This is a genomic window from Nocardia transvalensis NBRC 15921 (assembly GCF_000308875.1).
In the GTDB taxonomy this organism is placed as follows: Bacteria; Actinomycetota; Actinomycetes; order Mycobacteriales; family Mycobacteriaceae; genus Nocardia; species Nocardia transvalensis.
Window position 1 is genome coordinate 172,778 of sequence record NZ_BAGL01000127.1, and the last position, 57,462, is coordinate 230,239.

Consider the following 57,462-nt stretch of genomic DNA (forward strand, 5'->3'; position numbering starts at 1 on the left):
GTGCCGGTGAGGATGTCGTCGGTGCGTTCGACCACCTCGTCCGGGGGCAGGCCGCCGTCGGACTGTCCGCGGTCCATGGAGCCGCGGCAGGGGTGGAAGCGCAGGCCGACCTCGGTGGCGGCGCGCACCTCGGCCTCGAACAGATCGCCGCGGCCCTTCGGGAAGACATAGTGGTGGTCGGTCGAGGTGGTGGCGCCGGACAGCGCCAGCCACGCCAGGCCCGCGGCGGCCGCGCCGTAGGTGACGTCGGCGTCGATCCGCGCCCACGTGCGGTACAGCCCGGTCAGCCACTCGAACAGCGTCGAATCCTGGTACAGGCCCTGGGTGGCCCACTGGTACAGGTGGTGGTGGGTGTTGACCAGGCCCGGGGTGACCAGGCAGCCGCGACCGTTCACCCGCTCGGCCCCGTCGATCGCCGGCGCGGGCCCGGCGCCGAGCCCGGTGATGCGCCCGTTCTCGACGGTGAGGTACCCGTTCTCGATCTCGGGGCCCACAACCGGTGCGATGTAGGCGTTTTCGATGACGAGGCGATGGCCCCCGGCATTCGCCGGGGAAGTGAGAGACTCCGTGCCGGGGGAAGTGAGAGACTCCGTGCCGGGGGAAGTGGGAGACTTGGCGGGCTGGGAAGTGGGGGGCGTCATTCGGCGGCCGCCTTTCGGGTGGCGGCGGCGCGGACGGCGTCGAGGATCTTCTCGTAACCGGTGCAGCGGCAGAGGTTTCCGGCTAGGGCCTCGCGGATCTCGGCGTCCGAGGGGTCCGGGTTGCGCTCGATCAGGTCGTGCGCCTGGACGATCAGGCCCGGGGTGCAGAATCCGCACTGCACCGCGCCGGCCTCCACGAACGCCTGCTGCATGGGGTCGAGCTTCTCGCCCTCCGCGAGCCCTTCCACCGTCCGGACCGACCGCCCGTGGGCCTGCCCGGCGGCGACCAGGCACGAGCAGACCGGGGTGCCGTCCAAATACACTGTGCAGGAACCACATTCGCCCTGTTCGCAGGCGTTCTTGGAGCCCGGCAGCCCCATTCGCTCGCGCAGCATGTACAGCAGGCTCTCGCCCTCCCACACGTCGTCGACGTGCTCGGACGCCCCGTTGACCTCGAAGCTCACCCGCATCAGGCCACCCTCCTCTGCGCCGCCAGGTCGTTCCAGGCCCAGGTCAGCGTGCGGCGCGCCAGCACCGACAGGGCATGTTTGCGGTAGTCGGCCGTGCCGCGCACGTCGTCGATCGGCTCGGCCGCGGCCGCGACCAGCTCGCCGAAATCGCGGGCCACCGCCTCGGTCAGCGGGGCCGGATCGTCCCACGGCAGCGCGTCGGCCAGATACTGTTCGGCCTCCGTCGCGCGCAGCGGGGTGGGTCCGGCCGATCCGATGCCCGCACCGGCGGTGCGGGCCTGGGGGCGCAGCGCCACCGCGAACGAGCACACCGCGATCACCATGGCGTTCCGGGTGCCGACCTTCGAGAAGTACTGCGGCCCCGCCGCCGGTTCGAGCCAGATCGCCCGGATCAGTTCGTCCGGCTCCAGCGCGTTCTTCTTGACCCAGACGTAGAAGTCGTCGATCGGGATCATGCGGGAGCCGCGCGCGGCGGATTCGACCTCGATCACGGCGTCCGCGGCGAGCAATGCCGGATGGGTGTCCCCGGCCGGGGACGCGGCGCCCAGATTGCCGCCCACCGATCCGCGATTGCGGATCTGTGGCGACCCCACGGTGCGCGCGGCCTGCGCCAGCGCGGGCACCTGCCGTCCCAGGTCACGGATGATCGTCACGTACGGCACGCCCGCGCCGATGCGCAGCCGGCCACCGATCTCCTCGGTGCGCAGCAGTTCACGGCAGGGATTGAGGTCCAGCAGCGCGTCCGGACGGCCCTTGTCGAAATTCAGCTCGACCATCACGTCGGTGCCGCCCTGGACGGGCACGGCATCGGGACGGGCCGCCTTGATCTCGAGCGCCTCGGCCCAGTCTCCGGGTCGCAGGAATTCCATGGTCACTCCATCGGCATCTATCGGTGTTCCGCCAGTACACCCGCGCGGAGCACACCGCGGCCACGACCGGACAGACGAACTGTGGGCCAGTTCACATGGGGGTCTTTGTGCTTATCTCCAAACCGGATGACGGCCCGGTTTCCCGCGGTGACAGCGACGTTGCTCCGGTCACGACCGCATTACCCGCGCAACCCGCGTCAACTCCCGCGCGACGGGGCCGGGGCTGTTAGCGTCGGAATTCATGCGGCTTCGTTCCCTGCTCACCATGCCGGATCTGGGCCTCGAGCTCGTCACCGGGGAAGAGGAGCTCGACCGCTTCGTGCGCTGGGTCGTCACCCAGGATCTGCCCGACCCCAGCCGCTACCTGTCCGGCGGCGAACTGGTGCTCACGGGCATGCAGTGGCGGACAACCCCCGAGGACAGCGAGACGTTCGTCGCGGCGCTCGCGCGGGCCAAGGCGGCCGCGCTGGCCACCGGCGACGCCCGCTACGGCGCACCGCCCGAGGACGTCGTGGAGGCGTGCCGCCGCCACCGGATCCCGCTGTTCCGGGTGCACGAGACGGTGGCGTTCGCGACGGTCACCGAGCGGCTCACCCGCGACCTGTCCACCGGGCGGGCGGCGGACCTCTCGGCGATCCTCGACCGGCACCGGCAGCTGGTGTCGGGCACGGGGCTGGGCTCGGTCCTGGAGCTGATCGGCCGCGATCTCGGCATGCGCTGCTGGGTGGCGTCCTCGACCGGGCGCGTGGTCGCCGGTCCGCAGGAGCCGCCGCCCGCGGAAGCCGTGACCGCATTCCTGAGCGCGAGTCGCCTGCCCTGCGTGATCACGGACGAGAACCGGCCCTATTCGCTGTTCGCCGTCGACGAGGACGGCACCTCCCGCGCCGCCGACTGGCTGCTGATCTTCGAGGGCGACTGCGCCGACTGGCCGGAGGCGCGGCGCGCGCTGACCGGCGAGCTGGCCGCGGTCGTCTCGTTGGAGCGCGCGCGGCAGGACGACCGGCAGAGCGCGGAGGGCCGGCTCGCGGAGGAGCTGGTCCAGCTGATCGTCTCCGACGCCAAACCGGCGGAGATCATTTCGCGCCTGGAGCTCACCGGGCTGGGCGCCGACGGCAGCTATGTCGCGGTGGCCGCCGCGGCCGAGGACGGGTTGCGGCCCAGGGAGTTACGCGTGCTGCTCCGCGAAATCCTGTACGGCAGAACGCCGGCCGCCGGTATCGTCGACGGCGAGGCGATCGCCTTGATACCGACGGACCACTCCGTACTCGACGTCATCCAGGCCGCGGTGAACACCCTGGCGCCTGGGCTGGGCGCGAGCCGGCTGTCGATCGGGGTGAGCGGCATCGTCGACGCCGAATCGCTGCGGGGCGCGGTCGACGAGGCCCGGCACGCCCGGCGGGTGGCCACCGACCGGCACGACCCCGCCTGCGTGGTCGGCCACGAGGAACTGGCCACCCACATGATGCTGCTGGCCAGCGTCCCCGACGAGGTGCGGCGGATGTTTCGGCTGCGCCTGCTCGACCCGCTGACCACCTACGACGAGAACAACAGCTCCGATCTCGTGCACACCCTCGAAATCTTTCTGGAGACCTCCGGATCCTGGGCCCGCAGCGCCGAGATCCTGCACGTGCACGTGAACACCCTGCGCTACCGGATCGCCCGCATCGAGGAGCTGACCGGGCGGGATCTGTCCCGGCTGGAAGACCGGGTCGACTTCTTCCTTGCGCTCGCGCTGCGCTGACCGGTTCAGGCGACGGTAAGTGCTGGAGTGCCCTCCAGATCAAGGGTTCGGCTCCGCCTCCGGCAGCGCGACCGTCACCGAGAGCATTGCCAGTCCCATATCGCGAATCATGTGATCCAGTCCGGCCAGGATCGCTGCGAGGGCGTTCTCCGTCTTGTCCAGCCGCACGGCGGGGGTCTCGTCACCGTCGAATACGGCGCCGATCGCGTCCAGCCGTAGCCCGACGTCGAACAACTGCCGCACCAGCTGATCGGCGATCCCGGCGAATACCAGAGTGTTGCAACAACATTCGCCGGACACTGCGCCACACCCCAGCGCAACCCCCTCGTAGTTTCCCTGCATACCGCCTCGCTTCCTCGGAGGACGTGTAAACCCCGTTATTTCCGATATCGGACTGGGATAACCCCGACCTCGAGCGGCTAAACCCGCCCGGATACGGGCATCTGCGCTGAAGACGCAGCGCCGCAAGAGCTTTCGCGCTAACTGCATGATCTGTCATGTACCGAAGGCAGTCAGTGGCCCTTGGCGGCGCCCGCGCGGACGCGGCCGCCATGCCGACCCGGGCGAACGCACGGTGAACGAGGCGCGTCACGGCGGGTACCAAATGCCAAAGCGTTCAATCGGTTTCCGAGTTCGTTGTTCACCGCCGGGAGGCTGACCGTTCATCACGCCGCGTTAACGTTCCCGGGTCGTTTCCGGGGACTGTGGATCAGCCCTGATGACCTGCCCGCTTCGAAGCTCGAGACCGTGCCCCGCGGGGTACCCACGGAGACGAATCAGGTTGTAGCGGTGAACAACTGGATCACGGATCTACAGGATCCGGCGCGCCGGCGCCTGCCCGCGACCGGCCGGCGCTGCGGCGCGTGGCTGTCGGCCACCCGGCGACGGCGCTGGACGACCGGGCTTCTGCTCGGCGTCTTCGTCCTGTTCGTGTGTCCCGGGCTACTCGGGACCGCGGCCACGGCGGCGACGGGCGGTCACAGCGCCGGCTCGTCGGTCGGCAGCGCGCTCGGCTGGACGCATGTCAGGGACTCCTCGGGTGTCGAGGCGTCCGGCTATCTGTTCGCGACCGATCACGGCGGCGTCTTCAGTCCCGGGAATACAGCGATGTCCATGGTTCTCGGGCTGGAGTTCGCGGGCTGGAAGATCATCGTCATCACGGCGATCTGGCTCATCGGCTACGCCCTGAGCTTCGAGTGGCTCGCCCTCTTCGCCAAGGTGCTGACCGGGGTGGCGGACGCGCTCACCGGGCAGATCGCCACCCCGCTCATGCTCGTGACCGCCGCGACGATCGGCGCGGTGTGCGTCGCGTGGTTCGTCGTGCGCGGCTACTACAGCAAGGCCACCGTGCAGGTGGTGACGATGCTGATGGTCGCGACGATCGGGCCGATATTCCTCGCCGAACCGCTGGCCGACGCGCTGTCGCCACACGGATTGCTCGCGGAGGGACGCGATCTCGGCATCTCGGTGGCGGCCGGGCTGGCCGGGAACGGGCGCGCCGATCCGGCCGGGACGGTCGCGACGCTCCAGAACACGCTGACCGACAATTTCGCGCGTCGGCCGCTGCAGGTGTGGAATTTCGGGCACGTCGTCGACAGTTCACCGGCCTGCCGCGCGGCGTGGTCGGCGAGTATCGCGACCGGCGACGAGGACGTCGTCAAGCAGGCCATCGGCAGATGCGGCGACCGTGCGGCGCGGGCCTCGATGGACAATCCCAACTTCGAACAGGTCGGCACCGGACTGCTGCTGCTCGTCGCCGGCGCGATCATGCTCGCCTTCGGGGCGGTGCTGGCGGTGAAGGTGATCCGGACGGCACTCGACACGATCTACCACGGCCTGATGTCGATATTCGGTTTCGCCGCAGGCGGTTTCGTCTACGGACCGACGCAGACGTTCCTGATCCGCAACCTGATCGACGGCGTGGTCGCCGCCGCGCGCATGACGGCCTTCACCATATTTCTCGGGGTGTACGTGCTGATCCTCGGCAATCTGTTCGCGCTCGCGGGCGACCAGGTCATGGTGGTGTTCATCGTCGGGGCGATCGTGGAGATCGTCGCCATCTCGCAGCTGCGGCGGCTCAGCGCGAGCCTGGACCGGGGCAACGAGTGGCTCGCCAACCGCGTCGCGCTGGCCGTCCAGGGCGGTGGCGGCGGCCGCGGCTCGGGCTCGTCGGGCGGGAAGGCGCTGGGGATGGGCGAGATCGGCGTGAAGCACTCGGCGCATATGGGCCTGCTGCCCGCGCTCGCCGCGGTCAGCACCGTCAACAACTCGCCGGTGTCCGAATGGCTGACCGGCGTGCGGTCACCGCTGCGCCTGAATTCGCGCATGGAATCGCATGCGCAGCGTGGCCAGTGGGGGTTCTGGGGCGCGCCGGGCGTCGGCGGTCCCGGGGGCACCTACGCGCGGTCCTACATGAAATGGGAGCAGTACGAGGCCGGCGCCCGGGAGGCGGTCCGGCAGAACGGCGGGGTCAACTCGTTCCGGGGCGCCGCCGCGGCGTTGCAGGGTTTGGAGGACGTCGGCGGCGGTACCGGTGACGGGTGGGCCGTGCTGCGGTCGCTCGGCTTCACCGACCGGAACGTCATGAGGCATGCGATTCGATCCTGGGAGATCGTCGACGCGAACGCGGCCGGCGAGACCCTGGCCGACAAGCATCTCGGCCATGTCGTCGCGGCGGCCAAGCGGGCGCAGGAATCGGCGAACAATCTCGTGAACGGTCACGGCACCGCCGAGGAGGCCGCGGCCGATATGGCGACGCTGCAGGCCGCCGCGTTCCGCTTCCATCGCGCGAATCCGCCCGGCGTGAGCCTCGAGCGCGGCGCCTACACGAACGAGCAGCAGGCCTTCATCGACGACTACATGAACGATCCGACGGCCGCGAAGTTCAAGCAGTTGCAGGGCCTGGCGGACGGCGACACCCAGCACGCGACCGGGATGCTGCAGAACGTCGGTGGCAGGGACGGCGCCGGGCGCATTCTGCAAGCGATCGGAAACCGGCACTCCACCGACGTCCTGGACTCGGTCAACAGGATGATCGCCGATCCGACCGACTTCCAGCGGATGCGCGACGCCCGGCGCCAGATCGCCAACGCCGGCACCACCGACCAGTGGGCCTCCGGCCGTTCCCGGACCCCGTGGAACTCGCTGGCCACACCGAACGCCCAACCGCCGTCGGTCGCCTGGCAGAACGCGTGGCGCACGGCGATGAACGGCCACGTCATCAGGTTGCTGAGGTGACCCCGGGCCGACCGCGCCGCGGCGCGGGAGCCGGTGGCGTCAGTCGCCCGTCGGCGGTATGCGTGCCCGCTTGTTTCAGCCGCCGCAGCACGGGCGACAGTTCGAAGCTGTGCACGCCGTCCAGGGCGGCCATGCGCGTGGTGACGTACCGGTACAGATCGTCGGCGTTGTCGCAGGACAGCACGGCGAAAAGGTTGAACGGCCCGGTGATCGCGGCGGCGTAGGCGGTCTCCGGCTGGTCGGCGACGGCCCGCCCCACGGCGTCCAGGCGCACCGGGGCCACACCGAGCCAGAGGAAGGCGATCAGCGACGAGCCCTGGGCCGCCGGGGCGATATCGAGGTCGAAGTAGAGAATCCCGGCGGCCTGGAGCGCTGCGATACGCCTGGTCACCCGGCCTATCGTCAGACCGGTGGCGCGCGCGAGCACCGAGTAGCCGGTGCGGCCGTCGCGGGCCAGCAGGTCGAGCAGGGCTGTATCCTCCGGGCGCAGGCTCGGGTCGTCCTCGGTCCCGTCGACCGCGGGCGGTGGCGTGTCCTGCCCGGATCGTCGGCCGCGCCAATCTCTGACGTCCCGGCCGAGGAAACGGTGCAGGATCATCGAGGCGGAGATGTCGTGCACGGGCGCGCTGCGCCGCAATCGCTGCACCAGCAGATCGTCGCGGTCCCCCGGGCTGCGCGGGTGCAGCGAGAAGACCACCTCGGCGCCCGCGGCGGCGATCGAAACCCACGCCGCGTCAGGACGTTTCGCCAGCGCCTCGGCGACCTGCTGGGCCCCGTCGGGGCGGCAGCGGACGCGCACGATCCAGTCGTTCTCGCCGACCGCGGGCGCGTCGACCGCGCCGATCACGCGCACCACGCCGTCGCGCCGCAGCCGCCGGTACCGCCGCGCGACCGTCTGCTCGGCCACCCCCAGTTCGGCGCCGACGCGGCTGAACGGCCGGCGCGGATCCAGCTGGAGGATCTGCACGATCTGTCTATCCAGCGCGTCCAGGGAGGACAAGTTGTGCATTTCTGCCGCTGCCATGGGAGGAAATGTACGCCGAAAGGCCGTTCACACGACTCGATCGATCGATATCCGGATACTCGAGCCCCGTTCGACTACCGAATTTCGAGAGAGGACAACGGTTTTGCGCAGATGGCTACCGCTACTGACGGTATGTCTGGGCACCTTCATGCTGCTCATCGACGTCACGATCGTGAATGTGGCGCTCCCCGACATCCAGCACGATCTCGGCGCGTCGTTCGGCGCGCTGCAGTGGGTCGTCGACGGCTACGCGCTGGCCATGGCCGCCCTGCTGCTCGGCGCCGGCTCCGTGGCCGACCTGGCCGGGCATCGGCGGACCTACCTGGCCGGACTCACGCTGTTCGCGGCGGCGTCCCTGGCGTGCGGGCTCGCGCCGAATCCCGCGGTGCTCATCGCCGCCCGGATCGTCCAGGGCGCGGGTGCGGCGGCCATGTCGTGCACCAGCTTCGCGCTGTTGAATCGCTGCTACACCGGATCCGATCGCGCCACCGCCTACGGCCTGTGGGGCGCGGTCGCGGGGGCGTCCTCGGCGATCGGGCCGATCGTCGGCGGCGTGCTGACCGACGCGGCGTCGTGGCGGTGGATCTTCTTCGTCAACCTGCCGGTCAGCGTGGTCGCGATCGTGCTGTGCGCCCGGGTGTTCGACCACGACCGGCCACACGGCGGCCGGGTCGACCTCGGCGGGACGTTGTCGTTCACCGCCGCCGCGGCATCCGCCACCTACGCGCTGATCCGCGCCGGTGAGGACGGCTGGTCGCAGGCGGTCGTCTGGTGGGCGGCGGCGGTCGCGGTGGCGGCGTCGGCGGTGTTCCTGGTCATCGAGAATCGTTCGCGGCACGCGATGTTCGACCTCGCGCTGCTGCGCAACCGACGGTTCACCGGAGTTCTGATCGCCGGTGCGGCGCTGTTCTTCGCGGCGTTCGGGGCGTTGATGTACACCCAGATCTGGATGCAGTCGGTACTCGGGCTGAGCGCGATCCAGGCCGGGTTCGTCGGACTTCCCCTGTCCGCCATGGCCTTCGCGGTGTCGGGGGGCATCGGCAGATTCCTGCACGGGCCCGGCGCGGGTCCTGTCATCGGTGGCGGCTTACTCATCGTCGGCGCGGGCGGTGTGCTCGGCGCGCTGCTGGTGCACGGCGACTCCGCTTGGGCCGCACTGATTCCCGGCTTCCTGGCTATCGGCCTGGGTGTCGGGCTGGCCACCGCGACACTGGGTTCCGCCGCGACGGCGGCGGTGTCGTGGCAGCGCGCCGGAATGGCCACGGGCGCGTTGAACACCGCGCAGCAGCTCGGCTTCACCGTCGCCATCGCTACGCTCGGCAGCGCCTTCACCGCGCGTGCCCGGGACGTGCTCGCCGCGCACGCGGTACCTGATCCGGACGCCACCGCACGCGCGGTCGCGGGCGGGCAGACGCCCATGCTGCTCACCCACGCACCGGCCGAGCTACACGACGCGATCCGGACCGCCGCGGCGGCGGGCGTCCAGGGCACCCTCGCCGCCGCCGGGTGCATCGGCATCTTCGGAGCCGTGGCCACCGCCGTCCTGCTGCGAAACCGGCGTCGCGACACCCTCGAGGCCGCTCCCGTTACGGAACCCTCGCGGGCCTGACCGGATACCGGCAGCGCGTGCGGTTCGGGGTGACGGCCGACCGCCGCGCGCTGCCGGTAGCGTGGATCGGCATGGCAGCGCCGCACCCCGCACTCTCGACTCCGGGCACCCGGACGCTGGCGGCCGCGTGCCGGGCCGATATCCCGGCGCTGACCAGGCGGTTGATCTCGGCGATCTTCACCGACAATCCGGAGTGGACCGACTACACCTCGGTGCCGCGGGCCGATCTGCGCGACGGGTGCAAGCGGTATCTGACGCGGATCCTGGAGTTGCTGGGTGGGGCGGGCGGCGATCCGGAGCACGACGATGTGGCGGCCTCGATCGGCAGGCATCGGGCCGAGCAGGGAGTGCCGATGGAGGCCATGCTGCGGACGTTCCGGCTCGGCGGCGGCATCGTCTGGGAGGCGCTGCTGGATCAGGCCGAGGACGCCGGGCCGCAGGTGATCCGGGAGGCCGGGACCGCGATGTGGACGGTGATCGACGGGCTGTCCTCCGCACTGGTCACCTCCTATCGCAATACCGAGCTCGAGCAGGTGCGCCGCGACGAACGGCGGCGGCACGCGCTGATCGAGGACCTGCTGGCGGGGCGGGCGCACGATGCCGGATTCGCCGCCCGCGCGGCCCGCGAGCTGAATCTACCCGCGCAGGGCGCGTATCTGGTGGTGGCGGCGCGCGGCGACGGGCGGCCGCTGCGGGCGGGAGCCGAAACCACGTTGTCGGCGTTGGGAATTCGGTCGGTGTGGCACGACCGGGTGGATACCACGATCGGGCTGGTGGCGCTCGAACATCGCGGCGCCGACGCCGTGCTGCGCCACCTGCGGCCCCTGGTACGCGGGCGCGCCGGCGCCTCCCCCGCCGTTCCCGGCCTGGCACAGGTGGATTCGGCGCACGCGCTGTCGCTCATCGCGGTCGAAACGCTGTCCGAGGACGCGACGGGCCTCGTGTCGCTCGACGAGCGATACCAGGAGGCGCTGCTCGTGCACTCCCCCGGCCTCACCGATCTGCTGCTGGACCACGCCCTCGGCCCGGTGCTGCGCCTGCCCGAGAAGGAGCGCGACATCCTGCTGCGCACACTGTCGGCGTGGCTGGCCGAGAACTGCTCCGCCGCCAACGCCGCCCCCCGCCTGCACTGCCACCGCAATACGGTGATCAATCGGCTGCAACGCATTTCGACGCTGCTCGACCGGCCCTTGGAAGGCCAGCGCTCCTACGTCGAACTGTCGCTCGCGCTGGCCGCCCTCGAATTACGCTGAGTCCAGCGTCGATACGCGGTCGCGTATCGAGGGCATGATCGTGAGCCGCGCGCACAGCCGGAGTCCGCGCGCGGCCGTGGCGTGCATTGTGGTGGGGGCGCTGCTATGCGCCGAGCGCGTTGGCCAGGTAGGGCCAGGAGTCGTGGAGGTCCGCCTCGAACTGGCCCCAGGTGTGCGAGCCCTCCGGGCGGTTCACATGGATTGCGGGGATGCCGATCTGGGCGAGCCTGCCCGCGAAGGCGGCGGTGCAGGAGCTGGCGATCGCCTCGACCGGCGGGAACGGCCAGCCGCCGTCATCGATCGGACCCGGGGCGCCCGTCGCCGCCGAGAGGTAGACGGTCTTGCCGGCCAGCGCACCGGCGTGCGCGAAGTCGTCGTGCGCCTGCCAGCCCGCGCCGCCCGGAAAGCCCCACATATTCCCGGGATTCGCGCCGCCGCGCACCAATTGGGCTGTGATCAGGCCGATTCCGGCGGGATCGGCCGACCACGGGCAGCCGCTGTAGGAGGCGACCGCGTCGTACTGATCCGGCGCCTGGATGGCCAGGTCGAGCGCCGACGCCCCGCTCATGGACACCCCGGCGATCGCATTGCGCCCGGTGCCGCCCAGATGCGGGTCGAGGGCCGCGGGTAGCTCGCGGGTGAGGAACGTCTGCCAGCGGCCGCGGCCCACCACGGGATCCTCGGCGACCCAGTCCGTGTACATGCTGTAGGCGCCGCCGATCGGCATGACCACGTTGACATGCTTGTCCGCGAAGAAGTCCCGGACATCCGTATCGTCCCACCAGGAGATGCCGTCCAGGCCGCCGCCGATGCCCGTCAGCAGGTAGAGGGTCGGCGCGGGGCCGCCCGGCGCGCGGATCACCCTGCTGCTCACCACCTGGCCCATCGCGGGCGAGTAGACGTCCATCCGGGACACCGAACCGCCCAGGGATTCCTCACCGACCACCCGCGCGGGGTCGGGCGCCGCCTCGGCGGGCGCCGGTAGCAGACATGCCGCGGCGGAGGCGGTCAGCAGACTGACGAGCGCGGCCACGTACTTTCCAGACCTCACAATTCCGTTGTACGCCCGAAGATCACGCGTCCGCAGCGATCCGGGAAAGAAATTTGTCATCCCGTGACCGCGATGATCACCGTGCGATCACCCGAAATCCGCCGCACCCGGTTGGGCGCTGCGCCCAATCCTGGACGGCGATTCCTGGGCTACCGGGTCATTGTTTGTGCACCTGGTGACGACAAGACTCGTTCGCGATGACTCGCGCCACAACCGCGGCGGGGTCGGAATCATCGAGATGAGGAGCACCACGAGTGCCGGAGTTCGATCTTCTGGTCGTCGGCGGCGGCCCGGGCGGGTACGTCGCCGCCATCCGCGCCGCCCAGCGCGGCCTGTCGGTGGGTCTGGTGGAGAAGGAGCGGCCCGGCGGGGTCTGCCTGAACTGGGGCTGCATCCCGACCAAGGCCATGTTGCGCTCGGCCGAGGTCTTCCAGACCGTCGCCGCCGCAGCCGAATTCGGTGTCCTCGCCGATAATGTGCGCTACGACTTCGGCGCGGTGCGCCAGCGCAAGGACGGCATCGTCAAGGAACTCACGGACGGGGTCGCGGGCCTGCTGAAGGCCAATGGGGTGACCGTCGTCGAGGGGCACGCGCGCTTCACCGGCCCCACCACCGTCGAGGTGCACGAGGTCGGCCCGTCGCCGATCTTCCCCGGCGGCCCGCGCTACGCCGCCGCGCCCGCCGCGCCGATCCGCACGATCGAGGCGAAGGATGTGATCGTCGCGACGGGCTCGGTCCCGGCGCGGTTGCCGATCCCCGGCGCCGACCTGCCCGGCGTGGTCACCTCCGACGGCGCGTTCGGCCTCACCGAGGTCCCGCGCCGGCTGGTGGTGATCGGGGGCAGCGCGGTCGGCGCGGAGTGGGCGAGCCTGTTCGCCACCTTCGGCAGCGAGGTGACGATCGTCGAGATGCAGGATCGCCTGGTTCCGCTGGAGGACAGGGATATCGGCGTCGCGCTGGGCCGGTCGTTCGGCAAGCGCGGGATCACCGTGCTGACCGGAGCGACGGTCGAATCGATCGCCTCCGGCGACGCGCTGCGCGTCACCGTCGGCGGGTCCCGGGCTCGCGAACTCGACGCCGACGTGGTGCTGGTGGGCGTGGGACGCCGCCCCAACACCGCCGACCTCGGCCTCGAGACCGCGGGGATCACCACGGACGCACGGGGTTTCATCACGGTCGACGACCAGCTGCGCACCGGCGTGGACCACGTCTACGCCATCGGCGACGTCACCGGCCGGGCCCTGCTCGCGCACGTCGCCTCCCATCAGGGCCTCATCGCCGCCGATGTGATCGCCGGGCATCCGGCGCACATCGACTACACGGTGATCCCGGCGGCCACCTTCACCCATCCGGAGATCGCGAGCGTGGGCCTCACCGAGGACGCGGCCCGCGCCGCCGGGCACGAGGTGGTCACCGCGAAGTTCCCGTTCGCGGCGCTGGGGCGGCCGCGGACCTTCGGCGACACCGAGGGGTTCATGAAGATCGTTGCCGGACAACGGCACAACGAGGTGCTCGGCGTGCACATCATCGGCCCGTCGGCCAGCGACCTGATCACCGAGGGCGCCCTGGCGATCACACTGGAGGCGACGCTGGACGAACTCGCCGACACCATCCACGCCCACCCCACTCTCGGCGAGATCGGTATGGAGGCCGCCCTGACCGGGCTCGGCCTGCCGGTACACATCGCGCCGCGCCAGCGTTGAGGAGGCCCACCCGTGACCACGACCACCGCACCGCGCAAGACCGCCCGCAAGGCGCGTAGCGCCTCGAACACCAAGGCGGACAACCGGTTCGCCGCCGAGGATCCGCAGACCCTGCGCGGGCTGTACCGCGACATGCTGTTCGTGCGGCGCTTCGAGGAGCGCACCGCGCAGAGCTACCAGCAGGCCAAGATCGGCGGCTACTGCCACCTCAACCTCGGCGAGGAGGCCACGGTGGTCGGCCTGGCCGCGGCCATGCGGCCCACCGACTACCTGTTCACGAACTACCGCGAGCACGGCTACGCCCTCGCCAAGGGCATCGAGCCCGGACGGGTGATGGCCGAGCTGTACGGCCGCTCCACCGGCACCTCGAAGGGCTGGGGCGGCTCGATGCACATGTACGACACCGCGACCCGGCTGCTGGGCGGCTACGCCATCGTGGGCGGGCAGGTCCCGCTGGCCGTGGGCGCCGCGATGGCCATCGACTACCGCGGCGGCGACGACGTGGTGGTGTGCCAGATGGGCGACGGGACGACGAATATCGGCGCGTTCCACGAATCGCTCAATATCGCCGCGCTGTGGCGGCTTCCGGTGCTGTTCCTGGTGATCAACAACCAGACCGGCATGGGCACCACCGTCGAGCGCTCCTCGGCCGAACCGGATCTCTACAAGCGGGCCGAGTCCTACCGGATTCGCGGCGAGCGGGTCGACGGCACCGATGTGCTCGCGGTCCGCGATATCGCCGCCGAACTGCTGGAAGGCGCACGGCGCGAAGGGAAACCGGCGCTGCTGGAGGCGGTCAGCTACCGGCTCAAGGGCCACTCGGTGGTCGATCCGGCGAAATATCGCTCCGCCGAAGATGTTTCGGCCGCGCGCGAGCACGATCCCGTCGCGCGGCTCGCCGCCGACCTCACCGCGGCCGGGCTGCTCTCGGAGCAGGACATCGCCGATATCGAGGCCGAGGTCCGCGCTACCGTCGCGGCGGCCGTCGAATTCGCCGACGCCAGCCCGCATCCGGAGCCGTCGAGCCTGTTCGACTACACCTATGCCACCCCGGTGCCCGGCGATTCCCGCCGCCTGCCCGCCGATCCGCTGTTCACCGCCTGATTAGGACGCATTTCCCATGCCAGTCATGACCTATCGCGAAGCGCTGCGCGACACCCTGCGCCAGGAGATGCGGCGGGACGACGACATCCTGCTCATCGGCGAGGAGATCGGCGTCTTCGAGGGCTCCTACAAGATCACCGCCGGGCTGCTCGAGGAATTCGGCGAGAAGCGGGTGCGCGACACCCCGATCGCCGAGGAGGGTTTCGTCGGCGCGGCCATCGGCGCCGCCATGCTGGGGCTGCGCCCGGTCGTCGAGATCATGACGATCAACTTCTCGCTGCTCGCGCTGGACCAGATCGTCAATCACGCCGCGAAGATCTACGGCATGTTCGGCGGGCAGACCAGCGTGCCCATGGTGATCCGCACGCCCGGCGGCGGCGGTCAGCAGCTGGGGGCGACGCATTCGCAGAACATCGAGCTGTACTACGCGTTCGTGCCCGGCCTCAAGGTGGTCGCGCCGAGTACGCCGGCCGACGCGCGGGCGCTGCTGCGGGCCGCGATCACCGACAACGATCCGGTGCTGTTCCTGGAGAACCTCTCCCTCTACAACACCAAAGGCGAAGTGCCCGACGACCTTCCGCCCGTGCAGATCGGCAAGGCCGCGGTCACGCGGGAGGGTTCCGACATCACGCTGATCGGCTACTCGCGGATGGCGACGGTGGCGACCCAGGTCGCCGAACGGCTTGCCGGAGAGGGCATCTCGGCGGAGGTGATCGACCTGCGCAGCCTGCGGCCACTGGATCGCGACACTGTCATCGCGTCGGTCCGCAAGACCGGCTGCGCCGTGATCGGCGAGGACGACTGGCTCACCTACGGCATCGGCGCGGAGATCGCCGCCTCGATCTCCGACGGCGCGTTCGACTACCTCGACGCGCCCGTGCGGCGGGTGGCCATGGCCGAGGTGCCGTTGCCGTACGCCAAACCGCTGGAGCGGATCGCGCTGCCGTCGGCCGATTCGCTGTACACCGCCGCGGTGGAGACCCTCGCGGCCGTGGGCCGCCGCCGCTGAGCACCCCCGCGCCGAATCCGAAGGACACCTACATTGCCTGAAATCACCATGCCCCGCCTGTCCGACACCATGGAGGACGGCGTCATCGCGTCCTGGCTGAAGCAGGTGGGCGATCCGGTCGCGCGCGGCGAGGTGCTCGCCGAGATCGAGACCGACAAGGCGCTCATGGAACTCGAAGCCTACGACGACGGGGTGCTCGAGCAGATCCTCGCCGACGCGGGCGCGCGGGTGCCGATCGGCGAGCCCATCGCGATCGTCGGGGACGGGAGCGGGGCCGCCGCGAAGCCGAGTTCACCTGCACCGACGGAGCCCGGCACCGGCGCACCGTCGGGTACGGAAGCTTCTGCCGCCCAAAGTGTTTCGGCGGCCGAAACCACGTCGCCACACGATGCCCGGATCACAGGTGGAGCGCCTACCGCCGGGCGACCCAAGTCCTCGCCGCTGGCCCGGAAGATCGCGAAGGAGCTGGGCGTCGATCTCGCATCCGTGACCGGCACGGGGCCCGGGGGCCGGGTCACCCGGCGGGATGTCGAGTCGGCGACGAGCACTCCGGTCGCGAGCAGCGAATCCTCGACCGGCACAACGGAATCACCCGCGCGGGCCGACACGGCACCGGCGACGACCGGCGCGCTTCCCGCCGCGAGCGACTACGACGAGATCCCGCTCACCAACATCCAGCGGGTGTCGGCCCTGCGGCTCACCGAGAGCAAGCAGCAGGCCCCGCACATCTACCTCACCAGCGCGATCGACGTCACCGACCTGCTGGCGTTCCGCGCCGAGATCAACACCACCCTGGAGGCGGCGGACAAGGGGAAGGTCAGCGTCAACGACCTGCTGGTCAAGGCGGTGGCCTCGACGCTGCGCGCGGATCCCGCGGTGAACGTCACCTTCGCGGGCGACAAACTCCTGCGGCACCGCGGGATTCACCTCGGCGTCGCCGTGGCCACGCCCGCGGGACTGCTGGTGCCGGTGATCCGTGACGCCGACCGCAAGAGCGTCTCCGAGATCGCCGCCGAGGCCCGCGATCTGGCCGGCCGGGCCCGCGATCGCAAGCTGCGCGCCGAGGAGATGTCCGGCGGCACCTTCACCCTCTCGAATCTCGGCATGTTCGGCATCGAGGAGTTCACGGCCGTCATCAACCCGCCGGAGTCCGCGATCCTCGCGATCGGCGCCGCCCGCGACGAGCTGCGCCTGGACGGCGACGAGGTGGTGTCCCGCAAGATCCTGCGCGTCACCCTCTCCGCCGACCACCGCGCGATCGACGGCGCCGTCGCCGCCCGCTTCCTCCGCCACCTCACCGACCTCCTCGAACACCCCCTCCGCATCATCACCTGAGTACTTCCCGCCGAGCATCCCGGCTTCTTCGGGCGGCGGGAATATCGTGCCGTGCCGGTGTCGTTGGTCGCGACATGCGGGGAACAGTCGCGTGAACGCGGGATTCCAGCTCTTCGGCGAGCACATCCTCTGGACCGACCTGATCGGGAACGTCCTGTCGCTGGGCGTGGTGTGGCTGGCCATGCGCAAGACCGTGTGGACCTGGCCGGTGCAGATCGCCGGGGCGCTCCTGCTGCTGGCCGCGTCACTGGACGCCCACGTCCCCGGCAACGCGCTCAAACAGGTGCTGTTCTGCGCGCTGGCCGCGTACGGCTGGATGTCCTGGGTGCGCGGGCGGCGTGATCGCCACGGGCTGCTGGTGCGCCCGGCGACGACCCGCGAACGCGTATTCCTGCTCGCCGTGCTGGTGCTCGGCACCGTGCTGGTGGCCGAGCTGTTCATCCACCTGACCTGGCTGCACGTCGCCTGGTCCCCGTGGGCCAACGCCTACATCTTCGTCGGCAGCGCGATCGCCACCTTCGCCCAGAGCCGCGCCCTGGTCGACTTCTGGATCATCTGGATGCTGGTCGACCTGGTCGGCGTACCCCTGGCCTTCAACTCCGGCCTGTACGTCTCGGGCGCGGTCTACGGACTCTTCTTCGTCATGGTCATGGTGGGCTTCACCCGCTGGCGGCGGGAATACCGCCAGCGTGAAGCCCTCCCGCTACAGCAGGTTTCGTAGTTTCAAGTCGGTGGCGTACTTCTCGATCAGGGCCGGGGTCAGGTGCGGGATGTCGGCGGCGGCGCCGATTCTCGCCTCCTGCACGGCGGCCTGGAACTTCTTGGCGGGAAGCATCGCGCCGCGGATCGGTGCGCCGGGGCGGCGGTAGGCGTGCAGGAGCGGGAGGACCGAATGCTGCCGCTGCTGCTCCGGCAGGGCGCGCAGGGCGGTCTCGAAGCGCGACAGCCACTGCCCGTAGTCGTCGATGCGCTCGATCGGATGCCCGGCCGCGATGAGCCAGTCGATGAATTCGTCGAGCCCCAGCCCGTCGTCGTGCGGATTGAGGACGTCGAAGGTCTCGTAGCCGCTACCGACCCGCATGCCGAGGGTGGTGATGGCCTCCGCGGTGAAATCGGCGGGCAGCCCGTCGTAGTGGGCGCGCTGCCGATTCCCCTCGGCATCGGCCTCGTAGAACGACTTCGGCGCCACCCCGGTGGCCAGCACGCTCAGGAAGAGCCGGGTGAACATGTCGGGCAGATTGAACTGACCGCCGTAGCGGCTGTGCGCGAGGATCATGTCCGAGCGGAACACCGCCACCGGCAGCCCGCACAGATCGTGCGCCTCCCGCAGCAGCACCTCCCCCGCCCACTTGCTGTTGCCGTACCCGTTGGCGTATCCGTCGCCGAGCGACCGCACCCCGCTGATCTCGCGGATATCGCCGTCCTCGGTGAACACCTGCGGATTCACCTGATCGGCGACGCCCACCGTGGACAGGTAGGTCACCGGCTTCAGCCGCGCCGTCAGCGCCAGCCGGATCACCTCCGCGGTGCCGACCACATTCGGGCCGAACAGCTGGTCGTAGGGCAGCACGTGGTTCACCAGCGCCGCCGGATGCACGATCAGATCGACCGAATCCGCCAGTCGCCGCCAGTCCGCCTCGGCCACACCGAAATTCGGCTCGCCGATATCTCCGGCCAGCACCTCCAGCGTCCCCTCGGCCAGCTCCCGGTAGTGCGACAGCAGCTCCGGATCGCCGCTGTCGAACACCTCGTCCAGCCGCGCCCGCGCCGCCGCCGCGTCGCTGCCGCGCACGACGCAGATCAGGGTGCCGCCCGAATCATGCAGCCGCCGCAGCCATTCCAGGCACAGGAACCGGCCGAGGTACCCGTTGGCGCCCGTCAGCAAGACGGTGTCGGGCGAGCGCGGCGCGCGGGGCAGGGCGGTCGCTCCCGCGAGGGTCTCGGCGTCGATGAACTTGTCCAGAGTCAGGTCGGCCGCGCGGATCTCGGTCCCCGCGCCGTGCACCGAGGCCGCCGTCGGGCGGGTGCCGCCCGAGGCCCGCTCGGTCTCGATGTACTCCGCCAGCCGCCGCAGATCGGTCGCCGGGCCGACGATCACGCCGACCGGCACCTCGACCGCGAAGATCTCCTGCAGCAGGGTCGACAGCGACAGCGCCGACAGGGAGTCCCCGCCGAGGTCCGCGAAGTGCGCGTCGGGCCGCAGATCCGTTGTCGCACAGCCCAGCAGCGCCTTGGCCGCGCGGCTCACCGTCTCCAGCACCGGCAGGTCGGCCGCGGCGGTGCGCAGCGCGGTCAGTTCGTCCTGCTGCTCGCGCGAGAGCTCGTCGTAGCGCTCCTCGAGCCGGTCGCCGTAGCGCTGCTTCAGCTTGGGCCGCAACAGTTTCCCGATACCCGACAGCAGGCCGTTCGCCATACTGAACGCCTCGGGCTCCACCAGGAAGTCGCGCGGAATCTCGTAGGACTCGAGTTCGGCGTCCCTGGCGACCCGCTGGAGCGATTCGCCGATCGCCGCCTTCAACTCCGCCGGCTCCGGATGCGCCGTTACCGCGTCGTCGGTCGGCACGATCACCGCCAGCAGGTAGGCGCGCTCACTGGACCCGTAGACGTAGATCTGCCGGACCAGCGGACTGCTCGTGTAGAGGGCCTCCAGCTTCGACACCGCCACGAATTCGCCCTGCGACAGCTTCAGCACGTTGTTGCGCCGGTCGACGTACACCAGCCGGTCCCGCCCGATCTCGGCCATCACGTCGCCGGTGCGGTAGAAGCCGTCGGCGTCGAAGATCTCGGCGTTCAGCTCCGGCCGCTTGTAGTAGCCGGGCACCAGCGTCTCGGATTTGAGCAGCAGTTCGCCGCGCGGATACGGCTTGTCGGTGCCGAAGTAGCCGAGTTCGGGCACGTCTTCCAGCCGGTAGTCGAGCACCGGCGGGCGCTGGAGTTCGTTGTTGAGCAGCACGCCGCCGCCGGTCTCGGTGGCGCCGTAGCCGTCGAACATGCCGATCTCGAGCACCGACTCCATGAACGCGCGCATCTCCGGCGACAGCGGGGCGCTGCCCACCAGGGCCAGCAGGAAGCGACCGCCCAGGAAGTGTTCGCGCAGTTCGGTTTTCACCTCGCGCTCGACCTGTTCGCGGTCGCCGCCGGCCGCCAGCCGCCGGTCCACCTCGCTGCGGTAGCGCTGGAACACCATGTCGCACACGCGCGGAACGAAGAACACCATCGTCGGCCGGCACAGCGTGATGTCGTCGAACAGCGTGGACATATCGCTGCGCGCCGCGAAGTACACGGTGCCGCCGAGCGACAGGGCGCTGATCAGCGAGCCCCGGCCCGCGACGTGGCTCATCGGCATGTAGCTGAAGCCGAGGACCGGCATCGGCCGGTCGCCCCCGGAGCGCCACATGCGCGTCAGCAGGCGCGCGGGATAGATTGCGCCCTTGGGTGTTCCGGTGCTGCCGGAGGTGTAGATCAGCAGCGACAGCTCGTCCTCGTCGCCGTCCGTGTGCAGCGGTGCGGCGGGCAGGTCGCGGCCGCGCGCCAGCACCTCGTCGAGAGTGTCGACGGTGACCGGGCTGTCGGCCAGCCGGGCGCGGGCCGACTCCAGGGCGGCGCGGTGATCGTCGTCCTCGGCGTAGTAGTCGAAGACGACCACCGAGCGCACCGAATCGCCGGACAGCACCAGATCCACCCCCGCGCCCAGCTGTTCGATATCGGTGGCGAGCACCCGCGGTTCGGTCTCGGCGGCAATCGGGGTCAGCTGCGCGAGCGACGCGCCCGCCTGCAGCGGCACCGAGACCGCGCCCAGGCAGGCGCAGGCGAGGTCGACCACCGTGTAGTCGATACCGGTGAAACCGAGAATGGCGACGAAATCTCCCGCGCGCGTGGGCCGTTCGGGATCGTGATGCCAGGCGGCCATCAGCGCGCGCACGCGCTCCCACAGCTCGCCGTAGGTGATGGTGTCGTAGCGGGGCAGCAGGCGCGCGTGGCGCCGGCCGCTGTCGTCGGCGACGAATTCGACCGCCCGCCGACCGGCCGCCGGGCGGTCGGCATAGCCCTCCATGATCGTCGCCACCACCGACGCCAGCCCCAGGCCGGGGGCCTGCACGGCCTTCGCCACCGCCTCGTCGGGGAGGGCGGCCCGGACCTGCTCGTCGCCCTCTATCAGTTCGGTGGCCCGTCGAATCAATTGCGCCTGCGCGTCCGTGATCTCCATCCCCAGAATGTCCATCCCCGACCTCTCCGAGTGTGTTCGACTTGATGAATGCGCGCGCGGGGCACAGCTCGATCCCGCGCCTATTAATTTACCTACGCTAACTAGTTCAACGGTCCCGCCGCACGCGACCCGCTGTCAAGGGCGTCACGATTCACGATGACATCGATCGAGCTAGGGGCCAGTGAGGCGTACGTCACGCTGCGCGGTATGCACGGTTTGCCCGTTTGCGTAAACGAGGAGCGAATTCCCGGAAACCCCGGATCGCACTATCGATTTCGTTACCATCGAGCCCGGAGCCGAGCGCGCAAACGTAATTCACCATTGTCGAGCAGAAATAGATTGCTGTACCGGCTATTTCGTGCGAGAGCACACGCACAAGGCGTACGACGGCTCAGCGGCAACTACTGTCGAGACAGCTGACCGGACAACTGACCGGACATGCTCGGCCGGACCGGTTACGATCCCGGGGAGATGGGTTAGCGCGCGTAAGGAGAGGTCTATGTCCCAGAAGGTTCGCGGCGTCATCGCTCGCAACGCCGGAGCGCCGGTCGAGATCGTCGACATCGTCGTCCCCGATCCGGGCCCGCGCGATGTGGTGGTGCGGGTGCTGGCGTGCGGGGTGTGCCACACCGATCTGACCTACCGCGAGGGCGGTATCAACGACGAGTTCCCGTTCCTGCTGGGCCACGAGGCCGCGGGCGTGGTGGAGACCGTCGGCGACGACGTCACGCACGTCCGACCGGGCGACCACGTCGTCCTGAACTGGCGCGCGGTGTGCGGCGCCTGCCGGGCGTGCCGGCGCGGCAAGCCGTGGTACTGCTTCAGCACCCACAACGCGAGCCGCCCGATGACGCTGGCCGACGGCACCACCCTCACCCCCGCGCTCGGGATCGGGGCGTTCGCCGACAAGACGCTGGTCCACGAGGGCCAGTGCACCGTCATCGAACCCGACACCGATCCGGCGGTGGCCGGACTGCTCGGCTGCGGCGTGATGGCCGGGCTCGGCGCGGCCATCAATACCGGCAACGTGCGCTACGGCGATTCGGTCGCGGTGATCGGCTGCGGCGGCGTCGGCGACGCCGCCATCGCCGGGGCACGGCTGGCCGGGGCCACCACGATCATCGCCGTCGACCGCGATCCGCGGAAACTGGAGTGGGCCACCGAACTCGGCGCCACCCACACCCTCGAGGCCGGCGACGACATCGTCGAGCGCGTCCAGGAGCTGACCGGCGGATTCGGCGCCGACGTGGTGATCGACGCGGTGGGCCGGCCCGAGACCTGGAAGCAGGCGTTCTACGCCCGCGATCTGGCCGGGACCGTGGTCCTCGTCGGCGTGCCCACCCCGGATATGCGCCTGGAGATGCCGCTGATCGACTTCTTCTCCCACGGCGGCGCGCTGAAGTCCTCCTGGTACGGCGACTGCCTGCCCGAGCGCGACTTCCCCATGCTGCTCGACCTGTACCGCCAGGGCCGACTGCCGCTGGAACGCTTTGTCAGCGAACGCGTTCCGCTCGACGGCGTGGAGCAGGCCTTCACCACCATGCACCACGGCGACGTGCTGCGCTCGGTGGTGGTGCTGTGAACATCCAGCGCGTGGTCACCTCCGGCACATTCGAATTGGACGGCGGCAGTTGGGATGTCGACAACAACGTCTGGGTGGTCGGCACCGGCGACGAGGCGGTGATCATCGACGCCGCCCACGACCCGGCCCCGATACTCGCCGCCGTCGAGGGCCGCACGGTCACCGCGATCGTCTGCACCCACGCCCACAACGACCACATCAACGTCGCCCCGGCGCTGGCCGAGGCGACGGGCGCGCCGATCCTGCTGCACCCCGCCGACGACATGCTCTGGCAGGCCGTACATCCCGGCGTCCCGTACCGTCCGTTGACGGGTGATCAGCGAATTCCGTTGGGCGACAACGCTCTCCAGGTACTGCACACGCCCGGCCACTCGCCCGGATGCTGCAGCCTGTACCTCGAGTCGGAGCGGGTGGTGTTCACCGGCGACACCCTGTTCTCCGGCGGCCCGGGGGCCACCGGGCGCTCGTATTCGCACTTCCCGACCATCGTCGAGTCCATCCGGACGCGGTTGCTGGCCCTGCCGGAGGAGACGGTCGTCCATACGGGCCACGGCGACTCCACCACCATCGGCGCCGAGGCGCCGCATCTGAGCGAGTGGATCCACCGGGGGCACTGAGGGATTCCGCACATTTGCCACCAAGCGATTGCTTGGTGGGCTACCCTCGGTGGCGCAGGAGGACGGTGATCGGCATCGGTCGGGCAAACGATGCACCGCCGTTGCCGGTCCGCGCACGCGCGACCGTAGGGAATATCAACGGGGATGTGACCAGGGGCAATTCGGTTGTCGCGTGTCGTCCGAAAGCGAGGCGACAGACAGGAAACCCCCATAATGAACACCGTCCGGCAGATCCCGGATCCCGATCACCCGCTGCTTCCCGTGGCGCGGGCCTACGTCAACTACTTCACACCGACGGTCACCGGGTCGCACAACGTCCCGGAAACCGGACCGGCGCTGGTCATCGGCAATCACTCGTCGATCTACTGGGCGCCCGAGATATGGCTCACCTACCTGTCCATGCTGGACCGCCGCCCGGTCGACCCCTCGTTCGGCGTGGCGCACGACATCCTTTTGCGCACCCCGTTTCTCGGTGACAGCCTGCGAAGTTTCGGCGTGCTGCCGGCGTCGCGCGAGGCCGCCACGACCGCTGTGAAGGACGGCGGCGCCGTCCTGGTCTACCCGGGCGGCGACTGGGAGGCGTGCCGGCCGTGGTCCGACCGGGGCCGGATCGATCTCGCCGGTCGCAAGGGATTCGTCCGGCTCGCACTGGAACTCGGCATCCCGGTCGTTCCGGCCGTCGCCACCGGCGGGCACGATTCCATCTTCATCGTCAGCCGCGGTGAACGCACCGCCCGGCTGCTGCGCCTGGACAAGCTGTTGCGCGCCAAGGTCTTTCCCTACACCGTGGGCGTGCCGTTCGGGGTGGCGCCCGTGGTCCCGCAGGTCCCGCTGCCCGCGACGGTCAACCTGAGCTTCCTGCCCCCGCTGGACTGGTCGACGCGGCCCGGCGATCCCGAGAATCCGGCCGAGGTCGACGCCTGCTACCGGGAGACCGTGGACACCATGCAGGCCGAACTCGACCGGTTGCGGGCGGAGACGCCCAATCCGGTCGCGACCGGAATCAAGCGGCACGTGGAAGGGCTGCCGGGCCCGCTGTCGGCGCTGGCGAAGGTCCTGTAGTCAGGCCGACATCACCGTCTCGATGGACCGCACCACCGCGGCGGCGTGCTCGCCGAGATAGAAATGGCCACCGTCGTAGGTGGTGAGCGCGAAGCCGCCGGTGGTGTGCTCGCTCCAGGCGCGGGCCTCCGCCACGGTCACCTTCGGATCCTGTAATCCGATGTGGGCGTGGATCGGCGCGGACACCGTCGCGCCGGCGGGGCCGCGGTAGGTCTCGGCGGCCTTGTAGTCGCTGCGGATGGCGGGCAGGACGGCGCGCAGCATCTCGTCGTCGTCGAGGACCCGGACGTCGGATCCGTTGAGCCGCCGCACCTCCGCGAGCAGGCCGGCGTCGTCGAGCAGGTGGACGGTCTCGGTGCGCACCCGCGACGGCGCCCGGCGTCCGGAGACGAACAGCCCGGCGGGCTCCGCGCCGCGGTCCTCCAGCAGCCGTGCCACCTCGAAGGCCACCGAGGCGCCCATGCTGTGCCCGAACAGGTACAGCGGGCGGTCGAGCCACGGCACGAGTTCCGCGGCAACGAGTCTCGCCATTTCCGGTACGCTCTCGATGCGGCGCTCGTGCCGCCGGTCCTGCCGGCCGGGGTACTGGACGGCCAGGACCTCGTGCTCGGGCGCGACCATCCTGGACACGGGATGGAAGTACGACGCGGACCCCCCGGCGTGCGCCAGGCACACCAGCCGCGCCCGCGGATCGGTGCGCGGGTGGAAGCGCCGCACCCACGTGCCGCCGTCGCGCTCTGCGCTGCTCATCGAGGGCCCCCTTTCGTTCTGCGTGACCCCCGTCATTGTCACGGGGATCACGCATTCCGGCCAGCGGGAGCGGTTCTCAGGTCAGCAGGAACGCCATCAGCGGTAGCAGCAGGGCCGTATACGTGCCGAGCACGGCGGCGGCTATCCGCCGCCGGGAGGTCTGCGGCAATCGGTTCGAGAGCCCCTCGTAGGTTCCGATCGCGACGAAGGCCAGTCCCCACGCGACCAGCGCCCGGCTGCCCATGCGGCCCAGCTGGTCGGCGAAGATCACCGCCAGCACCGAGATCGTCACTCCGGCAGAGCCGTTCGACACCCACACGGAGACGTCCGGCCGCCCGCCGTACGGCGACGCGGCCGCCCAGGCGCCCTTCGGCCGCGGCACCCCGTTGCGCCGGCTCCACAGCGCCCGGCCGATCGGCTCGAATACCGTTGTGCCCTCGTCGGTTCCGTCCAGCTGCGCCCGGACCCGGATCATCGCCTCCAGCGCCTGCGCGGTCGCGGACGAGGTCACATACCCCTCCGGGGAGGTCCGGAATCCGCCGTACTGGGCGTGCAGCGGTTCCCGTTCCTGCAGTTCCAGCAGGCTCGTGAGGGCTTGCTGGACAACCGGATCCCCCACCGCCTGCGGATCACCGGCCGTCACCGCGCACAGCGTCGCGTGCAGCGTGAGGTGCCGCCAGGTATCGGCCGCGCCGCCGCGCCGGAACGACTCCTCCTCGATCCGGATGCCGCCGCGGCGCAGCGCCGTGATCAACCGGCACAGGGCCAGCTCGCGCGCGTGCACGAAACGGTCGCCGCCGATCTCCGCAACCTGGGGATGCGCCAATGTCGCTACCACACAGGCGGATTCGAACAGCCGCTGCTTGCGCGGGGCACGATCGAGGACGGCCGATACCAGGCGCCCGGCGCCCCACAGCACCGCCTCCATCGCGATCGCGTCCGACTTCGCCGCCGCGCCGAGGGCCTGGATCGCGACCGCGGTCGCGGTGATCGAGACCGGGCCCGAGCGATCGGTCATCGGCCAGCCACCGGAGTCGGCGTCCTGCGCCGCCAGCAGCGCGCGCCGGAACGCGACCGCGTCCGGGTCGTCGGCCCCGACCCCCAGGCATTGCAGGCCGCGCAGCCGCCAGGCCACCTCGAGCGGTGACAGGAGATCGGAAACCACTGTGCCGGAATCATTTCCGCGCATCAGCAGCGCCACCTGCCTGGCTCGCGGTATCTCCCGTCCGGCGAGCGCCAGCGCGCACACCACCTCGGCCGTGCTGACCGGATTCGGGCTCACATCCGAAATCCAACCCCAGCCCGCCCCATCACGACCGTCCTGCCGCTGATGGCTGTACAGCCAGTCCACCGCGGCACCGATACGGCCGTCCAAATCCGTTGCCCGCGCAACCCGCATCGTCACCACTTCCCGCCTCCATTCTCCCTCGCAATACCCGCTGGGAAATGGCCGCATACCGGTGAGTCCCGATAGTTATGCGACGTAAATCAGCCGTCTACCAGGGAAATTCGTGTGACTCAGCGGCCGTAGGCGGCGAGGAAGGTGGTGACCGCGGCGGCCGTGACGGGATCGCGTTCGGACGCGGGCACGGGACGGGTGCCGAACCGCGACCGCGCGTCCACGGGACCCGTGAGCAGCGCGGCGAACTGGGCGGCCGCCAGGTCCGGGTCGTCGATCCGGAGGGCGCCCGACAGCGCCAGCCGCGCCAGCCGGTCGGCCAGCGCGCGGGTGACCCGGGCGGCGACCTCGTCGAGGAGTTCCAGCAGATCCGGGAACTGCGCGGCCTCGGCCGCCACCAGACGGCGCAGGGCGCGGGAATCCTCCGCGCAGTAGCAGGCGGCCAGGTGCGATCCCACATCGCGCAGCGTCTCGGCAATGTCACTGTGCGCGTCCGAGAGTCGTTCCACAGCAGCGAGATTCGCCGCGAGCGCACTGTCCGACAGCGCCCGAACGGCCTCGCGGAACAGCGTCTGCTTATCGCCGAAGTGGTTGTAGACGGTGGCCTTGGCGACACCTGCCTCGGCCGCGATCTCGTCGACACGGGCCTGGGCGTAGCCGACCCGGGTGAACACGGTGAAGGCGGCCGTCAGCACGGCCCGCTGCTTATCGATACGGCCGCGAACCGGGTGGGTCCGGGAGGTTCCGGTGGCGGCGCTCATCTCTCCAGCATAGCGAATCTGGACTCATGAGTCTGCTAGCCTGTCCTCACGAGTACTAGACTCGTGAGTCTAGTATTTCGATCGTTCGAGTACACATGAGGAGATTGTTGTGCGAACCGTGGTCATCACCGGGGGAACCGACGGCATGGGCAGAGCGCTCGCCGAGACCTACCTGCGCCGCGGCGATCGCGTCGTCGTCCTGGGGACCGATGCGGCGAAGGGACAGGCGGTCCTCGACGTCGCGGCCGACGTGGGCGCGGCCGGCCGCGCCGAATTCCTGCGGGCGGATCTGAGTCTGGTCGCCGAGAACCGGCGGGTGATCGAGCACATCACCGCGACGTACCCCGTCATCGACGCGCTGGTGCTCGGGGCGCGCTACTACCGCGCCACCCGGGTGGTCACCGCCGAGGGCTTCGAGAGCAGTTTCGCGCTGTTCTACCTGAGCCGGTATCTGCTCGGCCACGGCCTGGCCGCGCACCTGGAGCGAGCCGAGTCACCGGTCCTGCTCGACCTGTCCGGCCCCGGCGGCGACCTGACCCGAATCCGCTGGGGCGACCTGCAGTTCGCGCACGACTACCGCCCCGACGAGGTCATGGGTCAGTGCGGAAAGCTCAGCGACCTCCTCGCCGTCGCCTTCACCCGCCGCTACCCCGGCAGCCGTATCCGCTACGTCCTGCTGCACCCCGGTCTCACCGCCACGGGCTTCACCGGCGACTACGACGCCGCCAGCGCGGAAATCCTCGCCGGCATGCGCGAGCGCGCCCAGCCGATCGAGGCGGCCCTCCCCCGCCTGCTGCGCCACCTCGACAATCCACCGACGGCCCCCCTGTCCGCCTTCATGCAGGACACTCCGGTCGACGTCCACGGCGAGCCCTTCGACCCGCACGCGGCGGACCGGCTGGCGGCGATGACCGCGGCCCTGCTGGCCTAGGCATCGCCGATCGCCGCCCGCCGCGAGTGCCGGGTTACGGCGTGGAGTAGCCGATGAGCGCGCCGATTCCGGCCCCGATCGGGACGGTGACCAGGGCGCCGACGCCGCCGAGGAAGAAGCCGATGACCGCGCCGATTCCGGCCCCGATCAGCGCGCCGACCCCCGCGTTGTGCTGCTTGCGGGCTTCGGTGTCCGACGCTTCGTCGATGTTCTGCGCGACCTGCGCGGTGTGGTCGTTCGCGGTCAGCGTGAGCGAACGTCCCGCGGCATCGATCCGCGGGGTGAGACCGACTGCCCCGCCCGCGACCGGAACGGTCAGCGGTACCCGGGCAACCTCGTTACCTGCGACATCGGTGAGGGTGACGGCCTGACCGTCCTGGGTCAGGGCGAAGGTGCCCGCCGCGACGGTCGTCGTCACGCCGGTGCGATCCGCCGTCGGCGCGGCCACGTACGCCACGCCGTGGTCGGCGCCGCTGATCGCCGCCTCTGCGGCCGGTGCGGGCTGCGCCTGGACGACGCCCGCGGTGACACCCACGGCGCCGATCGCGAGCACGGCGGTAGCAGCGATTCGCTTGGCTCTCATGACTTTCCCCTTATTCGAACGGCCCGGTGACAGCCGACTATCCCCACACGACCGGATCTCGGCCGTCCCCATTGTTACGCGAAAAACCGTGTGCAGCGGTCGGTTTCCGAAATCTTATGGTCACTTGACAAAGAAAGTTCGCGCGTCGTGCAATGATCGACCAGCCGGATCGAAGGCATTGCAGTGGACACCGCTCGCTCGACAGCACGCTAGGAGCCACATCATGGTCACGATCGTCGGCGGCGGCATCGCCGGAACGGTTCTCGCCGGAGCGCTTGCCCGGCACGGGCATCCGGCCACGCTGTACGAACGCCAGGCGAACCCGCGCAACGGGCAGTTCCTCGTCCTCGACGGGCGGGCTCACCAGGCACTTTCCGATCTCGGCGTCGAGACCGAGCGCCTGCACGCGGCCTCCCATCCCCTGACCGCGCTGCGGATCGCGTACACGGCCAACGAGCGCACCCGTCCCAGCGAGGGCCACCGCCTGTATTTCCGCGACGACCTGATGCGGGTGCTCGCCGACTTCGCCCGCGCCACCAGCGCCGAACTGTACGACGGCGTTTCGATCACCGATGTCGACCCCGCCACGGGCGCCCTCCGGGCGGGCGATACCGCCATCGCCGCCGACGGCCTGGTGATCGCCTCCGACGGAACGGATTCGGTCGCCCGCGCCCGGCTCGAACCCGACCGGAAGGCCGAATACGCCGGGCAGACGGTCGTCTACGGCACCACCAACCATCCGCTCCGGCTGGACAGCGAACCCTCGGTCCTGCATTTCCAGGGACAACTCGGCACGGGTGTCCTGCCGTCCGGCACCTTCGGCCATTTCTGGAACGACGATGTCGCGGTGTGGTTCACGCGCATCACCCAGCCCGAACTGCCGCCCGAGGCGACGGGCACGCATCCGGCGGCGGACTGGGCCGAGGCGGTCCGCTCGGCCGCACCCGCCATCACGGACCTGGTCGACGCGATGGTGGCCGACACCGACACGGTGCGGGTGATCAACGCTCGCAACGTCCCGCTGCCCGGCGCGCAGCCGCCGCGACCTCCGATCATCCTGTGCGGCGACGCCGATCACGCCATCACGCCCGCCGCGGGCGTGGGGGCTCGCGATGCCATCGAGGACGCGGCGGCCCTCGCCGCCGCCCTCACCACCGGCGCCGACCCGGCGGCCGCCATGGCCGAGCGGCGCAAGCAGATCACCGAGGAGCGCGACCGGATCGCCCGGCTCTACGAACAGCGTCGCCGGTAGGCATCACCAGCCACGGCGGAGACTCCGGGATTCGTCGGGCCGGTCCGACCCGACGGTCCGCATAAGGGCCAGCACGGCCGAACTCGAATCCCGGATGATCAGATCCAGATCGTCCAGCACGCCTGACAGGTCGGTGCGACCGCGGTCGCGGGCCGGGAGCTGAGAGCGGGCGAGTTGCAACTGCAGTCCGGTATCGAACAGGTGCCGCACCAATCGATCACAGGACTTGACGAAGTCGTCGAACTCTCGCATCGACCACTCCGCCAACCGCTGTTCGACGTACTCGGCGACCGTATCCCCAGCCATACCGTCCGGGGTGACCGGCACTGCGAATAGTTGGTTGTCATCGGACATCAGCAATCCACGCCCTTTGTGCAACCCTCAGGGTCACGCACCGTCGAGCACCCCGCCCGAGACTGCGGCCGATGTCGGGAACCGTCGGGTACGCAACCGTTTTCTCGGAAACAGGACCCGCCACGAAGGACGAATCCAACTACGATTTATACACCATCCCGGACCGGCGAACCGTACCGAAATCGATACGGAACCATCAGGGGCACATCATGATTCGAGACCGGTCGGTGTGATCGGGCGGTCGCGCACAGGCCGAGACGCGCAGCGCAGCGTCGATCCGCACACCGACGACACCGGAGAGAAGACATGCCCAGCTTCACCGACACCCACGCCCTGTCCGACGCCGAATCGCTGCGGCGGCTGGGGGACATCAGTTTCGGCAGGATCGTCTACCACCGGCACGCCCTGCCGACGATCCAGCCCGTCAGCCATATCGTCGACGCCGGGGTGATCTTCGTGCACGCCGAACCGCACACGCTCACCCTGACACCCCACCGCCAGGCCGTAGCCTACGAGGCCGACACCATCGACCCGGCCACGCACGCCGGCTGGTGCGTCACGGTCGTCGGTTTCGCCGAGGACCTGACCACCCGCGACATTCGCACCCCCCTCCAGCACCTGCTCGACGTCCCCCACCCCCATCGCGTCATCCGCATCCGCCCGGAGTTCATCACCGGCACCGAATACGGCCCCGCCCTCCACCCCATAGGCAACCCCGGCCCTGAAAGCACCCACCACAACCCGTCGACCTCCTGACCCGGACCCCACCCCATCCCCGCAGGTAGATGCCCGATTTGGGCCACCGAAGACCAATACGCTAAAGTTTCTTCTCGGCCCGCCCGGACGGACGAGCCCATCAGTCCCCAATAGCTCAATTGGCAGAGCAGCCGACTGTTAATCGGCAGGTTACTGGTTCGAGTCCAGTTTGGGGAGCATAAAACGGCCCCTGACCAGCGGTTCACCTTGCACGGTCTGGGGCCGATTCAATGCCGTTCCGCATCTACCGGCGCCAGCCTCTACGGTTCATGCGTTCGAAGTAAGCATCGTCCGCCGCTTGAATCTCTTCTTCTGTTCGGGGGCGGCGCGTGTCGGAGACCGACGGCGTATCGGCCAGCAGCTCGTGTATCGGCTGCCGTAGTCGCGGATCGGCCTTACGCGCGATTTCCTGTACTTCGGCTTTCACGTCGGCACGGGCTCGGCGGTAACAGTCGAGCAGCGTGCTCTCGAGCTGGGTGTTGTTCCAGCGCATGGCGCCGCGAGCAATCTGCAGGGTGGTGATGTCGCCGTGGGCATCGACTTCGACAGTGACACCGCGGGTTTCGGCGCGACCACGAACCTTCTCGAGAGCGCGAGTCAGTCGGGTGCCGTTGCGGCGGACGTCGGCGAGAATGCGTTGGATCTGCTGTTCCCAGGCGGCTGTGTCTGTCACCGGCGCCCCAATTTCTTGAGGACCTTCTTGACGACTTCGGGCATCGGCCGCACCTCGTCGCGCCGCACCTTCTCCTGACCGGTGTAAATTCGATAGTAGCGAAACAGTTCGGGGCCCAGCAGGTTTACGACCTCGGGTTCATCGAAGATATTCTCCACGAACGCCACGGCTATCAGGTCCGACACCGCGTTCTGTCCGTCGCCCCAGCCGTCCTCGAGTTCGGCGAAAAATGGCGCCAAACGTAATCGCGGGTTGTCACTCTCGTGTGCGACTCCGACAACCCAACGCGCGATGTCGCCCATGAGAACCGTGGGCAGCATTTCATTGTTGTCGCGAATATGTTCGGCGATGATCGGCCCGATCTCGGGCTCGAGCTCGGCGAGCCGTTCGATGAACGCCGACAGTTCGGGCACGAGGCTCTTCGTCCAGGCATACAGCATGTCCAGGATCTCTTGATCGGTTCGATCGTTCATATCGTCACCGTGCCCTTCTCTCTACGGATCCTATTTTCCCGCCAAGGCATCCATCAGATTCTGTAACTCCTTGATCGCAACCGCCCGATCGGCGGGGTCGTTATTGGCCCTGTTCATCAGCCAGTTCGCCAGCGCCCGCTGCGACTCCACACCCTTCGTAAGATGCCATTTTCCTTCTGTGGGAACAAGATTCGCGTACTCGTTACGAATCGCGTCAGCCGTAGTGCCGTCACCGACGCGATCCGGATTGCCCGCGCCCTTGTACAGGTCGTTGAGGATATTCTGCAGTTTGGAGTCGTTCACCGTCGGTTTCGTGGCCGGTGGTTTCGGAGTCGGCACCGGTGGTGGGCTGCCGTCACCGGATTTCCACAGCTTGGTCTTGGCTTTCTCCAGCCACTGTCCGATCTTCGACGCCATCGCCCGCAACCGAACCGGCACACTCGCCGCCACCCTGGCAGCGATCGTCGCCGCGGCGCCGGCGAGCCGCTCGATAACGCGGCCGATCCGAGCGGCGTACACCGCTATCCGAGCCACCGCGGCACCGTTGCCGAGGAGTTCGGAGAGCGCACCGGTAAACGGGATCAGGACCGCCATGCCGACTTCCCACGCCGCGGTCTCGGCGAGCATCTTGCCCAGCTCGTCGAGAATCTCGGAGTGGGCGTCATCGAGTTGCTGTGCGTAATCGCCACACGCGTCACCGAGTTCGCGGAATCCTGCCTGCAGATCCATGTAGTCGGCAGTGGACTGACTGCAGGTCGCGATCGCTGTGGGAATCTCCGGCGACTGCTGATTCTCCAATAGCGAGACCGCAGTGGTTATCGGTGTGGTCGCCGTCCCGAGTGCGTCCGCCGCGGCGTACCAGACGTCGCGGGCGGCGCGGAGCTGGTCCTGATGTCCATTCGGCCAGGCGAGCCCGGCTACGGCGTTGATCAACGACCATCCGAACGGCTCCGCGGTCCCGGCCCCGGAAGCCGACGGCACCGACAGCGCCGGACACGGTTCCACTCCGAGAATCGGCGGATCCGGTGGTGTCGTCCCGGACGGATTCGCCGCGGCGTCGCCGGAGACGTGATTGTAGGCACCGGCCGCGAGAAGGTCGCGGATACGGGCGGACTGGGTTATCAGTTTCGATGATGCCTGCAGTGCGGCGTCGACCGAGTCGTCGTAGGTCGCCGCCCAAGAGGTCCCCGCCGAGTCACTGCCCGCCATTCCCGAATACCCCTGCAGCGTCCGGACCAGGGCACCGTGGACCTCGTCGGCGCCGTCCCGGACGCCTCCGAAGGATTCGCCTGCCGAGTGGTAGTCGGTCGGGCGGCAGACGATGATCGGGAAGGTCGGCGGGGCCATTATGTCGGCCACATTCCGTGGTTGGTGCCGGCGGCGCCGGAATAGTTCTCATGGGCAACGCGGGCAACGTCGCGCAGCTCGCCCAGGTTCTCCCGCATTTCCGCCGCCCCGGCCAACCATTTCGTGTGCGCGGCACGCTGCGTCTCGGCCGCTCGGCTGTCCCAGGAGAGATGCAGATCGGCGATATGCCGATCGACATCGTCGAGAATGGCATCGACCTCGGCGCCGAAGCCCGACATCTTCACGATCGCGTCATCGAGCTGCTGCAGATCGACTCGGAACTGATCGTCGGCCGTCATGTCCGCTGCTCACCCCCGGCCTGCGCGATCGAGTCGCTGTTGCGTTCGTCCTGCGCCTCGTACAGCGTCGCGGTAGCCGCCAGATCCGACGCCGACTGCTCCAACGCCTCGACGATGGCGTCCGCGCCGGCTTTCCACTCCAGCCACGATTCGTCGTACGCCGATGCCGACCTCCCTTGCCAGCCGTCGGCGAGCAGTTCGCGGCCGACCGTGCGGTCGAGTTCGGCGATTTTCTCTCCGAGATAGCGCGCCTTACCGCCGATGTAGGCGGCCGCCTCCCGTAATCGCGCTGGATCGACTTGCACCCCACCTGACACGACGCCCTCCCTTGCGTCGATGAAATCGCCCTTCGAATATAAGCCTTGCTCAGCCGTATCTCATGGTGAAACCTCGAGCAAATATGGAGTTTGTGCCGACTCCGCGTAAGAATCAGGCTTTTTCATGTGGAAAGGGTCCTATACACCGCAAGAGAGCAAACAAAATTTCCATCGAACGTGCATTTGCACGGTCGCATCGGCGCTCGGGGGTTGGTTTCTCACTCGGAAACCCGGAGTTTGCATTCTGAACCCCTCAACCGCACGACCCCGGGCCGAAGGGCTGGCCTGTGGTCCAGGTGAGGGCTTCGACGTGGGGGGTGCCGTCGGGCATGATCTGGACTATCGGCATGGCTTTGGCTATCGGGTTGCCGTGGCTGGCCTGGGTGAAGGCGATTTGGCCGGTGACGCCGGGAACGGGGGTCTGGCAGTCGAATTCGCTGATGGCGTCGGCTACCGTCTTCGGGTTGTCGACCGGGGCGGGGTTGGTGCGGGCCGCGGTGGCGGCCGTGAGTACGGCGTCGTAGGCCATCATGACGTAGCCGTCGGCGAGGTCCGCGGGGACGCCGAAGTGCTGACCGGTGAACTCGGCGAGGAATGCGTCGTAGTTGTGGGCGTTGTCGGCCTGACCGGGGGTGGCGGCATTCCACTCACCACCCGTCGCTACCGCCGTATAGAAGACGTTGACGTGCAGCGAGGTGAAATCCGGCAGCTTCTGGCCGAGCAGGTTGTTGGCGTCGTCGCTGCTCATGACGTCCACCGTGTCCAGACCGCACGCTCCGCCCTCCGCCAGGACGGTGAGGAAGAATCCGAGGTCCGTGCCGCGCCCGGCGAAATAGATCACGGGAGGTTTTTTCCAGCAGATCACGTCCCGCATCTCGGCGAATCTCTTCGTCATGTAGGTCGCGCGGCTGATGTCGTTGAGCGGGACGTCCGGCGACTTGTAGATCTTCGTGTCGGGCTCCCCGCCGTAGCGATCCTTGAATGCGGTCGCGAAGGCCGGACCGAGCGTCGACGCGTAGAGGTCGTCCTCGTTGGCGTCCTTCACCAGCATGGCATCGGGATAATTCCGCTTCGACAGATAGTCGACCGCGGCCTTGGCGGCATCCGTGTTGGTCGGGGTGATCCGGAAGAATCGATCGATGTATTCGTTGGTGCCCGGCTCGAGGTTCATATCGTCACCGCTGGTGGACGCCGCGATGCTGGCGATGTGCTCGCGGGAGAGATCGCTGGCCGCCTTCCGTGTGGTGACCAGGCTCTGCCCGAATCCGGTGACCGCGACGATGTGCTGATCGTCCCGCGCGTCGACGATAGCCCGCACGGCTGTCGATTCGTACTGCCCGTTGCTGCCGAAACTGGCGAGCAGGAGTTTGACCGGCGGGGTCGGACCTCCGGCCACCGATTGGTGGTTCGCCCGCCACGCCGCAGTAAGCGCGCCTTGGACCTCGTGCCGCACGTTCTTGAACGCGAGGCTGTCGTTCTCCGGATTCGGCGTGAGGTCGTCCAGCAGGACGATCGTGACGAATTCCGGTCCGGTGACCGCGGCATTCAGCTTGGCCACCTGCTGTTCCAGATCCGTCAGGGGATCGCCGTCGCGCAGGGTGGTGGATTCCAGGTTCAACCCGACGCACACCGCCGGATCTCCGACGCTTTCCAATCCGGGCCCACAATCCGGGCGCGACACCACTTTCCAGATCACCACGCCGGCGACGATCAGGATCACAGCTGCCAGCGCGGTGGTAATCCTGAGGTGACGCCGCCACCACGGCGCATGCACTACCGCGCTCTGGGGTTTCTGTCCGCCGGGAAACCGACGCAGAAAATTCGGGACGAGTCGGTGACGGTTCCAGCGCATGACGGCATCCATTTCGTCGGAGTCAGAACATCTTCCCGGCGCGTTCGGCAGCGGCCATCAGCGCCGCGACATCGGACCGGTGCGACTCGCGGACCAGCCCCGCGTAGGAGTTCACGACGATGTCGCGCAATGTGGGCGTGGGCGCGGTGAACGGATTGGCGATCAGCCATCGCGCCGCGACGAGCCGAGCGACGGTGTTGCGCACCGGCGTTCGATGCTCGCCCGTGATGCCCACATCCTCGGCGACCAGCTCGTCGTAGATCTCGTCGCAGTCCCGGTCGAGCGGCTTGTCGTCGGGCGCGCTGGTCACCAGCTCCAGCTGATCGATCCAGCGCCGGTGCGGCAGATCCTGGAAGCTCGCCTCGAAGTACCCGACGACATCGGCGAACTTGCCGAGGGCGAGCCGGCAGTACGCGGTGCGCACCGGATCGGCCTGGGTGGCAGGGTCGTACAGCAGGGTCTCGAACTGCTCCTTGTACGACGGCCCGTCCTCCGCCGTCGCACGTTCCGTGAGCGCGGCGAGCAGGGTGCGCGCGATCCACGGCTGCAACTCGGCGGGTTCCGACGTGCCGCCGCCCTCGTCGGGCGCGACGACCCACAGGGCCGCCCGCAGCTCGGTCAGGATCTGCCCGACGTGCGTCTGGGCGGCCAGGTTGGCGGAGTCGGCGTGCACCAGCCACGGCGCGGTCGCGAACGGGGCGGCCGACACCACGTCGTCGACGCCGATATCCGTCAGGTGCTCGGTGAGGCGCAGGTCCTCGACGCGGGAGGTCCACGTCTCCGAATCGATTCCCAGACTGGAGGGATGCAGCGCGTCGCGGCTGCCCTGTCGCACCTCTCGGCCGTGTAACAGCCCGGCGAGCGTGTGCACGCGGTCCGGAAGCCCGCCGGTGGCCCGATGGACCAGCGCCCACCGGATGCGATTCTCCTCGTCGTCCGTTCCGAGTACGTCGTGGCTGGGGGTGACGATCCTGGCGGTCGCGGCGAAGTCGAGCGGTTCCAGCAGCACCGGGTAGTACGGGTGGCGTCGGCGGGTGGCGTCCACCGTTTCGGCCCAGTGCCCGTACTCGGCATTGTGGCACCGCGGTACCGGATACACCCGGTCCGGCCGACCCTCGCTCGACCTCCACGGCGGCAGCCAGGTGGTCTCCCAGTCCGGGTTCCATCGGCCGCTCGACGCGATCACCACGAGCGCGTCGTGATCGCCCGGATGCTGGCGCAGATGACGTTCCCGCGCGGTCAGCAGATCCGAGACGAATTCGCCGCCACCGGGGTGGTGGAGATCGTCCAGCAGCAGGACCCAGTTGTGCAGATGCTTTGTGCCGCCGGGGTTGTCGCAGTGGCACGACGAGTACACGTCCGGCGCGGACATGCGCAGATGGCTCTCCCGGACGTCGGCGAGGAACGCGGCGGTCAGCCAGGCGGTCATATCCGCGGGATGGGCGCGGGCCTCCACGTTCAGCATCACCAGCGCGTCCAGCGCCGACGCCGCGTCCTCGGCCTGGGGCATATCGGTGAACCAGTTCCCGGCGCGGCGCAGCGGCCGCCGCTCGATGGCCCGGACCAGCGGTGGCAGCGTCAGGTTGATCGCCTGAGCCAGGATCGGCGTCAGGATCTGGGCCTGCACCGCCGCCTCGGTCAGCATGCGAACCCGCGGTTCGAGCTCACGACGGCCCGGGAATACGCGGTCGATCGCCTCCTGCAGCGTGGTTCGGGCATTCTCCCAGCTGAGGGTGTCCAGCGGGGTGAGCACGGCGATCAGGCCGAGCGTGAAGCGCAGGAATCGGGCTGGGCGCCGGGCGGGCCACTTGCGCGACAGGTCGAACGCCAAGTGCGCCAGGACTTCTACGGTGGTGACCGGCTCGGGCCGCCGGAAGTCGAACCGCGCGTGGACGATTCCGCCGCCACAATCCCTCGAAATGGCTGTCAGCGCGGAACTCTTTCCGGTGCCTACGGATCCGAGCAGGACCACCACCGGTTGCTGCCGCTGCCGGCCCCGCTGCGGCCGGTTCCAGAGCAGCCGCCGAGCCAATACCACTGTCGCGTCGATAGCTTCCCCCACAACGTTCGGTGGCTCCGCCGCACCGTCGGTCGACCGTGCGGCACCGTGATCTACCCCACCTTCGATTCTGCATGATTCCGTCCGGGACCGCTCCCGGACGAGTCGATCGATCCGAATCGCAAGCAACGAATCGTGCGCTATCGGTTCGTGGGTGGCCGGCGCGTGATCCGGCTCACTCGCTGTCACGGGAGTCGGCCGGCCGGCGTCTGTATGGGAATCCACACGAAACGGATGTCACGGAGGAATCCCATGCGTCTCATTGTTTTCGGAGCGAACGGGCGGACCGGCAGAGTGCTCACGCGGCTGGCCCTGGATGCGGGGCACGATGTCGTGGCCGTCACGCGACAACCCGCGGGGTTTCCCCTCGCGCACGAACGGCTCACCGTCGTCGAAGGTGATGTGCACCAGAGGGATTCGGTGTATGACGCGGTCGCTGGTGGTGATGCGGTGGTGTCCGCGCTCGGGGTGCCCGGCGGGGGCAGGCAAGAGATCAGCACCTACTCCGTGGGAGCGGAGAATATGATCGCCGCCATGCGGCGGCACGGTATCCGGCGCATCGTGGTCGTCTCCTCGGCGGCGCTCGATCCGAAGCCCTATTCGGAGGCCGGATTCCTGTTCAATCGGATATTCGTGCCGGTGCTCGTGCGGTTCGTGGGAAAGACGCTCTACGCCGATATGCGGCGGATGGAGGAGTTGCTCGCGGCCAGCGGCCTGGACTGGACGGCGATGCGGCCGGGCGGGCTCTACGACCTGCCCGAGGTCACCGAGTACACGATGGCCGAGAGGCACGTCGACCGCCGGTACACCGCGCGCATCGATCTGGCGGACTGCATGCTGCGTCAGGTGAGTGACGATCGGTTCGTGGGAACGACGGTCGGCGTCGGCACCGCGGTGCGGAATCCGAGCCTGATCGAATTCGTGCGTGCTGAGGCGCTCGGCGGCAGCTGACCGGCGGAGCGCTCGTGTCTGCGATGATCCCTCCGATACCGGCCGGAGACAATATGCCGTCCGATCGATTGGAAATTCGGCGCCGGAACCCCGATGTTCGCTGAATTGCGCTTCCGATAACAATATGGTCGATTCTCCTGCCCGCCGGGCCCGAGGACACCGGCGGCGGCCATGCCGAACCGGCCGGTGTCGCGGCGGCGCGGCTATTCACGGATCCTCGCAGCTCACGCCAGCCCAGCGCGGTGAGCGACGCCCTGCCGGGTGGGATAAGCTTGCGCCTCCGGTTTATTCGGCAGCGATGAAGGGAATGTGAATGGCGCGCAAGGTCATCGTCGAGCTGGTGGACGACTACGACGGCAAGTCCGAGGCCGAGGAGACGGTGCGGTTTGCTGTCGACGGGTCCGAATACGAGATCGACCTGTCGGTGCTGAACGCCGGCAAGCTGCGGGGCGTCTTCGAGCAGTGGACTCCTCATGCGCGCAAGGTCGGCCGCACCGCGCGGGCGAAGGACAAGGCTCCTTCCCGCACGGCGGCCGGACGGGAGCAGACGGCGGCGATCCGGGAGTGGGCGCGTAAGAACGGCTACTCCGTGTCCCAGCGGGGCCGGATTCAGTCCGAGGTGGTCGAGGCCTACAACAAGGCCAGTTAAAGTTCGGGCGTCGCCGGGCCGACCGCCGCGCGGTCGGCCGGCAGCGACCGGCTCGGCGAGCGGACCCCTTGATCGAGGGCTTCCGCGGCGAGCAGCCGGCCCAGAATCGTTGTTGCCGGGTGGGTGAGTAGTTGTTGCGGGGAGCCTGTTTCCACGATGCGGCCGTGGTCGACGATGACCAGCCGGTCGGCCCGGCTGAGCTGGGTGCGCAGGTCGTGGCTGATGGACAGGATCGTGGCGCCGGTCTCGCGGCGGTAGGCGTCCACGTGGTCGAGGATGCGCTGGGCGAGGGGGCGGTCCAGGGCGGTGGTGATCTCGTCGCAGACGAGGATGCGGGGGCGGGCCAGCAGGGCGCGGGCGAGCGCAGCGCGCTGTAGCTGGCCGCCGGACAGACCGGCGGGGTGACGCCGGGCCTCGTCGGGGGCGATACCGAGGTCGGCGAGCAGATCGAGGGCGGCGGTGCGCGCGGCCGCGCGGCCCATTCCACACAGCCGGACGCCGGTCGCTGCGACCTGGTCGGCGACCGTGCGGCGCGGGTCGAACGAGGCCGCCGACTCCTGCCAGACGTACTGGATTGCCGCGATCTGCGTGCGGGATCGCTTGCGCAGCAACGGTATCGGCTCGCCGTCGAGCAGGATCTCCCCCGCCGCGGGCGCGATCAGGCCGGAGATACAGCGGGCGATGGTCGACTTGCCCGCGCCGGAGACGCCGATCATGCCGAGGGCCTCGCCGCGCCGGAGGTCCAGGTCGACGCCGGTCACGATCCGCGCACCCCGCGCCCGCACCGAGATCGCGCGCAGGCGCAGCACGGTGTCGCGGTCCGGCGGCGACGAGCGCGGCGTCGGCTCGTCGGTGACCGGCAGCGCCTCCGGGGTGTCCACCACGCGCCCCGCACGCACGACCAGGATCCGGTCGCTCACCTGCCGCACCGCGAACGCGTCGTGGGTTACCAGGACGACCGCCCTTCCGGCACACCGCAATCCGTCCAGGCTGTCCAGCAGCGTCGCCCGCGCGATCGAATCCAGGCCGACGGTCGGCTCGTCCACCACCAGCACATCGGGCGCGCAGACCAGCACCTGCGCCAGCGCGAGCCGCGCCCGCTCCCCACCCGAGAACTCGTGGGGAAACCGCCGCAGCAGGCGGTCGAGGGCCTCGTCATCGAGATCGAACGCCGAATCCGCCAACGCCCGAGCAACCAGCGCACGCCGGTCTCGCGCCCGCGAGCCGGGCATCACCCCACGTCCGCCGACTCGGACGCGGATCGGCTCCCGCACTCCGCCTCGAATGCGGCCGTCACCAGTCCGTTTTCGTCCATCGACCCCGTGTCGTCCACCCGCTCGGCCTTCACCCTCGGGCGTCACCTTGCCCAGGTGGAGACCGGCCAATTCGCCCAGGGCGGCACCGAGACGGCGAGCGGGATTCAGCGTGGATCCGGCGTGCTGTGGGAGGTAGCCGATGCGGAGGGCGGCGGGGACGCGGATATCGCCGGTGACGGTGCGTCCGGGGCGGTCGATTCCGGCGACGGCGGCCGCGATCGTCGTCTTGCCCGCCCCGGACGGGCCGAAGAGGGTGAGGATACGACCCGGCTCGACGTCGAAGGCGATGTCCTCGACGAGGACGGACGCACCGGCGCGGACGCTCAACCCGCGCACCGAAATCAGCGGCGTCGCACCATCATTCATGCGGCACTCGCTCGAAGCGCGACCGTCTGCGGGTCGGCGAGCAGATCGTCGCACAGCAGGTTGATGCCGATCACCAGCAGCACGATCAGCCCGGCGGGGAGCGCGACCGCCCACGGCGCAAGGGTGAGGGCGTCCTTGTTCGCGGCCACCGACACCGCCCAGTCCGTCGACGTCGTGTCGAAGCCGAGCCCGAGGAAATTGGCGGAGGCGAGGAAATAGACGGCGGCGGTGAAGCGAACGCCGACATCCGCGGCGATCGGCCGCATCATCTCGCGGGCGGCATAGGACCCGTACCGGTAGGCGCGGCTCTCCCCCTGCATACGCAGCGCATCCATCACCGGACCGTGCACGACCGCGCGCGCCGCCATCCGCACGAACCGCGAGATCGGCGCGATCAGCGCGATGCCGATCGCACACGCGATCGCCACCGCGGACCCGCGCGTGCGCAGCGCGGCCACCATGATGATCAGCAACGACGGCAGGCACAGCAGCACATCCATCGGCCGCATGAGCAGGTCGTCGAGCCATGCCCGCGGCGCCGCGGCGGCGGCCACCCCGATCACGAATCCCACGGCGTACGCGCCCAGCACCGTGACCGCGGCGACAACGAGGAAGGTGCGCCCGCCGGTCAGCGCGGCGGCGAGCACGTCCCGGCCCAGCCGGTCGGTGCCGAACGGCGACCACTCCGACGGCCCGAACGGCGCCTGCCTGTCCGCGGGCGCCGACCGGGCGACGTACGGCCCCGCGACCGCGACGATCAGCGGTACCGCCACCAGCGTCAGATACACCCACCGCCGTCCGCTCATCGCGGTAGCCCCGCCGCGGACCACGGAACCATCCGCTGCCCGACGAGATCGATCACCAGATTGATCGCGATCGCGAGCACCCCGGTGATCGCGACGATCGCCAGGATCACCGGATCGTCGCGATTGCCGATCGCCCCGATCAGCTCGGACGCGATCCCCGGCATGACGAAGACGGCCTCCACGATCAACACCCCCGACAGCAGCCCGTCACCGGTCCGCCCCAATTCCTGTAAAGCGGGGCCGAGCGCATTGGGCGCGACATGACGCGCCAGCAGCGATCTCCGCCGGACACCGAGGCGTCGCGCCTGCGCGATATAGGGCTGCGCCATGACGTCGACGACCCCGGCGCGCACCAGGCGCACGAGCGGCGCGGCGACCCGGGCGACCATCACGATCAGCGGCAGGACAAGGTATTCGGGCCGGCTGAGCACCGTATCCGGTTCGGTGCCCAGGAATGTCGCGGGCAGCAGGTTCATTTCGAGCGCCACATAGGTCACCAGCAGCACCGCGAGCACGAAGTCCGGGATCGAGTCGAATCCGATACTCACGGAGGTGATGACGCGGTCGCGCACCGATCCGGGCCGCAGTCCCGCCGCGAATCCGGCGGTCACGGCCGTGGGCAGCAGCAGCGCCAGCGCCAGGACCGCCATCAGTCCCGTCGTCAGGAACGGGCCCGCGATCAGGCCGCCGACGCGCTCGCCGCTGGCGTAGGACACGCCGAAATCACCCGTCACCGCGTGCCCGAGCCACGCCAGAAACCGTTGCGTCGGAGCGACATCCAGCCCGATCAGATGCCGTGCGGCCGCCCGTTGATCGGCGCCGAGGACATCGTTGTTCTGAACATCGGCGGCGTCGCCCGGCAGCAGCAGCGACAGCACGAACACCAGCACCGCGAGGACCAGCAGCTGCCCCACACCGATTCCCGTGCGGCGCACCAGGAATCGAGCGAACGGCGTGCCCACGAACCGCTACCGGATCCCGACCACGATGCGGTCGTCGCCGTACTGCCAGACCGGACCGGCCTCGGAGAATCCGGCCGCGCGGGCGAAGGCGACGTAGTCGTGCACGGTGGGCCGGTCCCGGACCGTGTGCTCGAAACCGCCGTCGCGGCGCCGGACCAGGTCGGCGAGTTCCGGCGCCTGTTCCACGGCCGCCCACCAGGCCGCCCAGTCCTCCAGTTCCTGTGCCCCCCGGCGCTGCGCCCGGCGGGTGGTCAGTGCCTTCGCCAGCTCGTCGAGGCGCGGGCCGACCGGTCCTTCGTAGAGGTGATCGCCGTCGATGAACAGGCCGCCCGGCCGCAGCACGTCGGCGCACACTCCGATCAAGGCGCGCAACGGCTTCCGGTTCATCCAGTGCAGCGCGGTGGTGCTGACGAACGCGTCCGGCGCGCGTTCCAGCCCGAGTTCGTCCAGCCAGCCGTCCACCCGCAGATCGGCGAAGACGGTCCGGAACCGGTCCGACCCCAGCGCGAGATCGGCCAGTCCGAGCAGCAGCGGATCGGCGTCGACCCCGACGATGCTCGCCTCCGGGAACCGCCGCAGCAGCCGTGCGGACAGCGTGCCGGGACCGACGCCCAGGTCGACGATCAGCGGATCGTCGCGGCCCGCCAGTTCCGCCACGATGTCGCCGATCACCTCGAACCGCTGCTCGCGGTCGGGCATGTAGTACTCCTGCTGTCGGTCCCAGCGGTCGATCCAGTACCGCGCCCGCTCCGCGTCCAGCGCGGCCGTCATCCGGCCACGACCTTGTCGAATCGCGCCCAGTCGTGCGAATTGGGCACGGCCGCCGGGGTGTCGCGGAACTTCGCTCCCGTCGCGGAGTTCCAGTGCGTATTGCCGAAGAACACGAATCCTCCTCTGTCGTACAGTATTTCGTGCATCATGCGGTAGACGGCCGCGCGGCCCGTTTCCGTCGGGGTCGCCTGTGCCTTGGCGTACAGCGCGTCGAATTCCGGATCGGACCACTTCGTGCGGTTCTGCGGTGAGCCGGTCAGCAGACGGGACGCGAAGTGGCTGGGGATCGACAGCGGCCCCGACTGGCCCATCGTGAGCGGGCCGGTGTTCAGCGCGTCCGTGTAGTAGCTGTCCTTGGAGCCGAGTACCACGTTCACCCGGACCCCGCACCGCGCCGCCTGCTCCGCGAAAAGCCGTGCCGCCTCGACGAATCCGTGGGCGACCGGGGCGGTGAACAGGTCGAACGACAGATCCCGGACGCCCGCCTTGCGCAGCAGCCGCCCCGCCTCGTCGGGGTTGTAGTCGTGCTGCGGCAGGTCGGCGTAGTACTGGTAGCCCTTGCCGAAGACGTCGTTGCCGACGTCGCCCTGCCCCTCGAGCGCCACCTTCACCAATTCGGCGCGGTCGACCATGCGCATCACCGCGCGCCGCACGTCCGGGTTGTCGAACGGCGGGCGGTCGGTCTTCATGGCGAAGAAGTAGATTCCGCTGTTCGGCGTCGACTCGAGCGAAACACCCTGCCGCCCTTGCAATGTCCGCGCCGCGGACGGGGTCAGGTTGTCCGCGAAGTCGATCTGCCCGCTCTGCACCGCCGCCAGCCGGGCGTCCGGCTCCGCGCTGACGATCCGCAGGCGGCGCACCGAGGGCGCGCCGTCCCAATAGTGGTCGTAGGCCGTCGCGCTGAATTCCCTTCCGGCATCGAATGATTCGAAGACGAACGGCCCGGTGCCCACCGGCCGGGAGAAGTCCGTGGCGCCGTCCTGGACGATCTTGGTCCCGTAGGCCGACAGGGCTTGGAGGAATTCGAAGCCCGGCGTCCGCAGCGCGATCTCGACGGTGAGATCGTCGACGGCCCGCGACTGCGACAGATCGACCTGGTCGAGCGTGGCTGCGGCGATGAACGGCCGCCGCTGCGGCGGGCCGAGCACCCGCGACAGCGTGTACAGCACGTCCCGGGAGGTGACCTTCTTCCCGTCGTGCCAGCGCGCGTCCCGCAACACGATGCGCCAGCGCGTGCCGTCGGCATTCGGCTCGCCGGACGCGGCCAGCCGCGGGATCGGCCGCATCGCGCCGTCGATCTCGAACAGACCGTCGTAGACCGCCTTCATCCGGGCCTCGTCGATGAACAAGGTATTCACGCCCGGATCGATGCCCTCGCCCGCGCCGGAACCCTGAAATGCCGCGGTGAAGGTATCGACATCACCCGCGAACCGCCCACCGCAGCCCACGGCCAGCGCTCCCGCGGCGGCGACGCCACCCGCCAGAAATCCCCGGCGACTCAGCGCCCGCATATTCGACTCCCATCGCGTCTGGCACCCCACGCGACGAAGACATGCACAAACGAACCGCCATGTGCCGGTCCACTCGGCGCATCGACCATTTCCACGTGATCGTGACCGTTCCAGTCCTGCACCCTCAGGTATCTGGCTTCGGCTCACGAATAAGCCTCACAGTTGCGGGACAGCGCCGGATTCGCACCGGACTTCCCTGCGGGCAGCCGATATCCTACGCGAGACGCCCTGTCCCGGTGATCACCAGATATCCGCCCAGGCCGGCCGCTCCGGGATATCGAAGGCCGCGGAATGCCCGTGGACCAGCATCGGCACGGTCGTCCCCGCCGGGATGCGGTCCCGCAATTCCGTCGCCCGCGCCCGGAAGAATTCCGAGTACACGTAGTCCTTGTGCTGCCGGACGTCCACGCCGGTCGCCGGATGGACGAACGTCACCTCGATCCGCACCCGATGCTGGTCGAAGCCGTTGACCCGGTTCAGCCGCCGGTAGCTCGACTCGGCCACCGTTCCGGTCGTCACCGACCCCGAGCGCCGCAGCGCCGCCCGCCGAACACGCCAGATCAGGCCCAGCACCACCTGGGTCCACAGCAGCATCGCGACCACCAGGGACACCGGCAGCATCAGCGTCGCCCCGACGCCGTCGCCGAATATCCGCCGCCCGAGCCACAATCCGGCCCACGCGACCCCCGCCACGAACAGCACCGCGGCCGCCCCGCAGACCAGTACCCACAGCATGGCCGCGGGACCGGCCAGAATTCGCCCCTGCCGCACCCGACATCCTCTCCTTCGGCGACATCTCCCCCATCGGTCGGCGAAGAACCCTCCGCCCACGCAGCGTACCGGCAGAATGGCGACAGGAAGGAGGGTCGGCGTGGTGGACGAGATGGTCGTGGTGGATGCCGCGAATGTCGTCGGGTCCAGGCCCGACGGCTGGTGGCGCGATCGAGCCGGGGCCGCCCGGCGGTTGCTGGACGCGCTCGAGGCGGCGCCCGATGTGCTCACGGCCGAAGTCGTCGTCGTGCTGGAAGGGGCGGCCAAGCGCGCCGTCGATCCCGGAGCCGTGCCGGCCGGGAGGATGCGGGTGGTGCTCGCGGAAGGATCCGGCGACGACACGATCGTCGACGTCGTGGCATCCGCCCACGCCCGGCAAGTCACGGTCGTGACAGCAGACCGCGGCCTCCGACAACGGGTAGAGGCCCTCGGCGCACGCACGGTCGGCCCCCGCTGGCTCTTGGACGCCCTCTGATCCCCGCCGCGGGTACTCGGCGAGAATTACTGGGCGGCAAGGGAGATGATGGCGCCGTGCTGAATATCTTCGACGCGGATTTCGCCCGCGACCCCTGGCCGGTCTTGCGGTCGTTGCGGGCCACCGGGGGCGTACATCGCGTCAGCACCCCGGACGGGCCGCCCGCCTGGCTGCTGACCGGTTACGACGACGTGCGGGCCGGACTGCTCGACGACCGGCTGTCGACGGCCGTGCGGCATGCGAACGGCCGTGACTATCGCGGGTTCTCGGTCCCCGCACCCCTGGACCGGTTCCAGGCCGCCGAGCCCGATGAGCACGCGCGGCTGCGCCGGGTTCTGGTCGGCGAGCTACAGGCCCGGCGTCTGACCGAGTGGCCCGAACGTGCCTCGGCCCTGGTGGATCCGCTACTGCGGACCGTCGAGGGGGAGCGCGAATTCGATCTCGTCGAGCGCATCGCGATACCGCTCCCCGCGGCGATCGTGACCGAACTGCTGGGGCTGCCGGCCGCCGAAGGCGCGGCGCTGCTGGGCTGGGCCGAGTCGACACTGCGCCCCGGCGCCGCCCCACGAGCGCGGGACACCCTGGCAACCATGAGGCAGATCATCACGGCCACGATCGATCGCGGCGGCCGGGGCGCGGACACAGTGCTCGGCCGGCTGGTTCGGCCCCAGGAGGAAAGCGGCGCAGTGGATTCCGATGAGCTGGCCAGTCTGCTGTTCTATTTGTTGTTCGTGTTCTACGAGGTGCTCGTCGATCTGATCGCGGGTGCGGTGTGGGCCCTGGCCGACCGGCCGGATCGGCTCTCCGCGCTGGAGATTGCGCCCGAGCGCTCGGTCGATGAGCTCCTGCGTTACCTGTCGCCGCAGGTCCTGGCCGGCCCGCGCTTCGCGACAGCGGACATCGAGATCGGCGACCATACGATCGCGGCCGGGCAGACCGTGCTGCTGTGCCTGGCCTCCGCGAATCACGATCCCGCGACGTTCCGCGACCCGGAGGAACTGGATCTGCGCCGCGATCCCAACCCGCAGTTGGGCCTCGGCTTCGGCGTACACGCCTGCGTCGGCACCGCTGTGGCGCGACCGGTCGCCGCGGCCGTGCTCACGCGGATCCATGCCCGATGGCCCGCGCTGCGTATCGCGGGCGACGCCGGTGACCTGCCGTGGCGTTCCGGGTTCCGCCATCGCGGCCCGCTCACCCTGCCCGTGCGGACCTGAACTTCCCGGTCAGGTGGGGTGCATGCCGATGACCGGGTGGCGGGCGGGGTGGAGAGTGGTGAGGAGGGTGTGCATGGTGTTCGGGTCTACCGCTACGCAGCCTGCTGTTGGTTCGTTCGCGGAGACGTGGAGGAAGAACGCGGAGCCGTCTCCCGGGATGGTCGGGGTGCGGTTGTAGTCGATGACCAGGGCGTAGTCGTATTGGGGTGCGGTGCGGGCCAGGTTCTCCGCGGCTGTGGTGTCGAACGGGCAGGTCGGCTCGGCGCAGCGGTACTTCTGGTTGTAGAGCGGGCTGCCCGGGTCCGAGACCCACCACCAGGTGTTCGACGAATCGACCTGTAGATAAGGAAGATTCGCGGGGACGGGCAGGCGGCCGAAGCCCTCGGACAGGGGGAAGATGCCCTCCGGAGTGTAGGACGCGCCCTCGCGCGCCCGCGTCGAAATTCCTTCCGCGCCAACCCATGCGGGGACCGCGAGCGTGCGCTCCCAGTCCGCGCCGTCCGGGCGCTGCCACAGCTCCAGGGTTCCGTGGTCGGCGCCCGCCGGGGCGGTCACCCAGACGACCTGAGTTCCCGGGACGGACGCCGGATCGAAGGGTGGCTTCTCGCTACGGGGGACCAGGACGAGGACCAGGACCGCAGCCGCCACCAACACCACGACCGATACCGATATCCACCGGAAACCACTGCGCCCCAGCCACTTCGGCCGCGCTGTCACGCGCGCTCCGCGCGCAGGCCGTCGAGCACGAACGGCAACGATTCCCGCCAGGCCGACTCGCCGGCACTCTCCCCGAGCAGCGACAGCGCCCAGAGCAGGTTCACCACGGCGGTATCGGTGGCATCCGGCCGGATCGCGCCGGAGCGGCGCGCACGCTCGAAGACGGCCGAGAACTGGCCCATCCCCCGCGCACACGCCTCCGCCAGCTGGACCGCGGTCGGATGGTTGCCGACGAATGCCTCGAGCAGGCCGCGATCGATGGTGAGCAGATCGAGCATGGCCTCGGCGAATCCGGTGAACGCGAGCCACGGATCCGGTTCGGCGGCGGCGCGGTCGGCGATCTCGTCGAATGCCGACACGCGGGCGGGCAGCAGCGCGTCGATGAGCGCGTCGCGGGTGGGGAAATGGTTGTAGAGGGTGCCGATGCTGACCCCCGCCCGCCGCGCGACCTCCTCCAGCGAGCCCGCGAGGCCCTGTTCGGTGAACACGTCCGCGGCCGCGCGCAGCAACCGGTCGCGGTTGCGGGCGGCGTCGCGGCGCATCGGTTTGGTCACGGCCCTCATTCTACAAAACTCGAGGGACCCCTCAGATAAAACTTGAGGGCCCCCTCAGTGTAGTGCTAGCCTGATGAAAACTGAGGCACCCCTCAATATCTGGAAGGAAGACGAAATGAGCACTCCCACAGCCGTAATCGTCGGCATCGGCCCCGGTCTCGGGTTGTCCATGGCGCGTCGCTTCGGGCGCGAAGGATTCCGGATCGCGTTCGTCTCGCGCAGCGCGGACCGCCATCCCGCCTACCTGGCCGAACTGGCCGCGGAGGGCATCGAGGCAACCGGCTATGTCGCCAATGTCACCGACGAGGCCCGTCTGGGCGAGGTGCTGACGGAGATCGATAGCGCCGGCGCTATCGAATTCGCCTACTACGGCCCCGGTGCGCCGGGCGCGCCGATCGTCCCGATCGCCGAGGTCGACATCGCGACCGCGCGGGCCGCCTTCGACTGGGTCTGGCCCGCCGTGCAGGTCGCGCGGGCCGTGCTGCCGGGCATGATCGAGCGCGGCACGGGCGGAGTGCTGATCGCGGGCGGGCTGTCGAGCATCCGCCCGATGCCGATGCTCGGCCAGCTCGCCCTGGCCTCCGCCGCCCTGCGCAACTACGCGGTCACCCTGCACGCCGACCTCGCCGGCCGCGGCGTCTACGCGGGCACGCTCACCATCGGCGGCCTGGTGGAGCGCGGCGACATCTACGCCGCCGTCACCGCCGATCCCGCGAAATACGGTGCCGCCGAGGGCCATACGCTGAATCCGGACGAGATCGCCGACACGGCGTGGGAAATGTACCGCGCCCGCGACCGCGCCGAGCAGGTGTTCGACGTCCTCGGCTGAGGTTTGCCCGCGCCTTGCGGTGCGACCTGTCGGACCCTTCTGGCATGCTACTCACACATCCCGTTCCGGCATGCTGCGAACACATTCCGTTCCAGCACGCCCCCGACACATTTGCCGGCGAGCTGCTAACACATCTCCCGGCATGCCGCTAACGCATCTCGCGGTGAGCTGCTAACACATCTCCCGGCATGCTTGTGGCTGGGAGCCATGGTGGTGCGGACGGCACGCCCGGATGCGGCGGCCGGATCGACAGCGCACGCGGGCGTCGGGCAGGATGTACGGCGCGGACAGTGACTGGGAGGAGCCCAAGGAATGCTGCGGTTGATCATCGGCCTCGCAGCCGGATACGTGCTCGGGACGAAGGCCGGGCGCGCCCGTTACGAGCAGATCAGCAAGACCACCCGCGCCATCACCGCCAGCCCGGTCACCCGCAAACTGGTCACGGTCGGCCGCCAGAAGCTGTCGGACAAGCTCAGCACGCAACCCAAGCTGGAGCCGATGGAACCCCTGGACGAGCGCACCACCGTCCTGATCCCCCACGACCAGATCCGCGGCTGAGCAGGTACGACGGAACGGCGGTCTCGGTGCTCAGCCCATGGCCTGGTCGCGCAGGCTCTTGCGGTACTGCTCGAGGGCGACGACGTCGCCGAACAGGGACATGTAGGCGTCGGCCTGTTCGGTCGCGGAGATGCGTTGCAGCTTCGACTTCAGTTCGGCGACTTGGCGACCCACCCAGGCCTCCTGGACCCCTGCCAGCAGTCCGGCGATGATGCGCGGCAAGTCGTCGAGGGATTTGGCCGGGACCGGTTCGGCGGCGAGTTCGGAGACCAGGGCGCGTAGACCTAGGTCGTCGGTGTGGTCGGCGACCCGGGCGACCCATTCGGCGCCGCCGAGTCCCGCGGCCGTACCGCCCGCCTCCGCGATCGCGGTCCGCACCGCGACATAGGCGGGATGGGTGAACGCGTCGATGTCCAGCGCGTCGAAGACCGGCCCGGCCAGCGCCGGATACTGCAGCGCGGCGGCCAGCGCCTGACGCTGCGGCAGCAGGACCGGATCGTTCGGCCGCGGCGGCGCGGTGATCTGCGCGGGCACCCCGGCGTCGCCGTCCGGTGCCGGGGCGGAGGCGCGCCGGTCCGGCTGGGCACCGTTGCGGCCGGTCCTGTTGCGGCCGTGCAGGTTCCGCGCCTCGTCGCCGACCCGCCGTTCCACCAGCCGCTCGTCCATGCCGATCAGCCCCGCGAGCCGGGTCGCGTACGCGCGGCGCTTGGCGTTGTCCTTGATCTGGGCCACCACCGGCGCGGCCTCGCGCAGCGCCTGCGCCTGCTTGTCGGCGCTCATATCCTTGGTGATCGGGTCGTCGTAGTGCTTCTCGACCATGCCGCGGATCACGAAGTCGAACAACGGAACTCGCCGCGCGACCAGATCGCGGACCGCGCCGTCGCCGGCACTCTGGCGCAGCTCGCACGGATCCTGACCGTCGGGCGCCACCGCGATATAGGTCTGCCCGGCCAGCCGCTGGTCGCCGGAGAACGCCTTCAGCGCCGCCGCCTGACCGGCCGCGTCGCCGTCGAAGGTGTAGATGATCTCGCCGCGCCAGAAGTTGTCGTCCATCAGCAGCCGCCGGAGCATCGTCATATGCTCCTCGCCGAATGCCGTACCGCAGGAGGCGACGGCGGTCTTCACACCCGCCAGATGCATCGCCATCACGTCGGTGTAGCCCTCGACCACCACGGCCTGATGGCTCTTGGCGATCTCCCGCTTGGCCAGGTCGAGACCGAACAGGACCTGAGACTTCTTGTACAGCACCGTTTCCGGCGTGTTGATGTACTTGGCCGTCATCTGGTCGTCGTCGTAGAGCCGGCGGGCGCCGAATCCGATCACCTCGCCGCTGAGGTTGCGGATGGGCCACAGCAGCCGCCGATGGAACCGGTCGATGTGCCCGTGGCGGCCCGGCTTGGACAGGCCCGCCGCCTCCAGCTCCTTGGTGTCGAAACCCTTGCGCTGCAGGTGTTTCGTGAGGCTGTCCCACCCGCCGGGAGCGAAACCGCAGCCGAAGTGCTTGGCCGCGTTCCGGTCGAAGTTGCGGTCGGTGAGGTATTTGACGGCGGCCGCGGCCCCGGGCTCGTTGAGCTGCGCCATATAGAACTCGTGCGCGGCGGCGTTGGCGGCGACCAGCCGGGAGCGCGTGCCCCGGTCGCGCTGCACCGAGGTCCCGCCACCCTCGTAGCTGATCTGGAAACCGATCCGGTCGGCCATCTGCTCGACGGCCTCGACGAATCCGATGTGGTCGATCTTCTGCAGGAACGCGAAGACGTCGCCGCCCTCGCCGCAGCCGAAGCAGTGGAACAGACCGTGATTGGGCCGCACGTGGAACGACGGCGACTTCTCGTCGTGGAAGGGGCACAGCCCCTTCATGGAATCCGCGCCGGCCCGCTTGAGCGAGACGTATTCGCCGACGACGTCCTCGATGCGTACGCGTTCACGTATTGCCGCGATATCGCGATCAGGGAGTCTTCCGGCCACGGTGTCCGAGTCTAGCGCCGCCCCGGGCGCGTCTCCGACCCGGAGGCTCAGGGAATGCCCGCGGCCACCCGTTCCAGGCGGCTCTCGGTGAACGAGGCGATCTGGTCGACGATCACCCGGATCCGGGCCGTGTCGTCGGGGGCCTCGTCCCACCACGGCAGCAGGACCGGGTCGAGGCTGCGGGGAGCGGTGGCGAGGAGGTGATCGGCGACCAGCAGGAGGCGTTCGCGCTGGGCGGCCTGGCGCTTGTTGTGTTCCGGATCGGACATGACGTACCGCAGCGCGACGGTCTTGAGCATCGCGACCTCGGCGGCGACGACGCGAGGCACCTCGAGATCGGCGGCGTAGCGCGACAGCCGGCGTCCGCCCCACGCCTCCCGCGTGGCCTCCACCGCGGCCGTCGCGAAACGGCCCACCAGATCGCTGGTCAGGCGTTTCAGCGCGACCGACGCGCGCAGGGTCCCGTCGTATTCCGCGGCGGCCGCGATCACCGGGAGTTCCGACAGGCGTTCGGCGGCGCCGGTAAGCTCGTCGTGGGTCAGCGTGCGGTGCTGCGCGCGGCCGAGTTCGGCCAGTGCCCGCTGCTCCGCCGGATCGGCCAGGGCACGCAGGTCGATGCGGCCCGCGATGACCCCGTCCTCGACGTCGTGCACGGAGTAGGCGACGTCGTCGGACCAGTCCATCACCTGCGACTCCAGGCACTGGCGGCGTTCCGGAGCGCCCTCGCGCACCCAGTCCAGACGGCGCAGGTCCACCTCGTACGCACCGAACTTCCCGCCGGAAGCCGTTCTGCCCCAGGGATATTTGACCGTCGCGTCCAGCGCCGCGCGGGTGAGGTTGAGCCCGTAGCTCTCCTCCCCGCCGAAGCTCCCCGCGGCGAACACCTTCGGCTCCAGGCGGGTGAGGATGCGCAGATTCTGCGCGTTCCCCTCGAATCCGCCGTGGGCGTCGGCGAATCCGTCGAGGGCGCGTTCGCCGTTGTGGCCGTAGGGCGGATGACCGATGTCGTGGGCCAGCCCGGCCAGATCCACCAGGTCCGGATCGCAGCCCAGACCCTCGGCGATACTGCGGCCGATCTGGGCGACCTCGAGCGAATGGGTGAGCCGCGTGCGCGGGGTGTCGCCGTCGCGCGGGCCCATCACCTGCGTCTTGTCCGCGAGCCGCCGCAGCGCCGCCGAATGCAGCACCCGGGCGCGGTCGCGGGCGAAATCGGTGCGGCGCGCGGGGGCGGGCGACCAGTGCAGCCCCGCGGTATCCCGGACCTCGGCGACCAGCCGCTCCCGATCTTGATCACCGTAGGCGTCGCTCATGGCGCTACTCCCGTGAGATTCATTGCTCCGCTGTGTATTTGAAGTCGGCGGAGTAATGGGTGAGGTGGTACCAGAGCAGGGCCGCCGTCTCGCGGGCGATGCCGTGGAACTGCGATTCGCGGGTGTAGACGGCCGGGCCGGTGCGCGTGGGCGCCGTCCACGCCTTCAGGCCCTCGTCGCGGGCCATGGTGCGGGTGCGCAGGGAATGCCACGGATCGCTGACCAGGACCGCCGAGCCCAGGTCGCGGTCGTGCATGGCGGCCGCGACGGCCTCGATGCTCTGCACGGTGTCCGAACCGGTCTCCACCGCGAGGATCCGGTCCGCCGGCACACCCTTGTTCGCCAGGTAGGTTTTGCCGGAGGCGGCCTCGGTGTAGTTGTCGCCGCTGCGTTTTCCGCCGACGGTGATCACCAGCGGCGCCACGCCGCTGGCGTACAGGTGCTGCGCCTGCTGCAGCCGCGCCTCGAAGACCGACGACGGGGTGCCGTCGTACTGCGCGGCGCCCAGGACGACGATCGCGTCGGCGCGGGAGTAGTCGTCGATGCGCGCCACCTGCCACACCCGGATGGCCGTGCCGCCGACCACCACGATCGCCATCAGCACCGTGCCGGCAATCAACCGGCCCGCCCAGCGCAGCACCGCGGACCCGCGGCGACGGGGTGCGGGCGCGGCGGAACGGGTGGGCGCGGGACGGGTCGGGGCCGAGGGCATTCCATGAGTCTGCCAGCGCTCGGTCACGCCGAGGTTGCGGTGTGACGCGGTCTGCATCCAGCCGGTTTTCACCAACCGCGCTGTCGCCACTCCGCGAGATGCGGGCGCTCGGCGCCGAGGGTGGTGTCGTCGCCGTGGCCCGGGTAGACGGCCGTGTCGTCGCCGTAGCGATCGAACAGTTTGCTCGTGACGTCGCCGTAGAGGGAGTCGAAGTCCTCCGGCGATGTGGTCCGGCCGACACCGCCCGGGAACAGCGAGTCGCCGGTGAACAGGTGCGTGCGCCCGGCGCCGTCGGTCAGCGCCAGCGCGACCGAGCCCGGGGTGTGGCCGCGCAGGTGGATCGCCTCGAGGGCCAGATCGCCGACGCGCACCGTATCGCCCTCGGGCAGCAGCCGGTCCGGCGCGACCGGCAGCGGGGCGGCGTCCAGTTCGTGGGCGGCGGTCGGGATGCTCGTCTCGGCGACGACCTTCTCGAGGCCCTGCCAGTGGTCGAAATGCTGGTGGGTGGTGACGATCAGCCCCACCCGGTCCGGCGCTTCCTGGCCGAGCAGTTCGAGGAGGCGGTCGGGTTCGTTGGCCGCATCGATCAGCAGGGCCGCGCCGGAGGCGGTGTCCTGCACCAGGTAGGTGTTGTTGTCCATCGGGCCGACCGACATCTTGACGATGCGCGCGCCCGGCACATCGCGCTGCTGGGGGTTCGAACCCGGCGAGACATGACCCGTGTAGGGAGTATCGATCGCGATCATCCCTCCGATCGTAGTCGCGGAAGGACTGCCGGACCGATCGCCGGTCAGCTCGCGGGCGGCACCGGCTCGCCGGAGCGGGTGGCCAGCCACTGCTGGATCTCGAGCAGCGTGCCCTCGGGATCACGCAGATAGGCGCAGCGGACGCGGCCGCCGAATTCGACCGGACCGGCGGCGATTTCGGCGCCGCGGGCGGTGAGTTCGGTGAGGTAGGCGTCGAGATCGTCCACGCGCAGGGAGACCAGCGCGGTATCGGCCGAGCCGGGGCGCAGCGCGCCGCCGAGCATGGCGTCGAGATCGTCGCGGGCGTGCAGGGACAGGCTGCTGCCGAGGTCGGGCTTGAATGCCGCGTACGGCGGCTGCGGATCGTCGAACTGGGGTTTCAGGCCGATGACGTCGCGGTAGAACGCGAGGCAGCGGTCGAAATCGGACACGATCAGGCGGATCTGGGTCAGATGCACCGTGCTGAAAATACGCCCTCGCCTCCAGGCGATATCCCCAGGTCCGGACCTTACAGCCAGCCGAGGCGCTCGGCGGTGCGGACCGCCTCGGCGCGGGTGCGGGTGCCGGTCTTGCCGATAGCCGCGGACAGGTGGTTGCGGACCGTGCCCTCGGACAGGTGGAGGCGCTCGGCGATGGCCCCCGCAGTCGCTCCGTCGGCGGCCGCGGCGAGCACCTCGCGCTCGCGGGGCGTGAGCGGAGACGTTCCGGCGGTGAGGGTTTCGGTGGCCAGCGCCGGATCCACCACCCGCAGGCCCATCTGCACGCGCCGCACGGCATCGGCCAATTCCCTTGCGGGCGTGTCCTTGACGATGAATCCGTCCGCACCCGCATCGATCGCCCGCCGCAGATAACCGGGACGGCCGAACGTCGTCACCATGAGAATCCGCACCCCCGGATGGGCGGCATGCAACCGCTCCGCCACCGAGATCCCGTCCAGCCCAGGCATTTCCACATCCAGCAGCACCACATCGGGAGTGGTGCGCTCGACCGCCGCCAGCACCTCGTCCCCCCGCCCGACCTCCCCCACCACCTCGAGATCCGACTCCAACCCGAGCAGCGCCGCCAGCGCCCCCCGCACCAGCGCCTGATCATCGGCCAGCAACAGCCGGATCACCGCCCGAACCCCCACGTCCCGAATACGCCCACGCCAAGACGATAACCCGCCCCGCCCCCAACCATTTCCCGGCAGCCCGCTCACACATTTCCCGGCATGCTTTTGGCCGGGATCCATCGTCGAGCCGGTGGATTCCGGCCAAAAGCATGCCGGAAAACGGGCCGGCATGCCGGAAGACGGGCCGGGCGGGTCAGGGGGCTTCGGGGAAGGTGGCGGTGAGGGTGAGGCCACCGGTGGGTGGGACCGAGAGGGTGAGGGTGCCGCCGGCGGCACGGACTCGTTCGCGTAGGCCCGCGAGGCCGGAGCCGTATTCGGCGGCGGGGTTCATTCCGGTGCCGTCGTCGGTGATTTCTATAGTGGTGGCGGTTACGCGCACCGTGCAGCGGTGGGCGTGGCTGTGGCGGACGACGTTCGTGATCGCCTCGCGCAGCACCCAGGCGAGGATCGTGTGGTCCCCGGGCGGAAGGTCGGAGGCGGCGGGCAGGTCGGCGTCTATTCCGGCGGCGCGCAGTGCCGTGCGGGCGGTGGCCAGTTCGCCGGGCAGTGTGGTCTCGCGCAGGCCGCCGACGGTGTCGCGCACTCCGGCGAGCGCCTCGCGGGCCAGTCGCTCCACATCGGCCATCTCGGCTTTCGCCCGGTCGGGGTCGAGGTCCACGAGCCGTTGCGCCAGTTCGGTTTTCACGGTGATGACGGTCAGCGAATGCCCGAGGATGTCGTGCACGTCGCGGGCGACCCGGTTGCGGTCCTCGACGATCTTCAGGTCCGCCGCCTGCCGCTGGGCCACGAGCCGCAGCCGCTTGCCGCGCCGGCCGATCTCGCGCCCGCACCAGATCGCGATCATGAGG

55 protein-coding genes, 1 tRNA gene and 1 riboswitch (2 of these 57 only partly in view) are annotated in these 57,462 nt (G+C 69.5%); of the genes, 22 read left to right on the plus strand and 34 right to left on the minus strand.

Annotated elements, in window-relative coordinates; all coding sequences use genetic code 11:
* The 3 genes from ON41_RS36630 to ON41_RS36640 all read right to left on the minus strand — a co-directional run.
* On the minus strand, positions 1-521 hold the beginning of the coding sequence (locus ON41_RS36630) for an 8-oxoguanine deaminase (protein WP_040753919.1). Its footprint begins 814 nt before the window's first position; 521 of the gene's 1,335 nt are visible here — the first part of the coding sequence; the start codon lies at positions 519-521; the stop codon falls past the left edge of the window.
* A 116-nt stretch (positions 522-637) separates the two neighbouring features.
* Complete coding sequence (locus ON41_RS36635; RefSeq protein ID WP_040753509.1) at positions 638-1,111, minus strand: (2Fe-2S)-binding protein; 474 nt, start codon at positions 1,109-1,111, stop codon at positions 638-640.
* Entirely contained in the window at positions 1,111-1,980 is an 870-nt protein-coding gene (locus tag ON41_RS36640) for an FAD binding domain-containing protein (RefSeq protein ID WP_040753512.1), read from the minus strand. The genes ON41_RS36635 and ON41_RS36640 overlap by 1 nt, the downstream gene beginning before the upstream one ends.
* A 241-nt stretch (positions 1,981-2,221) precedes the next feature.
* Here ON41_RS36640 and ON41_RS36645 point away from each other — a divergent pair, with 241 nt between their 5' ends.
* Entirely contained in the window at positions 2,222-3,721 is a 1,500-nt protein-coding gene (locus ON41_RS36645; protein WP_040753514.1) for a PucR family transcriptional regulator, read from the plus strand.
* A 39-nt stretch (positions 3,722-3,760) separates the two neighbouring features.
* Here ON41_RS36645 and ON41_RS36650 read toward each other — a convergent pair whose 3' ends face one another.
* Positions 3,761-4,063 carry a hypothetical protein gene (locus tag ON41_RS36650; RefSeq protein WP_157185764.1) on the minus strand — a complete coding sequence of 101 codons (303 nt, stop codon included), beginning with the start codon at positions 4,061-4,063 and terminating at the stop codon, positions 3,761-3,763.
* A gap of 447 nt (positions 4,064-4,510) precedes the next feature.
* On the opposite strand from ON41_RS36650, the gene ON41_RS36655 reads away from it, so the two are divergent.
* On the plus strand, positions 4,511-6,958 hold the full coding sequence (locus tag ON41_RS36655) for a hypothetical protein (protein WP_040753518.1): 2,448 nt from the start codon (positions 4,511-4,513) through the stop codon (positions 6,956-6,958).
* Here the strand turns inward: ON41_RS36655 and ON41_RS36660 are convergent.
* Entirely contained in the window at positions 6,942-7,982 is a 1,041-nt protein-coding gene (locus ON41_RS36660) for an Lrp/AsnC family transcriptional regulator (RefSeq protein WP_040753520.1), read from the minus strand. The two genes, ON41_RS36655 and ON41_RS36660, sit on opposite strands and share 17 nt — an antisense overlap.
* Positions 7,983-8,085: 103 nt before the next feature.
* Here ON41_RS36660 and ON41_RS36665 point away from each other — a divergent pair, with 103 nt between their 5' ends.
* A complete protein-coding gene (locus ON41_RS36665; protein ID WP_051163348.1) occupies positions 8,086-9,591 on the plus strand; it encodes an MFS transporter in 1,506 nt (501 codons plus the stop codon).
* Positions 9,592-9,662: 71 nt separating this feature from the next.
* Positions 9,663-10,844, plus strand: a complete 1,182-nt coding sequence (locus ON41_RS36670; protein WP_040753923.1) for a PucR family transcriptional regulator — start codon at positions 9,663-9,665, stop codon at positions 10,842-10,844.
* Positions 10,845-10,947: 103 nt separating this feature from the next.
* On the opposite strand, the gene ON41_RS36675 is transcribed toward ON41_RS36670, so the two are convergent.
* A complete protein-coding gene (locus ON41_RS36675) occupies positions 10,948-11,895 on the minus strand; it encodes an alpha/beta hydrolase (RefSeq protein WP_246829674.1) in 948 nt (315 codons plus the stop codon).
* A 254-nt stretch (positions 11,896-12,149) separates the two neighbouring features.
* Between ON41_RS36675 and lpdA the strand changes: the two genes are divergently transcribed.
* The 5 genes from lpdA to ON41_RS36700 all read left to right on the plus strand — a co-directional run bounded on the left by lpdA (position 12,150) and on the right by ON41_RS36700 (position 17,767).
* A complete protein-coding gene (lpdA, locus tag ON41_RS36680; RefSeq protein ID WP_040753521.1) occupies positions 12,150-13,598 on the plus strand; it encodes a dihydrolipoyl dehydrogenase in 1,449 nt (482 codons plus the stop codon).
* Between the two features lie 12 nt (positions 13,599-13,610).
* Positions 13,611-14,702 carry a pyruvate dehydrogenase (acetyl-transferring) E1 component subunit alpha gene (gene pdhA / locus ON41_RS36685; RefSeq protein WP_040753523.1) on the plus strand — a complete coding sequence of 364 codons (1,092 nt, stop codon included), beginning with the start codon at positions 13,611-13,613 and terminating at the stop codon, positions 14,700-14,702.
* A 25-nt stretch (positions 14,703-14,727) separates the two neighbouring features.
* The gene (locus ON41_RS36690) at positions 14,728-15,711 is read left to right on the plus strand and encodes an alpha-ketoacid dehydrogenase subunit beta (RefSeq protein ID WP_218003609.1); all 984 of its coding nucleotides are present in this window, start codon (positions 14,728-14,730) and stop codon (positions 15,709-15,711) included.
* A gap of 33 nt (positions 15,712-15,744) precedes the next feature.
* A complete protein-coding gene (locus tag ON41_RS36695; protein ID WP_174411397.1) occupies positions 15,745-17,046 on the plus strand; it encodes a dihydrolipoamide acetyltransferase family protein in 1,302 nt (433 codons plus the stop codon).
* A 91-nt stretch (positions 17,047-17,137) separates the two neighbouring features.
* Entirely contained in the window at positions 17,138-17,767 is a 630-nt protein-coding gene (locus tag ON41_RS36700; RefSeq protein ID WP_040753536.1) for a nicotinamide mononucleotide transporter family protein, read from the plus strand.
* On the opposite strand, the gene car is transcribed toward ON41_RS36700, so the two are convergent.
* On the minus strand, positions 17,750-21,253 hold the full coding sequence (car, locus tag ON41_RS36705; RefSeq protein ID WP_040753929.1) for a carboxylic acid reductase: 3,504 nt from the start codon (positions 21,251-21,253) through the stop codon (positions 17,750-17,752). The two genes, ON41_RS36700 and car, sit on opposite strands and share 18 nt — an antisense overlap.
* 499 nt (positions 21,254-21,752) lie before the next feature.
* On the opposite strand from car, the gene ON41_RS36710 reads away from it, so the two are divergent.
* From ON41_RS36710 to ON41_RS36720, 3 genes are all read left to right on the plus strand, one after another.
* Positions 21,753-22,835 (plus strand): S-(hydroxymethyl)mycothiol dehydrogenase, encoded by a 1,083-nt coding sequence (locus tag ON41_RS36710; RefSeq protein ID WP_040753542.1) that lies wholly within the window; start codon positions 21,753-21,755, stop codon positions 22,833-22,835.
* On the plus strand, positions 22,832-23,452 hold the full coding sequence (locus ON41_RS36715; protein WP_040753544.1) for an MBL fold metallo-hydrolase: 621 nt from the start codon (positions 22,832-22,834) through the stop codon (positions 23,450-23,452). The genes ON41_RS36710 and ON41_RS36715 overlap by 4 nt, the downstream gene beginning before the upstream one ends.
* Positions 23,453-23,665: 213 nt before the next feature.
* A complete protein-coding gene (locus ON41_RS36720; RefSeq protein WP_051163350.1) occupies positions 23,666-24,514 on the plus strand; it encodes a 1-acyl-sn-glycerol-3-phosphate acyltransferase in 849 nt (282 codons plus the stop codon).
* On the opposite strand, the gene ON41_RS36725 is transcribed toward ON41_RS36720, so the two are convergent.
* The 3 genes from ON41_RS36725 to ON41_RS36735 form a co-directional block, all read right to left on the minus strand.
* Positions 24,515-25,264 (minus strand): thioesterase II family protein, encoded by a 750-nt coding sequence (locus tag ON41_RS36725; protein ID WP_040753546.1) that lies wholly within the window; start codon positions 25,262-25,264, stop codon positions 24,515-24,517.
* 76 nt (positions 25,265-25,340) lie between these two features.
* Complete coding sequence (locus tag ON41_RS36730; protein WP_169336545.1) at positions 25,341-26,669, minus strand: prenyltransferase/squalene oxidase repeat-containing protein; 1,329 nt, start codon at positions 26,667-26,669, stop codon at positions 25,341-25,343.
* 113 nt (positions 26,670-26,782) lie between these two features.
* Entirely contained in the window at positions 26,783-27,424 is a 642-nt protein-coding gene (locus tag ON41_RS36735) for a TetR/AcrR family transcriptional regulator (RefSeq protein ID WP_040753548.1), read from the minus strand.
* A gap of 109 nt (positions 27,425-27,533) precedes the next feature.
* Here ON41_RS36735 and ON41_RS36740 point away from each other — a divergent pair, with 109 nt between their 5' ends.
* A complete protein-coding gene (locus ON41_RS36740) occupies positions 27,534-28,355 on the plus strand; it encodes an SDR family NAD(P)-dependent oxidoreductase (protein WP_040753549.1) in 822 nt (273 codons plus the stop codon).
* Between the two features lie 34 nt (positions 28,356-28,389).
* On the opposite strand, the gene ON41_RS36745 is transcribed toward ON41_RS36740, so the two are convergent.
* Positions 28,390-28,938 carry a DUF8020 domain-containing protein gene (locus ON41_RS36745; RefSeq protein WP_040753553.1) on the minus strand — a complete coding sequence of 183 codons (549 nt, stop codon included), beginning with the start codon at positions 28,936-28,938 and terminating at the stop codon, positions 28,390-28,392.
* 223 nt (positions 28,939-29,161) lie between these two features.
* Here ON41_RS36745 and ON41_RS36750 point away from each other — a divergent pair, with 223 nt between their 5' ends.
* Positions 29,162-30,190, plus strand: coding sequence for an FAD-dependent oxidoreductase (locus ON41_RS36750; RefSeq protein WP_040753558.1), 1,029 nt, complete (start codon positions 29,162-29,164; stop codon positions 30,188-30,190).
* Positions 30,191-30,193: 3 nt separating this feature from the next.
* Here ON41_RS36750 and ON41_RS36755 read toward each other — a convergent pair whose 3' ends face one another.
* Complete coding sequence (locus ON41_RS36755; RefSeq protein ID WP_157185766.1) at positions 30,194-30,544, minus strand: hypothetical protein; 351 nt, start codon at positions 30,542-30,544, stop codon at positions 30,194-30,196.
* Between the two features lie 306 nt (positions 30,545-30,850).
* On the opposite strand from ON41_RS36755, the gene ON41_RS36760 reads away from it, so the two are divergent.
* Positions 30,851-31,300, plus strand: coding sequence for a pyridoxamine 5'-phosphate oxidase family protein (locus ON41_RS36760; protein ID WP_051163352.1), 450 nt, complete (start codon positions 30,851-30,853; stop codon positions 31,298-31,300).
* 104 nt (positions 31,301-31,404) lie between these two features.
* Positions 31,405-31,477, plus strand: a tRNA-Asn gene (locus ON41_RS36765).
* Positions 31,478-31,544: 67 nt separating this feature from the next.
* On the opposite strand, the gene ON41_RS36770 is transcribed toward ON41_RS36765, so the two are convergent.
* The 7 genes from ON41_RS36770 to ON41_RS36800 form a co-directional block, all read right to left on the minus strand.
* The gene (locus ON41_RS36770) at positions 31,545-31,973 is read right to left on the minus strand and encodes a YbaB/EbfC family nucleoid-associated protein (protein WP_040753566.1); all 429 of its coding nucleotides are present in this window, start codon (positions 31,971-31,973) and stop codon (positions 31,545-31,547) included.
* Complete coding sequence (locus tag ON41_RS36775) at positions 31,970-32,446, minus strand: DUF7674 family protein (protein WP_040753569.1); 477 nt, start codon at positions 32,444-32,446, stop codon at positions 31,970-31,972. Before ON41_RS36775 ends, ON41_RS36770 begins: the two co-directional genes overlap by 4 nt.
* A 30-nt stretch (positions 32,447-32,476) precedes the next feature.
* Positions 32,477-33,793, minus strand: coding sequence for a WXG100-like domain-containing protein (locus ON41_RS36780; protein ID WP_051163354.1), 1,317 nt, complete (start codon positions 33,791-33,793; stop codon positions 32,477-32,479).
* A complete protein-coding gene (locus ON41_RS36785; protein ID WP_040753571.1) occupies positions 33,793-34,092 on the minus strand; it encodes a WXG100 family type VII secretion target in 300 nt (99 codons plus the stop codon). Before ON41_RS36785 ends, ON41_RS36780 begins: the two co-directional genes overlap by 1 nt.
* Positions 34,089-34,397, minus strand: coding sequence for a WXG100 family type VII secretion target (locus tag ON41_RS36790; RefSeq protein WP_246829675.1), 309 nt, complete (start codon positions 34,395-34,397; stop codon positions 34,089-34,091). Before ON41_RS36790 ends, ON41_RS36785 begins: the two co-directional genes overlap by 4 nt.
* Positions 34,398-34,662: 265 nt before the next feature.
* The gene (locus ON41_RS36795) at positions 34,663-36,108 is read right to left on the minus strand and encodes a type 1 periplasmic-binding domain-containing protein (protein ID WP_157185768.1); all 1,446 of its coding nucleotides are present in this window, start codon (positions 36,106-36,108) and stop codon (positions 34,663-34,665) included.
* A 175-nt stretch (positions 36,109-36,283) separates the two neighbouring features.
* A complete protein-coding gene (locus ON41_RS36800) occupies positions 36,284-38,323 on the minus strand; it encodes a hypothetical protein (protein ID WP_157185769.1) in 2,040 nt (679 codons plus the stop codon).
* 249 nt (positions 38,324-38,572) lie between these two features.
* On the opposite strand from ON41_RS36800, the gene ON41_RS36805 reads away from it, so the two are divergent.
* Together ON41_RS36805 and ON41_RS36810 are read left to right on the plus strand one after the other, a co-directional pair.
* Positions 38,573-39,271 carry an NAD(P)-dependent oxidoreductase gene (locus tag ON41_RS36805; protein WP_040753575.1) on the plus strand — a complete coding sequence of 233 codons (699 nt, stop codon included), beginning with the start codon at positions 38,573-38,575 and terminating at the stop codon, positions 39,269-39,271.
* Between the two features lie 313 nt (positions 39,272-39,584).
* Positions 39,585-39,920, plus strand: coding sequence for a histone-like nucleoid-structuring protein Lsr2 (locus tag ON41_RS36810; protein ID WP_040753579.1), 336 nt, complete (start codon positions 39,585-39,587; stop codon positions 39,918-39,920).
* Here ON41_RS36810 and ON41_RS36815 read toward each other — a convergent pair.
* From ON41_RS36815 to ON41_RS36840, 6 genes are all read right to left on the minus strand, one after another.
* Positions 39,917-41,602, minus strand: coding sequence for an ABC transporter ATP-binding protein (locus tag ON41_RS36815; protein ID WP_051163358.1), 1,686 nt, complete (start codon positions 41,600-41,602; stop codon positions 39,917-39,919). The genes ON41_RS36810 and ON41_RS36815 overlap by 4 nt on opposite strands.
* Positions 41,599-42,408 carry an ABC transporter permease gene (locus ON41_RS36820; protein WP_040753953.1) on the minus strand — a complete coding sequence of 270 codons (810 nt, stop codon included), beginning with the start codon at positions 42,406-42,408 and terminating at the stop codon, positions 41,599-41,601. Before ON41_RS36820 ends, ON41_RS36815 begins: the two co-directional genes overlap by 4 nt.
* Positions 42,405-43,370, minus strand: a complete 966-nt coding sequence (locus ON41_RS36825; protein ID WP_040753583.1) for an ABC transporter permease — start codon at positions 43,368-43,370, stop codon at positions 42,405-42,407. The genes ON41_RS36820 and ON41_RS36825 overlap by 4 nt, the downstream gene beginning before the upstream one ends.
* A gap of 6 nt (positions 43,371-43,376) precedes the next feature.
* Positions 43,377-44,141: a class I SAM-dependent methyltransferase gene (locus ON41_RS43565; protein WP_051163359.1), complete on the minus strand. Its 765-nt coding sequence runs from the start codon at positions 44,139-44,141 to the stop codon at positions 43,377-43,379.
* Positions 44,138-45,652, minus strand: coding sequence for an ABC transporter substrate-binding protein (locus ON41_RS36835; RefSeq protein WP_040753587.1), 1,515 nt, complete (start codon positions 45,650-45,652; stop codon positions 44,138-44,140). The genes ON41_RS43565 and ON41_RS36835 overlap by 4 nt, the downstream gene beginning before the upstream one ends.
* A 126-nt stretch (positions 45,653-45,778) precedes the next feature.
* Positions 45,779-45,850, minus strand: a riboswitch (cobalamin riboswitch).
* 42 nt (positions 45,851-45,892) lie between these two features.
* A complete protein-coding gene (locus ON41_RS36840) occupies positions 45,893-46,423 on the minus strand; it encodes a hypothetical protein (protein ID WP_051163360.1) in 531 nt (176 codons plus the stop codon).
* 76 nt (positions 46,424-46,499) lie between these two features.
* Between ON41_RS36840 and ON41_RS36845 the strand changes: the two genes are divergently transcribed.
* Both ON41_RS36845 and ON41_RS36850 read left to right on the plus strand, forming a co-directional pair.
* Positions 46,500-46,898 (plus strand): NYN domain-containing protein, encoded by a 399-nt coding sequence (locus ON41_RS36845; RefSeq protein WP_040753589.1) that lies wholly within the window; start codon positions 46,500-46,502, stop codon positions 46,896-46,898.
* A 56-nt stretch (positions 46,899-46,954) separates the two neighbouring features.
* Entirely contained in the window at positions 46,955-48,112 is a 1,158-nt protein-coding gene (locus ON41_RS36850; RefSeq protein ID WP_040753591.1) for a cytochrome P450, read from the plus strand.
* A 9-nt stretch (positions 48,113-48,121) separates the two neighbouring features.
* On the opposite strand, the gene ON41_RS36855 is transcribed toward ON41_RS36850, so the two are convergent.
* Both ON41_RS36855 and ON41_RS36860 read right to left on the minus strand, forming a co-directional pair.
* Entirely contained in the window at positions 48,122-48,829 is a 708-nt protein-coding gene (locus ON41_RS36855) for a L,D-transpeptidase family protein (RefSeq protein ID WP_157185770.1), read from the minus strand.
* Positions 48,826-49,383, minus strand: a complete 558-nt coding sequence (locus ON41_RS36860; protein WP_051163362.1) for a TetR/AcrR family transcriptional regulator — start codon at positions 49,381-49,383, stop codon at positions 48,826-48,828. The genes ON41_RS36855 and ON41_RS36860 overlap by 4 nt, the downstream gene beginning before the upstream one ends.
* 115 nt (positions 49,384-49,498) lie before the next feature.
* Between ON41_RS36860 and ON41_RS36865 the strand changes: the two genes are divergently transcribed.
* The gene (locus tag ON41_RS36865; protein WP_040753595.1) at positions 49,499-50,212 is read left to right on the plus strand and encodes an SDR family NAD(P)-dependent oxidoreductase; all 714 of its coding nucleotides are present in this window, start codon (positions 49,499-49,501) and stop codon (positions 50,210-50,212) included.
* A 312-nt stretch (positions 50,213-50,524) separates the two neighbouring features.
* The gene (locus tag ON41_RS36870; RefSeq protein ID WP_040753599.1) at positions 50,525-50,770 is read left to right on the plus strand and encodes a hypothetical protein; all 246 of its coding nucleotides are present in this window, start codon (positions 50,525-50,527) and stop codon (positions 50,768-50,770) included.
* Positions 50,771-50,800: 30 nt separating this feature from the next.
* On the opposite strand, the gene dnaG is transcribed toward ON41_RS36870, so the two are convergent.
* The 7 genes from dnaG to ON41_RS36905 form a co-directional block, all read right to left on the minus strand.
* Entirely contained in the window at positions 50,801-52,735 is a 1,935-nt protein-coding gene (gene dnaG, locus ON41_RS36875) for a DNA primase (RefSeq protein ID WP_040753601.1), read from the minus strand.
* A gap of 47 nt (positions 52,736-52,782) precedes the next feature.
* The gene (locus ON41_RS36880; RefSeq protein ID WP_040753603.1) at positions 52,783-54,045 is read right to left on the minus strand and encodes a deoxyguanosinetriphosphate triphosphohydrolase; all 1,263 of its coding nucleotides are present in this window, start codon (positions 54,043-54,045) and stop codon (positions 52,783-52,785) included.
* A 19-nt stretch (positions 54,046-54,064) separates the two neighbouring features.
* Complete coding sequence (locus ON41_RS36885) at positions 54,065-54,757, minus strand: YdcF family protein (protein ID WP_040753965.1); 693 nt, start codon at positions 54,755-54,757, stop codon at positions 54,065-54,067.
* Positions 54,758-54,825: 68 nt separating this feature from the next.
* The gene (locus ON41_RS36890; protein WP_040753607.1) at positions 54,826-55,503 is read right to left on the minus strand and encodes an MBL fold metallo-hydrolase; all 678 of its coding nucleotides are present in this window, start codon (positions 55,501-55,503) and stop codon (positions 54,826-54,828) included.
* Positions 55,504-55,547: 44 nt separating this feature from the next.
* Positions 55,548-55,961, minus strand: coding sequence for a VOC family protein (locus ON41_RS36895; RefSeq protein ID WP_040753611.1), 414 nt, complete (start codon positions 55,959-55,961; stop codon positions 55,548-55,550).
* A gap of 50 nt (positions 55,962-56,011) precedes the next feature.
* Complete coding sequence (locus ON41_RS36900) at positions 56,012-56,617, minus strand: response regulator transcription factor (protein WP_040753615.1); 606 nt, start codon at positions 56,615-56,617, stop codon at positions 56,012-56,014.
* Between the two features lie 190 nt (positions 56,618-56,807).
* Positions 56,808-57,462 carry the 3' portion of a sensor histidine kinase gene (locus ON41_RS36905; protein WP_246829676.1) on the minus strand. 551 nt of this gene lie beyond the right edge of the window, so 655 of the gene's 1,206 nt are visible here — the last part of the coding sequence; its start codon lies beyond the right edge, outside the window — the gene reads right to left on this strand; it ends in the stop codon at positions 56,808-56,810.

Bases quoted from the DNA above. Each gene is read 5' to 3' on its own strand.
- ON41_RS36635 (WP_040753509.1), bottom strand. From the start codon at position 1,111: ATGCGGGTGAGCTTCGAGGTCAACGGGGCGTCCGAGCACGTCGACGAC.
- ON41_RS36640 (WP_040753512.1), bottom strand. From the start codon at position 1,980: ATGGAATTCCTGCGACCCGGAGACTGGGCCGAGGCGCTCGAGATCAAG.
- ON41_RS36645 (WP_040753514.1), top strand. From the start codon at position 2,222: ATGCGGCTTCGTTCCCTGCTCACCATGCCGGATCTGGGCCTCGAGCTC.
- ON41_RS36650 (WP_157185764.1), bottom strand. From the start codon at position 4,063: ATGCAGGGAAACTACGAGGGGGTTGCGCTGGGGTGTGGCGCAGTGTCC.
- ON41_RS36660 (WP_040753520.1), bottom strand. From the start codon at position 7,982: ATGGCAGCGGCAGAAATGCACAACTTGTCCTCCCTGGACGCGCTGGAT.
- ON41_RS36670 (WP_040753923.1), top strand. From the start codon at position 9,663: ATGGCAGCGCCGCACCCCGCACTCTCGACTCCGGGCACCCGGACGCTG.
- ON41_RS36690 (WP_218003609.1), top strand. From the start codon at position 14,728: ATGACCTATCGCGAAGCGCTGCGCGACACCCTGCGCCAGGAGATGCGG.
- car (WP_040753929.1), bottom strand. From the start codon at position 21,253: ATGGAGATCACGGACGCGCAGGCGCAATTGATTCGACGGGCCACCGAA.
- ON41_RS36710 (WP_040753542.1), top strand. From the start codon at position 21,753: ATGTCCCAGAAGGTTCGCGGCGTCATCGCTCGCAACGCCGGAGCGCCG.
- ON41_RS36720 (WP_051163350.1), top strand. From the start codon at position 23,666: ATGAACACCGTCCGGCAGATCCCGGATCCCGATCACCCGCTGCTTCCC.
- ON41_RS36725 (WP_040753546.1), bottom strand. From the start codon at position 25,264: ATGAGCAGCGCAGAGCGCGACGGCGGCACGTGGGTGCGGCGCTTCCAC.
- ON41_RS36735 (WP_040753548.1), bottom strand. From the start codon at position 27,424: ATGAGCGCCGCCACCGGAACCTCCCGGACCCACCCGGTTCGCGGCCGT.
- ON41_RS36745 (WP_040753553.1), bottom strand. From the start codon at position 28,938: ATGAGAGCCAAGCGAATCGCTGCTACCGCCGTGCTCGCGATCGGCGCC.
- ON41_RS36750 (WP_040753558.1), top strand. From the start codon at position 29,162: ATGGTCACGATCGTCGGCGGCGGCATCGCCGGAACGGTTCTCGCCGGA.
- ON41_RS36755 (WP_157185766.1), bottom strand. From the start codon at position 30,544: ATGTCCGATGACAACCAACTATTCGCAGTGCCGGTCACCCCGGACGGT.
- ON41_RS36760 (WP_051163352.1), top strand. From the start codon at position 30,851: ATGCCCAGCTTCACCGACACCCACGCCCTGTCCGACGCCGAATCGCTG.
- ON41_RS36775 (WP_040753569.1), bottom strand. From the start codon at position 32,446: ATGAACGATCGAACCGATCAAGAGATCCTGGACATGCTGTATGCCTGG.
- ON41_RS36780 (WP_051163354.1), bottom strand. From the start codon at position 33,793: ATGGCCCCGCCGACCTTCCCGATCATCGTCTGCCGCCCGACCGACTAC.
- ON41_RS36785 (WP_040753571.1), bottom strand. From the start codon at position 34,092: ATGACGGCCGACGATCAGTTCCGAGTCGATCTGCAGCAGCTCGATGAC.
- ON41_RS36805 (WP_040753575.1), top strand. From the start codon at position 38,573: ATGCGTCTCATTGTTTTCGGAGCGAACGGGCGGACCGGCAGAGTGCTC.
- ON41_RS36810 (WP_040753579.1), top strand. From the start codon at position 39,585: ATGGCGCGCAAGGTCATCGTCGAGCTGGTGGACGACTACGACGGCAAG.
- ON41_RS36815 (WP_051163358.1), bottom strand. From the start codon at position 41,602: ATGAATGATGGTGCGACGCCGCTGATTTCGGTGCGCGGGTTGAGCGTC.
- ON41_RS36820 (WP_040753953.1), bottom strand. From the start codon at position 42,408: ATGAGCGGACGGCGGTGGGTGTATCTGACGCTGGTGGCGGTACCGCTG.
- ON41_RS43565 (WP_051163359.1), bottom strand. From the start codon at position 44,141: ATGACGGCCGCGCTGGACGCGGAGCGGGCGCGGTACTGGATCGACCGC.
- ON41_RS36835 (WP_040753587.1), bottom strand. From the start codon at position 45,652: ATGCGGGCGCTGAGTCGCCGGGGATTTCTGGCGGGTGGCGTCGCCGCC.
- ON41_RS36845 (WP_040753589.1), top strand. From the start codon at position 46,500: ATGGCGACAGGAAGGAGGGTCGGCGTGGTGGACGAGATGGTCGTGGTG.
- ON41_RS36865 (WP_040753595.1), top strand. From the start codon at position 49,499: ATGAGCACTCCCACAGCCGTAATCGTCGGCATCGGCCCCGGTCTCGGG.
- ON41_RS36870 (WP_040753599.1), top strand. From the start codon at position 50,525: ATGCTGCGGTTGATCATCGGCCTCGCAGCCGGATACGTGCTCGGGACG.
- ON41_RS36880 (WP_040753603.1), bottom strand. From the start codon at position 54,045: ATGAGCGACGCCTACGGTGATCAAGATCGGGAGCGGCTGGTCGCCGAG.
- ON41_RS36885 (WP_040753965.1), bottom strand. From the start codon at position 54,757: ATGCCCTCGGCCCCGACCCGTCCCGCGCCCACCCGTTCCGCCGCGCCC.
- ON41_RS36890 (WP_040753607.1), bottom strand. From the start codon at position 55,503: ATGATCGCGATCGATACTCCCTACACGGGTCATGTCTCGCCGGGTTCG.